This is a genomic window from Bacillus sp. FSL W8-1202, assembly GCF_038006165.1.
GTDB lineage: Bacteria > Bacillota > Bacilli > Bacillales > Bacillaceae > Bacillus > Bacillus subtilis.
Window position 1 is genome coordinate 2,332,584 of sequence record NZ_JBBOUR010000001.1, and the last position, 54,876, is coordinate 2,387,459.

Consider the following 54,876-nt stretch of genomic DNA (forward strand, 5'->3'; position numbering starts at 1 on the left):
AACCCGTTCAAAAGTATTCCAAAAACTGAATGTGAACGTTGAATCTATGCCGCTGCAAGATTTGTACCGCTTGATCAACGAGCATCCAGGTTTGCTTCGCCGTCCGATCATCATTGACGAAAAACGTTTGCAGGTCGGATATAACGAAGACGAAATCAGACGTTTCCTGCCAAGAAAAGTTCGCTCTTTCCAATTAAGAGAAGCACAGCGTTTGGCAAACTAATAGATCGTATCATCAAAAGAAGGCTGAGTCATCAGCCTTCTTTTTTAGATAGTTGACAAAATCCTAAAACGGTTTTTTGTTTTAGGATTTTGTTACCTTTTCAGTTCAGCGTGATTGAAAACCTTTGAAGTCTAGGAAGGCCGAGCATTGGAGCACAACGAATATGTTTATTCGTGAGCACCGACGCGCAGGTCTGACAACGAATGCAAAGGTTTGTCGACACGCTGAAAGAAGGCTGAGTCATCAGCCTTCTTTTATTTTTCAACCTGCTGGTAATAAATGCTCGCAAGGATGACAAACGCAACCGTCAAAATGGGGAGGAGCGTTTCGACTGTGCCGTGCTGCGCCATAAAAAGCGACAGCTTTTTGTCTCTGACAATCATTTCTCCGCCAGTATAAGCAAGCAGCCCGCTTCCCGCGTAAATCAGAAGCGGTATTTTCTCTAGTGCAATATGGATGAGTTTGCTGCCCCAAATAATAACCGGAACCGATACACACAAACCTATAACAACGAGAGAAAACTCACCATGTGATGCTCCCGCAACTGCGATGACGTTGTCCAGCGACATAAAGAGATCTGCAAGCACAATCGTTCGTATCGCTCTCCACAGGGAGGTGCTGCTTTTAATGTGCTTCGTGTCTTTTTTTTCAATCAGCAGCTGATATCCTAAATACAGCAGGAAAATTCCGCCGGCGCACTGCAAGAACGGAATGTTCAAAAGATATACAGCTGCACTTGTTAATCCGATTCTCATGGCAACGGCAATAAATGTTCCGAGAATAATGGCTTGCTGTCTTTGCTTGTCCGGCAAATGTCTGCTGGCCATGGCAATAACAACCGCGTTATCTCCGCCGAGGATCAGGTCAATCCCAACAATGACAAGCAGAGAAATCAGATAGTCATGCTCCATGAAGCGGCACCTCGCTTTCAGTCCTTCGCTTGTACTACTACTATATGAGACAGGTTGTATTTTATGATATCAGCCGCCTGAACTGCCGTTTTTTAGGCAAAGGTGCATTTTTATTTCTTTTGTGACTGTTTTATCATAAAATAGAAATACAAAGGAATTCACACTGGCCTTGGTTAAGGTTAAGATGTGGACGGAATGGGTAAAGTGTAGTAAAGTACAATTAATCGGGAGCTTAGATGTCCCTTCAACATCTTATATAGAAGGGAAGGTTGGCAAATGGAAATTGAAAGAATTAACGAGCATACAGTAAAATTTTATATGTCTTACGGAGATATTGAAGATCGCGGTTTTGACAGAGAAGAAATTTGGTATAACCGTGAGCGCAGTGAAGAACTTTTCTGGGAAGTCATGGATGAAGTTCATGAAGAAGAGGAATTCGCTGTTGAAGGCCCACTTTGGATTCAAGTTCAGGCACTGGACAAAGGATTAGAAATCATCGTCACAAAAGCCCAGCTTTCCAAAGACGGACAAAAGCTCGAACTGCCGATTCCTGAGGATAAAAAGCAAGAACCAGCATCTGAGGATCTTGACGCCTTGCTGGATGATTTCCAGAAAGAAGAGCAAGCCGTCAATCAGGAAGAGAAGGAGCAAAAGCTTCAATTTGTCTTGCGATTTGGCGATTTTGAGGATGTTATTTCTCTATCTAATTTGAACGTTAACGGAAGCAAAACGACTTTATATTCGTTTGAGAACCGATATTATTTATATGTAGATTTTTGCAATATGACTGATGAAGAGGTTGAAAATCAGCTAAGCATCCTGCTGGAGTACGCAACTGAATCCTCAATCAGCATACACCGTCTTGAAGAGTACGGCAAGCTGATTATTTCAGAGCATGCTCTAGAAACGATAAAAAAACACTTTGCATCATAGCAAACCGATTTCCTTCCGGAAATCGGTTTTTTTTATGCACGAAAATGCCATTTTAGAGATGTGAAAAATCAAAAACATATAGACAAGCAGAAAATACAGCGAACAGGAGTTGATCATCTTTTCCAGAAAGTATACTTCATCTGGAAAGGAGAGATGACAATTGTTTAGTGCTGTGACTGAAGACGGCCAAATGTTTCACCTTCTAGGCGCTCAGCAAAACCAGAAATTAAAGCGGAGACGGTTCTTCTGTCCGGTATGCGGAGGAGAGTTAGCTGTGAAGCTCGGACTTCAAAAAGCGCCGCATTTTGCCCATAAACAGAACAAGTCCTGCTCCATAGACATCGAACCGGAAAGCGCCTACCACTTAGAAGGAAAAAGACAGCTGTATGTATGGCTGAAAACACAACGGGCTTCACCAATATTGGAGCCGTATATAAGGACAATCAACCAAAGACCGGACGTCATGGCAAGAATCAAGGAGCATATGCTTGCTGTTGAATATCAATGCGCCACTATCGCTCCAGATGTCTTTCAAAAGCGGACAGAGGGCTTCAAACAAGAAGGAATCATCCCGCAGTGGATTATGGGATACAGCCGCTTAAAACGGACTGCTTCGTCCTTTTATCAGCTTTCAGCTTTTCATTGGCAGTTTATCAGTGCAAGTCCATACAGAGAGCTGATATGTTATTGTCCTGAAAGGCGTTCTTTTCTCCGGCTCAGCCACATCATTCCATTCTACACAAATCATTCTTATTCCTCAGTCCAAACGATCCCTATCCATCGGGCAGGTGCAGACGATCTTTTTTTCACTGAACCGAAACCCTCAATTCAATATTCAGGCTGGACGAAAGCGATTCACCGTTTTCGCCATAAACCCCATCGGTTTAACTCAAAGGAAACAAATCGCCTTAGGCTGCTGTTTTATGAGAAGCGGCAGACGCCTTTTTCTTTTCTGCCGACTGAAGTGTTTGTTCCTGTTAGAAAAGGGGCAGTTTTTAAGAGTCCGGTTTTTGTGTGGCAGGGGTTTCTTTATTTGTTTATGACGGATCTTGGAGATAAACGTGCGCCAATTCGTTTTTCAGCCGTTTTGCAGCAGTGCAAACTGCACATTCATAATAAGAACATTGTACTCAGGTTTGAATGCAGCGAAGAGTGTCTTTCAGAAGCGGTTAAACAGTATATTGATTTTTTGTGCAAGAAGGGATTTTTAAGGGAGACTCAGAAAGAAGTATATGTGCTGAATCAGCCTGCAGGTGGCATACACTCCATGCAGGATCTTATAGAAAGAGACCGCAGCTGTTTTATAGAATGAGTTTGTCTTATTTGGCTCACCCTAAGACAAAGGTGGTGGGCAGGCTGTGAAAGGCACAAAAGGAAAGGTTTTTCGTGTTTTTACTGCTTTTTTGGCATTCGTTCTCTTCATTACTGCATATGATTTGACAAAAGGCAGTGAAAAACCGGAAGATATTCACAACACAAGTTTATTGAGAAACAGCTGTTTTTTCAATTGGCTTGAATCAAAGAAGACGAGGGGGATCACCATGGCTGAGGAAAAAAAAGCAAACCAACTGCCTGACAGAAGTGAGGTAAAGGCAGAAGACACATGGAGACTTGAGGATATTTTTCCTAGTGATGAGGCCTGGAATAAAGAATTTCAAGCTGTAAAAGCATTAATTCCGAATTTATCTAAGTATAAAGGAAAGCTGGCAGATTCAGCTGATCATTTATACGAGGCTCTTACGTATCAAGATAAAGTGATGGAGCGGCTGGGTAGGCTGTACACATATGCGCATATGCGCTCTGACCAGGATACGGGGAACTCCTTTTACCAGGGGCTGAATGACAAGGCGGGAAACCTGTATACACAGGCCGCAAGCGCGACAGCTTATTTGGTTCCGGAGATTTTATCCATAGAAGAAGACAAACTGCAGCAGTTCATTCTTGAAAAAGAAGAATTGAAGCTGTACTCTCATGCGATTGAGGAGATTACAAAGGAACGTCCGCATGTGCTGAGCGAGAAGGAAGAGGCACTGCTTGCTGAAGCCTCCGAGGTACTGGGGTCATCTTCAAATACATTCAGTGTGTTAAATAACGCAGATATAACGTTTCCATCCATTAAAGACGAAGATGGGAATGAAAAACAGATCACTCACGGCAACTTTATTAATTTCTTGGAAAGTGAAAACCGTGAAGTCCGCAAAAATGCGTTTGACGCAGTGTATAAAACGTACGGACAATATAAAAACACAATGGCCACGACGCTAAGCGGCACTGTGAAAAAGGACAACTTCTACGCGAGAGTGAAAAAGTACAAGTCCGCGCGTGAGGCTGCGCTTTCTAACAACAGTATTCCTGAGGAAGTATACGATAACCTTGTTAAGACGATTAATAAGCATTTGCCGCTCCTGCACCGCTATATTGCGCTAAGAAAGAAAGTGCTTGAGCTTGATGAAGTGCATATCTATGACCTGTATACACCGCTTGTGAAAGATGCTGGGATGAAGGTGACATACGAGGAAGCCAAAGATTACATGCTGAAAGGCCTCGCACCATTAGGGGAAGAATATGCCTCTATCCTAAAAGAAGGCCTGGAAAACCGCTGGGTGGACGTTTACGAAAATAAAGGCAAACGCAATGGGGCTTATTCATCAGGAGCTTACGGCACGAATCCGTATATTTTGATGAACTGGCATAATAACGTGAATAATCTCTTTACGCTCGTGCACGAGTTTGGACATTCCGTACACAGCTACTATACGAGAAAGCACCAGCCTTATCCATACGGCAATTACAGCATCTTTGTCGCGGAAGTTGCCTCTACGACAAATGAAGCGCTCCTTGGCGAATATTTGCTGAACAATTTAGAGGATGAAAAACAGCGCTTATATATTCTCAACCATATGCTTGAGGGCTTCAGGGGAACGGTCTTCAGACAAACGATGTTCGCTGAATTTGAACATCTGATCCATACAAAGGCTCAAGAAGGCGAGCCGCTTACACCTGAGCTTCTGACAAATGTCTATTACGACCTGAATAAAAAGTATTTTGGAGACGGCATGGTGATTGATAAGGAAATCGGCCTTGAATGGTCGCGTATTCCGCACTTCTATTACAATTACTATGTGTATCAGTATGCGACAGGGTACAGCGCTGCCCAAGCATTAAGCAGCCAGATTTTGAAGGAAGGAAAGCCGGCGGTTGACCGTTATATTGACTTCCTGAAAGCGGGAAGCTCACAATACCCGATTGATGTCCTGAAAAAAGCGGGTGTTGATATGACGTCTCCAGAGCCAATCGAAGCCGCGTGCAAAATGTTTGAAGAAAAACTTGATGAAATGGAAGAGCTGCTGATGAAAGTCAAGCAGTCTTAAAAAAGTAAGCCTGTGCGGAAATGACGCACAGGCTTTTTTAAAACCCTTTAAAGGTTTTCCGGTGATTCAAGCGGTAGAGGGTAAACAAAATAGACAGAAACAGCAGAGGAGAGGTAATATAAAGCGGCAGCATATGCATCATGCCTAAGATATTCAAGCAGAAAAAAACAGCAATGCACACAATTGAGATCAAAGTAGACATCATGGCGGTCCTCCTCGTCCTTTTTCCTTATAAGGATATGAGTGAATGCACTTCGTTATGTTTTGTGACAAAAATATGAACATTAAGCATAGAGGTTGTCAAAAGTCGACATCTTTTGTTATCATAAGGATGTGAAATTGATCACAAACAAACATTACCCCTTTGTTTGACCGTGAAAAATTTCTCCCATCCCCTTTGTTGTCGTTAAGACATATGAAACCGCGCTTATCCCGGCGCGGTTTCTTTAGCGCTAAAAACGGAACGTATGTTTGGTTATGGCATAAAAAAACAGCCTCAAGCATATGCACGCCTGCGGCTATTTTTCACATGATTGATATTCATCAGAATAAGTGCTGAGAGACTTCCAAAACATTCCGTGTTTGGCTTCCACTTTGGCAACCTTTTTAGCAAACGCCAGTTTTTTCATTTCTTTTTCTACCTCTTCAAGGCTCAGGTCATATACAAGAGCAATTTCTTTCGAGGCAACGAAGCGGAAATATTCAATAAAACATTCTAAAGGCGGTGTTTCCGACGGCTTCGGCTCGTCGCCAAGCATCTCAAATAAAATTTCTTCATATACATCATATGAGTAGCTGCCAGGAACTTTCAGCCCTTCATCCTCATGCTGCGTATTAAAAAACGTCAGTGTCGGATTAACAGAAACATCCATCTCAGCAGCGATTTTCATGTCACATTGAAGCGCCTTGACCGCGCTTTGAGAATGCAGATCTTTTTTGAATTCTGCAAGATCGAGACTTGTATTTTCAGCAATCTCCAAAAGCACGTTTTCATCCGTAATATTTTTCTTTGAAACAAATAAGCTCTCCTGCATATTTCTGAGAAATTGCATGCCGGCTTTTCGTCCTTGCAATTCGGCTGCTTTAAAAGCGAGAGCAGCCATATAAGGCGATGAAAGCGGCTGATCCTGTTCGAACCAGACATTGCCGTCACATGACATGCCAGAGCGGCTCGCGATCTTTTCCCATGCTTCTGCGAGAAGATGCTTTTTTCGCTTTTTATTTAAAGCGGTAAGGCTTGCGGAAGCGATAATACGTAAGGTGAAAAAACGTCCGTATCTGATTTTCAGCTTTTTGATGACGGGTTCTAAGGACCAGCATTCAGGACATAAAGGGTCTACAAACATATAAATTTCAAGCGGTTTTTTTGGATGACCGTGGCAATGGGCGAAGTATAGCTCATGCTGATAGTTTGTCAAGATGATCGATCCTCCGCTTCCGTTTGATTCACCATATGCCTTGCTGTCAACTCCAGCCGGCCAAACAAAAACTCACGAATTTCGCCCTCCAGCCCTACATGGTCCATTGCGTCCTTCATACAGCTGAGCCACGCATCAGCTCTCTCGTTTGTAATTGGAAAGGGAAGATGCCTTGCTCTGAGCATAGGATGGCCGTGCTCCTCAGTATAAAGCGGAGGCCCGCCTAAATACTGAGTTAAGAATTGCTTCTGTTTCCTGGCGGTTTCTGTCAAATCGCTTGGAAAAATCGGCTTCAGCAAAGGATGAGACGCGACACGCTCATAAAAAGTATCAACAAGTTGCGATAGAAGTTCCTCTCCAATCGCTTCATAAGGTGCGTTAAACGATTGTCCCATGTTGACTACTCCTTTAAATATGGCTAATAGGAATCATAAATCCTATTGCAAAAAGTAATTTTCTGTATTTCATTGTTTCATCTAGATTTATTTTAGCAACAAGGCATCATTTCTACAAACAAACTGCCTTTTATGCGTTTGATGACTCATTTCGGCTGACAGCCGGGGTTTGTATTTCATATCATATCACATAAAAATCAGGAATGCGTAAGATTTCACTTCGCAAAAAAACCAGAGGGAAAGAGCACCTCTGGTTACGCGTAATAAGCTGAAGTTATTTTTTTTACATAGTTTTGCGTTTCTTGGAAAGGAGGAATGCCTCCGTATCGGTCAACATTCCCCGGTCCGGCGTTGTAAGCCGCTAATGCCATAGACACATTGCCGTCGTATTTATCCAGCATTTGTTTTAAATATTTCGTTCCGCCCTCCACATTTTGCTGCGGATCAAGCGGATTGGAAACGCCAAGTGAGCTTGCTGTTGACGGCATCAGCTGCATGAGGCCCATCGCACCTGCTCCGCTGACCGCTTTTGCATTAAAGCCTGATTCCTGTTTGATGACGGCACGGATCAGTTTTTCATCAACGCCATATTTATCAGCGGCTTTTTTAATCGCACTGTCAATAGAAAAGTCTCCCGAACTGATCTGATTTGCTTCATGTTTGTTTGAAGCTGAATCTGCAGCAGCTGTTTCAGTGCTTTCTGCCGCTTTTGTGATTGAACCTGAATTGCTGCTCGTATATGAGTTAAGCCCATACGCTGAAAGCAGTGACGGCGCTGTTGTATTCGCGCTGTTCAGCATGCTGAGCGGGCTTGGCGATGAAGAAGGTGCTGATTGCTGAGATGCCAGACCGTTTGTATATTGGCTGAGCAAAGAACTGAAACTTGAAAGCGGGCTTTCCGTATTCTGATTGTCCGAGCTGCTGCGTGCATTAGATATGGACTGTAGTGCCTGAAGCTGAAGTAAAGCTGCCCAATTCGTTACATTCACGATGTCATTCCACCTTATATAGACTTTCGTTTTTCTTCATAAAAACGCAGAATTTTATTTTTGGTTTCGCGCTGAGGAATGCTGAATTGCTGAAGCAGCTTCTCGAAGGCTTGTCTGCCCTCATGCCAATCCGCCGCCTCAAATTCAATTTCATAGTCCTCTTTATTTAAATATCGGCTGTGGTCTAAAACTATTAAGCCTTTTTCTGTTTCTTTTTCCGCACGGTTTGTTGCTAAAGATCCAAAGTATTGAATGGCATCCGTATCGATCTGAAGCTTGTGCAGCTGGTCCTTCACGGGGCCCTCGGGAACTGAAAATCCAGCGAGATCTGATACCTCTGAAAGCTGCTGGTGCGTTTCCAGAAGCCCCACATCCGCCGGCTCCTTTAATGTAAGGACATACTTTCCGTTTTTTCTGCGGATACGAAGCGCAGCATGTTTTTGTTTCAGCGCGAAGCTGTCTGTATCAAAATAATGATTCTTTTGATCTGTAAAATCTTTTTCCGTCAGCTGGAGTGCCGCTGCTATGTTTTTGAATTCTTGTTTGGTCAGCATGTTTTTAAATTCGATTTCAATTTCTTGGCTCATGATGCTCTTCCTTTCCGCCCTGTAAATCTTATTTTTACTATTATCTCTTTAGATGTTAGGTTTATCAATATCGAGCTCGATATGATAAAATGAATCTGTACTTTGTTTAAAAAAGGAGAGCATTATGCAAAACAGAATCGAAATTTTGAATGCAACATTATCGGATGATCAGCTTCGCCTTGCCTGTCAGACAGAAGGAAACGAAGCGGAACGCAAGCCGTCAGGTCAAATGCTTGTTGATTCTGACCACTTTGCTTTTGTATACATACTTGAATTAGCTGATTCTTTTGAATATGTCATTATAAAGGAACATGTATGGCCGGAACTGAAGCAGGCCCATGCACAAAAAATACCGGTTGTTTTAGAGGCAGGAGACCAAACAATTGAACTGGCAGGCCTGCATGAGGAGCTGGAATATCTTTTAGAAAATATAAAAGATAATGCAAACTATGGAGAAGAAATGGAAGAAAAAGTGAAACGCGTGTTTTTATAGAAACTGGTTCGGAATTGGGGGATGTATGATGGATGACAAACAATGGGAGCGTTTTTTAGTGCCGTACCGCCAGGCTGTCGAAGAGTTGAAAGTGAAGCTCAAGGGGATCCGCACACTATATGAATACGAGGACGACCATTCACCGATCGAATTTGTGACCGGACGCGTCAAGCCTGTGGCGAGCATACTTGAAAAAGCGAGACGGAAAAGCATACCGCTGCATGAAATTGAAACCATGCAGGACATTGCTGGCCTTAGAATCATGTGCCAATTTGTCGATGACATCCAAATCGTAAAAGAGATGCTTTTTGCCAGAAAAGATTTCACCGTTGTGGATCAGAGGGATTATATTGCGGAACATAAAGAGAGCGGATACCGATCATACCATCTTGTTGTGCTGTACCCTTTGCAGACGGTATCCGGAGAAAAGCATGTTCTCGTAGAAATACAGATCCGTACACTGGCGATGAATTTTTGGGCGACCATTGAGCATTCATTGAATTATAAATACAGCGGAAACATTCCTGAAAAAGTAAAACTAAGGCTTCAGCGCGCTTCTGAAGCGGCTTCCCGGCTTGATGAAGAGATGTCGGAGATCAGGGGTGAAGTACAGGAAGCTCAAGCTGCCTTTTCAAGAAAGAAAAAAGGAAGCGAGCAACAATAGGTAAAGGGGAAGAAGAGCATGAAATTTGCCGTATCATCAAAAGGAGATCAAGTTTCTGATACGCTGAAAAGCAAAATACAGGCGTATTTATTGGATTTTGATATGGAACTAGATGAAAATGAACCGGAAATCGTTATTTCAGTCGGAGGCGACGGAACGCTTTTGTATGCTTTTCACAGATACAGCGACCGCTTGGACAAAACAGCATTTGTCGGCGTTCACACAGGTCATCTGGGTTTTTATGCCGACTGGGTTCCTCATGAAATTGAAAAACTTGTTCTTGCCATCGCGAAAACGCCGTATCATACAGTCGAATATCCGCTTCTCGAAGTCATTGTGACCTATCACGAAAACGAGCGGGAAGAAAGATACTTAGCTTTGAATGAATGTACGATTAAAAGCATCGAAGGAAGCCTTGTTGCAGATGTGGAAATCAAAGGGCAGCTCTTTGAAACCTTCCGGGGCGACGGCCTCTGCCTGTCAACTCCATCAGGCAGCACAGCCTACAATAAGGCGCTGGGCGGAGCGATTATCCATCCGTCTATCAGGGCGATCCAGCTTGCGGAAATGGCTTCAATTAATAACCGCGTGTTCCGTACGGTCGGGTCACCTCTGCTTCTCCCATCCCATCATGATTGCATGATTAAGCCGAGAAACGAAGTTGACTTTCAAGTGACGATTGACCATTTAACCCTTCTCCATAAGGATGTAAAGTCGATCCGCTGCCAGGTTGCATCCGAAAAAGTGCGGTTTGCGAGATTCCGTCCGTTTCCATTTTGGAAAAGAGTCCAGGATTCGTTTATTGGAAAAGGTGAATAGAAAGAGGACATATCGTGGAGCATTTTTTTATCAGAAAGAACATTACTTCCGCTGAGGACGGGATGACTGTAAAAGAATATGCCGGTGAACTGGGAATTTCGAAACGTCTGCTGACCGATATTAAGTTTGGCGGGGGAGACCTGCAGATTAACGGTGAGCATGTGACGGTCAAATACGTTTTGAAAGAGGGAGATCTTCTTATCGTGAAGTTTCCTGAGGAACAGGTGAGCGAGACGCTGCTGGCAGAGCCTGTTCCGCTCGATATCCTTTATGAGGATGAACATGTGCTTGTGATAAACAAGCAGCCGTATGTGTCATCAATCCCTTCGAGAGAGCACCCCTCCGGCAGCATTGCCAATGGAATTATTGATCATTATCAAACAACCGGAGTGAGGGCGACAGTACATCTTGTCACCCGGCTAGACCGGGATACATCAGGTGTCATGCTTGTTGCCAAGCATCGATTTGCCCACTCCATTTTATCGTCTGCGCAAAAAAACGGCCTTGTGAAACGCCGGTATGCGGCAGTGGTTCACGGGCGGATGGCACAGATGGAGGGAACAGTCGATGCTCCGATTGGCAGACATCCTGACAGTATTATTGAACGGACGGTAACGCCAGACGGCCAGAAGGCTGTTACTCATTTTTACGTCACATGTGCAAATGACGACATGACCTCGGTGGCATTGCAGCTTGAGACTGGACGAACCCATCAAATTCGTGTTCATATGAGCTATCTCGGGCACCCGTTGTGCGGCGATACACTGTACGGCGGAACGAGACAGAAAATTGGCCGACAGGCTCTGCACAGCGAGCATCTTTCATTTATCCATCCGCTGACACAGGAGAACATGACGTTTCATGCTCCACTGCCTCAGGATATGAGAAAACTGATAAAAGGAGAGAATCATTGATTCTCTCCTTTTTTATATGGGGCGAAATCTTGATTCGTCGTAAGGCAGGGAGCTTGGCACAGAGACGGTTTCTATTTCTGGAAAGCGAAAGCCTGTCAGTTGATTTCCGAACACGCAGCCTGTATCAATGTTGATGGTGCGATTGACCTTCCGAGGCTCTTTCACAGGTGTATGACCGTATACCACCCAAGCCTTTCCATTATAGGCTGCCGCCCAATCACGTCTGACGGGTCTGCCGTCCGGATATGTTTCACCCGTCACGTCACCGTAAAGCACAAAGTCCTTCACTCTGCGGGTATATTTGCCGATATCGTCAGCTCTTATGCCAGCATGGGCGACAACTAATTCTCCATTATGTAAGATGTCGTAAAGCGGCGCTGTTTCGTACAGCTTCATAAACTGTTCGCTGACTGCTTTTCTCTCATCTTTGGAAAGTTCCTCAAGCTCTGCCGCTGTTGTTTCGAGACCATGCATCACTTTTACCGGATTTCCTTTTAAGTAACGATATAATTTATTGCAATGGTTTCCCGGGACATAACGTACAGCGCCTTTTTCGTAAGCGCCGGCTACAAATCGGATGACTTCTATCGATTTAGGCCCTCTGTCAGTTAAATCTCCGGCAAAAACAAGCACCCTGCCTTCTTCATGGACAGGTACTCCATTTTTGATTGTATAGCCAAGCTTTTGGATTAATGCAGTCATTTCGTCATAGCAGCCATGAATATCGCTGATGATATCGTAAGCCATGCGGTATCCTCCTTACCGATTGTTTTATTTATTATGAAGCAAAGTGTTGTGAGTCATCACAAGCTTTTATGTGCAAATTATAGAAGAAGAATCATTTTCTAAACAGGATTAAGACCTTATCACTTTATTTTTCATCATCACCCTTGTTAAAATCGCGTTATGTTTTTTAAAAATGAGGTTTTGTTCTCTGAGTGAGAACTGGCATAACCCTGACTTAAAAAGGAGGTTCTGATTATGGCGCATACATCTGTCGCATCTTTAGTTGTTGTACTTATCGTTGCATTTTTGACACCCATCCTTTTGCATCGGTTTAAACTCAGCATCCCGGTTGTTGTTGCTGAAATCATTATGGGGCTGATTATTGGGAAAAGCGGCCTTAATTTAGTTGTGGAGGGTGACACCTGGCTCCAAACACTCTCTATGCTCGGATTTATCTTTTTAATGTTTTTAAGCGGGCTTGAAATTGATTTTTCGTCGTTTGAGAAAGGAAAGAAAAAGCAGTTCCTGCCGAATGGCAAGGAAGCGCCGAATACGTTTGCTGCGGCATCTGTTATTTTCGTCGGTATTTTTATTTTATCATTGCTCTTGTCCTATGGGTTCGTCTTGGCCGGATTTATCCAAAATGCATTTTTGATGACCCTGATTATTTCAACGATTTCATTAGGCGTTGTCGTTCCAACATTAAAAGAAGAACGGATCATGAATTCGAATATCGGGCAGATTATTTTGCTTGTTGCTGTTATTGCTGATTTGGCCACGATGATTCTTCTTGCTGTTTTTTCTTCTTTATACGGAGAGGACAGCGGAAACATGTGGCTCCTGATGATCCTGTTTGCGGCCGGAGTGGTGCTTTACTTTTTCGGCCGGGTCTTCAAACATCGCTCTTTTGTTCAATCCATGTCAAAAGGAACGATCCAGATCGGGACGCGTGCCATTTTTACGTTAATTATTGTACTCGTTGCCCTGTCTGAATCACTTGGGGCGGAAAATATTCTCGGCGCTTTCTTAGCGGGGGTTCTCGTTTCCCTGCTTTCGCCAAACAAAGAACTTGTTCAGCAGCTGGATTCATTTGGTTATGGGTTCTTAATACCGATTTTCTTTGTGATGGTCGGTGTGAAGCTTGATATTTGGACTCTTTTTCAGGATAAAACAATTTTAATCATGATTCCGCTCCTGCTGCTGGCGCTGTTAGTCAGCAAAATCATTCCTGTCATGTACCTAAAGAAGTGGTATGATAACCGAACCATTTTCGCGTCTGGCTTCTTGCTGACATCAACGCTTTCGCTCGTGATTGCCGCTGCAACAATCGGGCAGCAGCTTCACGTGATCAGCGCAAATATGTCAGGAGCGCTCATTTTAGTAGCCGTCATTGCAAGTATTTTTACGCCGATCTGTTTTAAAAAATTATACAAACGGGAAGAGCAGCCGGAGGAGAAAAAGACGATTACGTTCATTGGCGCCAATCAAATGACTTTGCCTGTTACACTCGAATTGCCAGAGGAAGAGTATGACGTGCGTGTTGTACACGTCTACCAAGAGAATGCGGAGGAAAAGCTGTCAGAATCAGTGTTTGCTGTTGAAACAATTTCTGACTATGAACACGAGACGCTTGAATCACTCGGCATTTTTGAAACGGATATCCTCGTTGTGGCGACAGGAAATGAAGATATGAATGCAGACATTTCATTACTTGCAAAAGATAAAGGCACAGAAAGAGTCATTGCAAGCGTAGGATCACCGGAGCATGAAGCAGCTCTGAAGGAGCAGGGAATCAGCATCTTTTCTATTCTGCTGTCGACAAAAACGCTGCTTCGCGCACTGATTGAAGCGCCTGGCGTCATGAAGCTGCTCACGAACCAAGAGTCTTCGCTGTATCAAATTAATATGGAGAACAGTAAATATGATGGTGTCATTTTACGGGAATTCCCTTTAACAGGTGACGTCATCTTTGTCAGGATCTTCAGAGGTGTGGACAGCATCGTTCCTCATGGGGATACGAGGCTGAAACTTGGAGACCGTTTAATTGTCACCGGATCTCGGGGGTACGTAACGGATCTTAAGAAAACATTGGAAGGATAAATCTTGACCAAATAAGGATTCGTGTTAATATAGAGATGCAGAACAATTCAATATGTATTCGTTTAACCACTAGGGGTGTCCTTCATAAGGGCTGAGATAAAAGTGTGACTTTTAGACCCTCATAACTTGAACAGGTTCAGACCTGCGTAGGGAAGTGGAGCGGTATTTGTGTTATTTTACTATGCCAATTCCAAACCACTTTTCCTTGCGGGAAAGTGGTTTTTTTATTTTCAGAGGGGGAATGATTTGTGAAGTTTTCAGAAGAATGCCGCAGCGCAGCCGCAGAATGGTGGGAGGGGAGCTTTGTCCATCCGTTCGTTCAAGGAATCGGTGACGGAACGCTTCCGATTGACCGTTTTAAATACTACGTACTTCAGGATTCCTATTATTTAACGCATTTTGCAAAGGTGCAGTCATTTGGCGCAGCTTATGCGAAGGACCTTTTTACAACGGGGCGGATGGCAAGCCATGCCCAAGGTACATATGAGGCGGAAATGGCGCTTCATCGCGAGTTTGCCGAGCTGTTGGAAATCAGCGAGGAAGAGCGTAAGGCGTTTAAGCCGTCTCCTACAGCGTACTCTTATACATCCCATATGTACCGTTCGGTTTTGAGCGGGAATTTCGCAGAAATCTTAGCGGCCCTGCTGCCATGCTACTGGCTTTATTACGAGGTTGGTGAGAAATTGCTGCATTGCGATCCTGGGCATCCGATTTATCAAAAGTGGATTGGGACGTACGGCGGTGACTGGTTTAGACAACAGGTTGAGGAGCAAATCAACCGCTTTGATGAGCTGGCGGAAAACAGCACGGAGGAAGTGCGTGCCAAGATGAAAGAGAATTTTGTCATCTCCAGCTACTATGAATATCAATTTTGGGGAATGGCCTATCGAAAAGAAGGCTGGTCTGACAGCGCCATAAAAGAGGTGGAGGAATGTGGAGCTTCACGCCATAACGGATGACAGCAAGCCGGTAGAAGAGCTAGCGAGAACCATCATTTCGATTCAGAATGAAGTTGATTTTATTCACATTCGGGAACGCTCAAAATCGGCGGCGGATATTCTGAAACTGCTCGAGCTTATTTTTGAAGGCGGTATAGATAAACGAAAACTGGTGATGAACGGGCGCGTGGATATTGCACTTTTCTCTACTATTCACCGCGTGCAGCTGCCAAGCGGCAGCTTTTCACCGAAGCAGGTCAGAGCCAGATTTCCACACCTTCATATCGGGAGGTCGGTGCATTCACTGGAGGAAGCGGTTCAAGCAGAAAAGGAAGACGCGGACTACGTGCTGTTCGGCCATGTGTTTGAAACGGATTGCAAAAAGGGTCTTGAAGGCAGAGGAGTATCTTTGCTGTCAACTATCAAACAGCGGATTTCCATCCCGGTTATAGCCATCGGGGGGATGACGCCGGACAGGTTAAGAGACGTAAAACAAGCAGGGGCAGACGGCATCGCTGTTATGTCAGGAATTTTCTCTTCCGCTGAGCCCTTGGAAGCAGCCAGACGATATTCCCGCAAGCTAAAGGAGATGCGCTATGAAAAGGCATTATGAAGCAGTGGTGATTGGAGGCGGAATTATCGGTTCCGCGATTGCTTATTATTTGGCAAAGGAAAACAAAAGCACCGCATTGTTTGAAAGCGGAACAATGGGCGGCAGAACGACAAGTGCCGCTGCCGGAATGCTGGGCGCCCATGCCGAATGCGAGGAACGTGACGCGTTTTTTGATTTCGCCATGCACAGCCAGCGTCTGTACAAAGGTCTTGGAGAAGAGCTTTATGCATTATCCGGTGTGGATATCAGGCAGCATAACGGCGGTATGTTTAAGCTTGCATTTTCTGAAGAAGATATGTTGCAGCTGAGACAGATGGACGATTTGGACTCTGTCAGCTGGTATTCAAAAGAAGAGGTGTTAGAAAAAGAGCCGTATGCGTCTGGTGACATCTTTGGTGCATCTTTTATTCAGGATGATGTGCATGTGGAGCCTTATTTTGTTTGCAAGGCATATGTGAAAGCAGCAAAAATGCTTGGGGCGGAGATTTTTGAGCATACGCCTGTCCTGCATGTCGAACGTGACGGTGAAGCCCTGTCCATCAAGACCCCTAGCGGAGACGTATGGGCTAATCATGTTGTCGTTGCCAGCGGGGTGTGGAGCGGAATGTTTTTTAAACAGCTTGGACTGAACAATGCTTTTCTCCCTGTAAAAGGGGAGTGCCTGTCCGTTTGGAATGATGATATCCCGCTGACAAAAACGCTTTACCATGATCACTGCTATATCGTACCGAGAAAAAGCGGCAAACTGGTTGTCGGCGCGACAATGAAGCCGGGAGACTGGAGTGAAACACCGGATCTTGGCGGATTGGAATCGGTTATGAAAAAAGCAAAAACGATGCTGCCGGCTATACAGAATATGAAGGTGGATCGTTTTTGGGCGGGACTCCGGCCGGGAACAAAGGATGGAAAACCGTACATCGGCAGACATCCTGAGGACAGCCGTATTTTATTTGCGGCGGGCCATTTCAGAAATGGGATCCTGCTTGCTCCCGCAACGGGCGCTTTGATCAGTGATCTCATCATGAATAAAGAGGTCAACCAAGACTGGCTGCACGCATTCCGAATTGATCGCAAGGAGGCGGTTCAGATATGATGCTACAGCTGAACGGTAAAGACGTGAAGTGGGAAAAAGACACAGGTACAATTCAAGACCTGCTGGCGTCGTATCAGCTTGAAAATAAAATCGTTATCGTGGAAAGAAATAAAGAAATAATCGGGAAAGAACGCTATCACGAGGTTGAGCTTTGTGATCGTGATGTCATTGAAATTGTCCATTTTGTAGGAGGCGGATGAGCATGTTAACAATTGGCGGAAAATCATTTCAATCAAGATTGCTGCTGGGCACGGGGAAATACCCATCGTTTGACATTCAAAAGGAAGCAGTAGCTGTTTCCGAGTCTGATATTTTAACCTTTGCTGTGCGGAGAATGAACATCTTTGATGCATCTCAGCCGAATTTTCTGGAACAGCTTGATTTATCCAAATATACGCTTTTGCCGAATACAGCGGGCGCCAGCACTGCTGAAGAAGCGGTTCGGATTGCAAGGCTGGCAAAAGCGTCAGGCCTTTGTGACATGATTAAAGTTGAAGTCATCGGATGCAGCCGTTCCTTGCTGCCTGACCCTGTTGAGACATTAAAAGCGTCTGAACAGCTTCTTGAAGAAGGCTTTATTGTGCTCCCGTACACGTCGGATGACGTTGTGCTGGCGAGAAAGCTGGAAGAGCTCGGCGTTCATGCCATCATGCCGGGTGCATCTCCGATTGGATCAGGACAAGGAATCTTAAATCCTTTGAATCTGTCGTTTATTATTGAACAGGCGAAAGTGCCGGTCATCGTGGATGCTGGAATCGGCTCGCCTAAAGATGCGGCATACGCAATGGAGCTTGGAGCGGATGGCGTACTGCTCAATACGGCTGTATCGGGAGCTGACGATCCTGTGAAAATGGCTCGTGCCATGAAGCTCGCGGTGGAAGCAGGACGCCTTTCTTATGAGGCGGGCCGAATCCCGCTTAAGCAATACGGAACGGCAAGCAGTCCGGGAGAAGGTCTTCCTGTATGACGGGCAGGTATTCAAGGCAGGAGCTGTTTGCTCCGATCGGCCCATCCGGCCAGAAAAAATTGAAAGAAGCGCGCGCCGTGATTATCGGCGCCGGCGCGCTCGGAACAGCCAGTGCAGAAATGCTGGTGAGAGCGGGAGTCGGCTCTGTGAAAATTGCCGACAGAGATTATGTTGAATGGAGCAACCTCCAGCGCCAGCAGCTTTATACAGAAGATGATGTCAAAAAAGAAATGCCGAAAGCAGCCGCTGCGGAGCGCCGTCTCCGTTCGATTAACAGCGATGTTGATGTGACCGGCCTTGTCATGGATGTGACAGCAGAAAATATCTTCGAGCTGATTAGGGATGCATCAATTATAGTGGATGCGGCTGATAATTTTGAAACTCGCCTGATCGTAAATGATGCTGCGGTAAAGGAAGGGATTCCTTTTCTTTACGGTGCCTGTGTAGGGAGCTACGGCCTTACCTTTACCGTGGTGCCGGGTTCTACTCCTTGCCTGCATTGCTTGCTCGATACACTTCCGATTGGCGGAGCAACATGTGACACAGCCGGCATCATCAGTCCGGCTGTTTTGCAGGTAGCAGTCTTTCAGGTAACAGATGCACTGAAGCTGCTGACGGGAGGGGAGTGCGAGCCGGTGCTGCGCTCCTTTGATTTGTGGAAAAATGAGCGGTCAGAAGTGAGAGCGGCCAGTCTCAAACATGACGCATGCCCAAGCTGCGGCACAAAGGATTTTCCGTTTTTGTCATATGAAAATCAAACAAAAGCGGCTGTATTGTGCGGCAGGAACACGGTGCAGATCAGATCATCTATTACGAAAGAAGCGGATCTTGAAGCGCTTGCCGTTCAGCTGAGGCAGGCCGGGCTTGAAGTAGCTGCGAACCCGTATTTAATTTCCTGCCGCTCGGATGATATGAAAATGGTGCTGTTCCGGGACGGCAGAGCTTTGATCCATGGAACAAATGATATTGCCCGGGCAAAATCCATTTATCATAAATGGATCGGGTAATAAAAGGAGTGTAGTGTAATGAGTATATATAAAGCATTGACAATCGCCGGATCAGATTCAGGCGGCGGCGCAGGGATACAGGCTGATATTAAAACCTTTCAAGAGCTTGATGTATTCGGAATGTCTGCGATTACGGCGGTAACCGCTCAAAATACGCTTGGCGTTCACGGTGTGCATCCGCTGACTGTAGAGACGTTGAGACAGCAAATTGACGCTGTTGCTGAGGATTTGAGACCGGATGCAGTTAAGACGGGAATGCTCTGGAATGCCGACATGATTGAAGAAGTGGCAAGAAAAATTGACGAGTACGGATTCAATCGTGTAATTGTTGATCCGGTTATGATCGCAAAGGGCGGGGCATCCTTGCTGCGTGATGAGTCAGTTGCCACCTTAAAGGAGTTGCTCATTCCAAGAAGCTACGCGATTACGCCGAATGTCCCGGAAGCAGAAACGCTGACAGGAATGACAATCAGCTCGCTGGATGACCGGAAAAAAGCAGCGGAGCAGCTCGTCAAGATGGGTGCGCAGCATGTCATTATCAAAGGCGGGCACCAGCCTGAAGACAATCACATTACTGACCTTCTTTTTGATGGCAGCATGTTTATGCAAATCACCCATCCTTATATCAATACGAAGCATACGCATGGCACAGGCTGCACCTTTGCTGCGGCTTTAACGGCCCAAACGGCTAAAGGAGACAGCATCCATCAGGCATTTGAGGTTGCGGCCAACTTTGTCCGTGAAGCGGTGGAAAATACGCTCGGCATCGGATCGGGACACGGGCCGACAAACCATTTCGCTTTTAAACGAAACAGCTTAAATACAAGCCGATGAGATCACCAGCTGATGGTGATCTCTTTTGCGTTTGCTACGGTATGCGCTTTTCATCTGGACAAGGTTATGATATGATAGGAATTAAGATCAGGTACTAATACTATGTCTTTATTAAATATAGGAGGCTTTATACATATGAATTTTTCACTTGAAGGCCGCAACATTGTTGTGATGGGGGTAGCCAACAAACGCAGCATCGCCTGGGGCATTGCGCGTTCTTTACACGAAGCGGGTGCACGTTTGATTTTCACATACGCTGGTGAACGCCTGGAGAAATCCGTTCACGAGCTTGCCGGAACATTAGACCGCAACGATTCCATCATCCTCCCTTGCGATGTTACAAACGACGCAGAAATCGAAACTTGCTTCGCAAGCATTAAGGAGCAGGTCGGTGTAATCCACGGTATCGCGCATTGTATCGCGTTTGCCAACAAAGAAGAGCTTGTCGGCGAATACTTAAACACAAATCGTGACGGCTTCCTTTTGGCTCATAACATCAGCTCATATTCTCTGACTGCTGTTGTCAAAGCGGCACGTCCGATGATGACTGAAGGCGGAAGCATTGTCACTTTGACGTACCTTGGCGGAGAGCTTGTGATGCCAAACTACAACGTCATGGGTGTAGCAAAAGCTTCTCTTGATGCAAGTGTGAAATATTTAGCTGCTGACTTAGGAAAAGAAAATATCCGCGTCAACAGCATTTCTGCCGGCCCGATCAGAACATTATCTGCTAAAGGCATCAGCGATTTCAACTCTATCTTAAAAGACATCGAAGAGCGTGCACCGCTTCGCCGCACGACAACACCTGAAGAAGTGGGCGATACAGCTGCGTTCTTGTTCAGCGATATGTCCCGCGGGATTACAGGTGAAAATCTTCACGTTGATTCAGGTTTCCATATCACTGCCCGCTAAGCAGGATCTACATCAAGCAATCCCGAATAGGGATTGCTTTTTTATTTCTTCTGATTTTCAGCTTTCTGTCATATAGATAGAATATGACACAATCGGAGGGATGAAGATGTCTAATAAGAAAAGAAACGCGGATAAAAAACCGCTCATGTATATTGTTCAGCCGGATTATGCAGAAACTACAAGGTCATCCATGCAGGAGATTGTCATCAAAAGAAAGGCCGACAAACCCGCTCCGCCAAAAGCTGAGGAAAAGCCGGCTTACCATGAGAAGCAGCAGGAGGAAGCCGTGGCACAGGATGTCCTGCAAGAAGACCAAAAGCCTGCAGCCGAACCAGTGAGTCAGCAAACACAAGAGGTGAGAGAGCCAGAGAACATAAAAAGCCAGGAGGAACAGAAAGCAGAGCCGCAGGCCGTAGAAGAAACCGTCGAACACGAGCCCCCGAAAGCAGAAAAAAAGGAAGAGCCTGCACTTGAGGCCCGGAAGCCTGAGAAAGAACCGGAAGCTGTCCATAGTGCTGATAAAGCGGAGGAAAAAGCACCGCCGGCACGAAAAGTGAAAAAACCGATGAGCAAGATGACGATCCACGAAAAAATTGATTTTTTAACAAAGCTGCCTCATAACATGCCGAGAGCGCTTTGTTTGATTGAAGCCAATGGAAGAACGTACAGGGGCGTGATTGTCGGAAGAAGAAATGATTCCGTCCTGCTTCGAACAACAGGAAACGGAGCCCCAACCGAACTGGCAATCGATGATATTACCTCTTTGCACCCGCTCGGTTTTTAACGAAAAAGAAAAAAGCTGCCCGGCTGATGTTGCCGGACAGCTTTTTTACATAGAGAAAAGCCTGCAGGCCTGCAAGCTTTTCCAGCTTATGATTAATGATGATGTGTACGATTGATTAATCGAGGATTTAAGCAGTTGATTGCGCAGAAGCAGTCTAAGTCAACTTCAATACAGTAGTTCGTTTTTTCGAGTCGGAACACTTCACACACCGTATCTTTATCGGTGAAGTCCAAAATGTGTTTGTGTTCGTCAAATGCGATTAATAATGACAGTGTTGCGCAGCTTCCATGCACTCTTTCAACCCTGAAAAATACTGTATTAAAGCAAGGGCCGTTATCGAGTTCGCCGACATTTCCGAAGGCGACTAATGGCGTTGATTTTGATGTAAATATTGCAAAAGGCACTGTGTCGCCTAACGAATGGCTTACAGATAAAAGCTTAGAGTGGCAGCCTGTCGGGCAGTCTTCTTCAACAGCGTTTTGCAGATCTTCAATATTTTCTACAGCTTCACGCACGCAGCTTGATGTTTTCTGGCTCATATTATCCCTCCTGCCTTATAAATTTGAGACTGGCGAAATGATGGAGAGTCAGCTGCCTCACGCTGGAAGCAGCTGAATGATTTGCACCTGTAATAGAGTTTGGAAGGGGATTCCTCTTTACAAGTGTTTATCCATTGTGATGATGCTTTTTATCTTTATGAGGCGATGTTCTGTCAACTAGCTCTGGTGACAGGCACTGAATCGCGCAGAAGCATCCGAGATCCACTTCAATGCAGAAATCTGTTTTTTCTAGCCCGAAGAAATCCGGGTCGCAAGGGTGGCAAACACTTAAGGTATCGCCTTTGACATCGACCGGGCGTAAAATAGAAAGTGTTGCACAGCAATCGCATAATTTTTCGACGCGGAAGAAAATGGATTCAAAGCATTGCATATCATCCACAAATCCCCCCACGTTTCCGAATGTGGAGAACAATCCGCCTTTTTTATCAAAAACGAGAAACGGAATTGTGTCTTTTCCAGCAATCGTAGGGTTTAAAAGGTTGGTATAGCAGCCAGTCGGACACTGTTCTTCAACTGCCTCCTGCTCTGCTAAAATCTTTTCCACTGCATCGCATACACAGTTCTCATGCCGGCCATGGGTTTTTCCGCAGCTCATTGATTTCAGCTCCTTCTTTATAGGGTATTTGACTTTAGTCCTTAACAACATATGTACCCGTGCCCCACTTGGTGTGGGTGAACGTCTATATATTCATCATATGCTTGGAAAATAAGAAAAAGCAGAGCGTTTTTAGCTCTGCTTTTAGGTTCTAGAGGACAAGAGTGATAACTAGGATGGCTACGAGTGTATTTGTTGCTGTAGAGATAAGGGTTGCGATATCGGCATCTACTGTTGTGACGTTTACGCCGCGGGAACATTCGATGAGAAGTTTTTGGCGGTTTACTTGTTTGTTGGCTGTAAGCTGTAACAAATCTTGTGCGACTAATTCGGCAATTACGCCGTCTGCAATTGATGTCAGAGTTGCCGTTACGACAGCGGCATTAAGTGCTGTTACAACTGATGTTACGGCTTGAACGTCTGTAGATGTAACATTGATGTCACAAGAATCTCTAATAATAATCGTTTCAGGGAGTGTAATATTAACTGTGTAAGTAAGGAATGCGTACGGTTCCTTACTCACACAGTTTTTTATTTGATAGAATAATAAGTATAAAGCTAAAGGAGTGGTTTCAGTGGGGAAATTGAAAAGAGATCCGAACTCCGTAGAATTAGCTAACAAGATTATCGAACAGTATCAGCCTAAATCAGTAGAAGATATGCAAGAAGCATTAAAAGACATATTTGGTCCCATGTTTGAGTCAATGCTAAAAGGTGAAATGAATCACCATTTGGGCTATGAATCCAATGACAAGGGAGAAAAAGAAACAAGAAATAGAAGAAATGGATATGGCAAAAAGATCGTGAAAACAACAGCAGGAGAAGTTGAAATTGCAGTCCCCCGTGATCGTGATGGTTCATTTGAACCGCAGTTGATTCCAAAGCGTAAAAGAGATGTATCCTCTATAGAGGATAAGGTCATTTCGATGTATGCCAGAGGAATGTCACAACGAGACATTTCTTCCACGATAGAAGACATCTATGGCTTTTCTGTATCTCATGAAATGGTATCCGACATTACGGATACTGTACTTCCTAATTTAGAAGAGTGGCAAAATCGTCCCTTAAGTAACTGTTACCCTTTTGTGTTTGTCGATTGTCTTTACACAACCATTCGTAATGACTATGAAACGAAGAAGTATGCCGTTTACACAATACTAGGATATACCATAGAAGGTAAAAAGGACATTCTAGGTTTGTGGTTGAATGAAACGGAAAGTAAACATAAATGGATGCAAATTTTTGATGAAATCAAATCTCGTGGTGTAGAAGATATCTTCTTTCTCTCAATGGATGGCGTTAGTGGTCTGGAAGAAGGAGCACGTGCGATTTTTCCTGATGTGACCGTACAGAGATGTATTGTTCATTTAATTCGAAATTCGATTAAGTATATACCAAGTAAAGACTACAAGCCTTTTACTGCTGCCTTAAAGAAAGTGTATGGAGCTCCAAGCCTTAAGGCTTGTCACAGTGCATTTGAATCTTTTGAAAAGCAGTGGTCTACGTACCCTGGAGCTGTAGACGTATGGAAACGAAACTTTTCTCATGTGGAACAACTTTTCGATTATGGTGGTAATATTCGTAAAATCATGTACACTACAAATGCCGTTGAAAGTATCCACTCTAGCTTTCGAAAAGTCACGAAAAAAGGAGCATTCCCCCATGAGAATGCCCTATTAAAAATATTGTTTTTACGAACAAAAGAATTAGAAAAGAAATGGGATGGTGGACGCATCCAGCAATGGGCTATGGTCATGAATCAACTATTAGTTCATGACCACCTAAAGGAACGTGTGAAGAAATATCTAGAATAACTTACACACTTTTCTTGACAAGCCCTCGTTTCATCTGATACTTGTTTGTTGAGATTTGCTTGAGCTAGATCTTGGTCGATGAAGGCGTTGTCGTTGCCAAAAAAACCATTGCCATTACAGCAAACGTCGCAATGACATTTTCTTTCGTGTTTTTCTTTATCTTTCTCTTTGTCATCTAACGGATGGTCACAGTCAGGATCAAGTGCAACCCAAGAATATGGTCTGCTTTCCATATCTATTCCTCCTTTTCTTTTACTGTTATTAAATGAGCGAGCCTCTTATTTTGACTGAGTCATATATCCTGATGAAGAACCCTATTTTTTTTATGATTGGCTAATTGTTATCGTTTTTCCGTCTTTGTCTGATCTGTTCAATGAGCTGCTCTCTGCGGCTTAGCGGTTTTGTGTTTTGCTCTTGCACGGCTGCTTCTTCTTTTTTCTTCTTTTGGTTTTCTATTAGCGCTTGTGATTTAGCTTGTAAGTCTTTTACAAGATTTAAGAGCATTTCTTTTTCTTCGTCTGATACTTTTTTCATTTTGTCTTTCGTGACACCATGTTTAGAAAATATATTTTGGACCAGCATTTTCGTCATTGGATCAACTTCTGGAAGCTTTGCAAGCTCTTCTTTGAATTTATCGTTATCTGACATTTGTTTTCACCTCGTCTTTTAAGTTTGTGAAAAAGAAAGGGTTAAAGGACGTCAAGTTCACTGAGAATGCTGTTTAACACCTGAAGCAAGATTTGTACAAAGGTTATTATCTCGTCGGCAGACAAAGTAATTTTGATGTTGCGGCTGTTAATAATTTTAATGATGGTTCTTTTTTTGATTTGGGAGCTATCGAGAATAAGAATTTCACTTGCCACTGCGTCAGCCAAATCCTCGTCGGCGATGACGAGCTGAGTCGCCACGATAATCATGGTTGTCACAAAGGCTTGTATAGAAAGGGCAGCTGTTATATGTGACGTGTCAATTGTGATATTTTCGCAATCAATCACTTCGATCTGCTGTTCGAATTCGCTTGATAATTGCTCAAATATTGCAGGGTGCAGGGATTCGACTTTTTCTTCAAATGACATAACCTTCACTCCTTTCTTATCCATACTCTATATAATGCAAATGGGGTGCAGAGCGGAATAATAAAAATAACCAATTTTCTGCCGGACAAGATACAATTCATGAAGAATAGGGTTTTGGCATATATGTGAAGGGATCATGATTGGCAAAGGAGTGAACGAGTGGTTATAAATGGGCTGACAATTGTTCTTCTATCGCTTGCGGTCTTTCGGCTCGCCCGCCTGCTGGTGTTTGACACGATTATGGCGCCGCTTCGCAGTCTGTTTCATGAAGAGAAGGAAGAAAAGGATGCGGACGGGAATATTCAAACCTATATCGTGATTAAAGGAACCGGTGTCAGGGCGTTTATTGGTGAATTGCTGAGCTGCTATTGGTGCACAGGCGTGTGGTGCGCCGGCTTTTTGATTTTATGCCAGGCGTTGATCCCGCAAGCGGCGCAGTGGCTGATTTTACTTTTGGCGATCGCCGGCCTTGCCGGCATCATAGAAACGCTCGTATCAAAATGGCTGCAAGAATAAGGCGTTACCACCAGCAACTTTCTGTCAGAATACGCATAAAGTAGCATATATGACATAAGGAAAGGAAGGGGACAAAAATGAATCAACATAATAAACCTTCCCAAAAATCTCCATATACAGATTCATCGTATCAATCAAAAAAGATAAAAAAGAAAGGCTGCGGGTGCGGAAATAAAAAGAAAAAGCCTCAATAGCCTGGCAAAGAAACCGGAGAACTCCGGTTTTTTGTTTTTTTAACGGGGCGGCCTCGCTCAGCATATATCATAAGCGGGGGGATAAAAGTGAATGAGTTTGAAAAATGGATAGAAGGAAGATATGAACCACACGAACAAAAGCAAAAAGAGTATGAAGACACGATGGGCCGTATCAGAAAAGACTTGGATGCATTTGATAAAGCCGGTCTGGAATTTGAAGATGAGATTGAAGAGCTGGCTGAAAAAACGGAGGCCTTACTTAAAAAACATCAAGCTCAATATGATCAATCGTAAATCCGCAAACGCCCTATGCGAATATCCAAGCCGATCCAAGCAGCTCACATAGTGTATAGAGAGTAAAGGAGGTGCTTATCTATGGGCTTTGGATACGGATTCGGCGGCGGCTACGGCGGCGGCTGTTATGGCGGTTATGCTGGCGGTTACGGCGGCGGCTATGGTTCAACATTTGTTTTGTTGGTCGTATTATTCATTCTCCTCATCATCGTAGGTGCATCTTTCTTTTAAGATGTATTGAGGAAGTACGGGTTATAACCCGTGCTTCCTTGCCTTGTGTTTATTTTTAAAAATGTTGGAAAAGCACATTGTATTATGTGCATTCATACAATACCGTATTACTCCGCCAAAAGGAGGCGCATTATGGATAATCAATTTTTTAAGAACATCGAAAAGAAAACAGGTGTGAAGATGCAGGATGTAATGAATCTTGCCGGATCACTCCAAAACGCTAATTTTAAAGATGAAAATACAGTCCGCAGTGTGATTAACCGCGTAGCGCAGATGGCAAACAGACGCGTGCCAAAAGAATTAGAAGATAAAATTGTGGAATCTATTACAAGCGGAAAAGAAAAGCTTGATTTTGGCACGATTTCTAAAATGATGGATAATAAATAAGTGGATGGCCTGGCTGACTCACTGCAGCGGGCCTTTTTTTACAGTAAAAACCCGGCAGTAATCTGCCGGGCTGTTAATGATGCAAGGGCTGTCTTGCTTTCTGTAGCAGGGGATACAAAAATCTTGAGCGGTTGGCTGTTTTGCCGCGTCTGTTAGCGGGGCAAGACAAATATAAATGCTGTTTCGCCCGGGTCATGGCTACATATAAAAGGCGTCTTTCCTCCTCAAGAGCGGCCTCGTCTCCTTTTCTTGCCGTTTCTAATGAGAAATCGTGCGGAATCGAGCCGTCTACAGTGCCTAACACGTAGACTGTTTTGAATTCAAGGCCTTTTGACCGGTGAATGGTCATCAGCTGAACGCCATGTTCATCCGTTCTGTTTTTCTCAGCGGCCCTCATATGGTCTACGTGGGCAAGAAAGTCAGGAATCGTTTTGAACTTCTTGGCGACAACCTTGATGTCGCGCAGGTCATCGGAACCTTTTTCCAGCTTGTTGCCCTCATTGCCCCGCTTTTTTAAATACTCGGAGAAGCCCATTTTTCCTTCTGCAAAGGTGATGGCTTCTACGGGCTTCATTGTGCGGAGGCTTGCGAAAAACGGTACGATTTTCTTGATTTTGTCCAGCTGGAATGGCTTCAGATCAGGCAATTTGGCCAGCGCTTTGATCATGGTACAGTCCTCTGTAATCGAGAGGGCCTTCAGCGTATTCAAAGCGGACTGTTTTAAAAACAAGGCGGGAAGCAAGTGTTTAATCGCCTCGGTGTCATCCTCATTTTGGCTGGCATACAAGTAGGCGAGAATCTGGCGGACGATCCGTCTGCTGTAAAACGATTGGACGCCGCGGTCAGCTGTATACGGAATTGACGATTGATGAAGCCTTTCATATATAGCACGGCCTCCGCTGTTTGTGCGGTAAAGAACCGCAAAGTCTTCTGGACTGGCTCCATTTTGAATTTTTTCTTTGATATCGGAAACGACCATTGTGGCTTCTTCCTCTTCATCATAAGGATAAAACAGCACAGGGACCTGAATGTCATCGCGGGCCGCTTCAAGCGTTTTGGCATATCTGTTTTTGTTCTTTTTCACAACGATATCAGCACTAGAGACGATCGGGTGCGTAGACCTGTAGTTCGCAGTTAAATAGATCGTCTTCGCTCCCGGATAATCCTTTTGAAAATCAAGAATGAAAGACGGATTGCTTCCGCGAAACGCGTAGATGGACTGGTCATCGTCTCCGACACAGCACAGGTTTTGCTCCGGACTGGCGAGCATTTGCATGATTTTGTATTGAACCGGATTAATGTCCTGAAACTCATCAATTAAGATATACGTAAACCGAGATTGATATTGTTCCAGAAGGTCAGGCCGCTCGATAAACAATTCATAGCAGGCTGAAGCCATGTCATCAAAATCAAATTGGCTGTGTTCTTTTTTCTGGCGTTCATAATGTTCATATAAACGATAAACTTGTTTTTCCCACTCATCTTTTAGAGGGATGCGTTCATTTGGGACATAAGTGTTTTTCCAAAAACCGATCTGCTGCAGGGCTTGGTCAACTGGGAATTCTTTCTCATCGATGTCCTCTTCATAGAGTGCTTTTTTGATATATTGTTCCCGCTGCCACTCCATTTTCAGCAGATGCTCACCGTTCCATTTAGCAGAATTAGAGTGATACAAGATCTTATAAAACAGACTGTGGAATGTTCCTGTCACAAGTCTTCTGACTTTTGCCGGCTGTAATCCGTACTGGTTGGCCATACGCTCTTTCATTTCAGCGACAGCTTTTGTTGTAAAGGTGACAAGCAGCATATTTTCAGGCGGTATGCCTAAGTGTTCGATCATGTGGGCGGCACGGGCTGTCAGCACCCGTGTTTTTCCGCTCCCCGCACCTGCAAGCACGAGCAGCGGGCCCTCTGTTTCCGTGACAGCTTTCAGCTGATCCGTGTTTAAACCGACAGACGGAAAAAGGCTCGTATCGGGTTTTATTGTTTTTGGCACAAATGGTGTTCCTGGTTTAATGCTTCTAGGACGGTGCCATTCCGTAACAGCTGGGGACGGGTCAGCGGCGATCGCTTTTCCCTTGGGTAAACGAATGACACCAGATTCCTGATCGTCTTCTTTTTTTTCCTCTTTAGAGGGCTTCGGTTCGCACGCCTCCTCACATGCCGGAAAATCGCCTGGCTGGCGATGGATAAACTCTGGCGGATCGGCGATGTTAAGCCGTAACAAAACGGGCTTTCCGCAATGAGAACAAAATAAATGTCCTTTTATTCCCTCTTCAAAGAGGAATTGATAATGTTCTCTCGAATATGTATGTAAATGTATGATTCTATCATTCAGTCGGGCGCATTTCAAAAAGGGGTCCTCCCAATCAAAAGGTGTTCATTACAGACAATGACTATCATATCAAAAGAAATGTGTTTCAAAAAGTAAGTTTAAGGGAAAAGAGACAGCAGAGGGGTGGGTATTGTATGATATATGCAGGTCAAATTCAGAACCAGCAATACGCTCAATATGCTAATAGAACGATTGGACATAAGCAGGATTATGCCGGAACCGAAAAAATCAGCTATGTCCCGTTTCAGCGGGTATACAAAGAACTGGAAAAGCAGCAGGAGAATCAAACGGCCGCTGAAAGAAAAGTAAACGAGATGAAACGTAAGCGCTCTCTTTATAAGAGGTTGCGAGAAAAAGGAATGGGCACATATATTAATCGATATGTATAAAAAACCGTTCATACCAGAGAACGGTTTTTTATATGCGAAAAAAATCCGGATCTCAAAAGATCCGGATGCGTTCAGTCCTTCATCATTTGTAAGTGCGGAATGCCGGCATCGAGGAATTCTTTTTCAGAAAGCACGCGATACCCGTGTTTCTTGTAAAACGGCACAGCCTGTGTTTGCGCGTTTAAAATGAAACCGTAAGCGCCTCCGTCTGCTGCGGCTTTTTCGAGCGCTTTCATAATGATGCCGCCGACACCGGCTGAGCGGTGGCTTTTCAGTACGCAAATGCGCTCTAACTTGCCGTAGCCGTCCTTCATGCGCCATCTTCCGGCACCGACAGGCTTTTCACCGTCATACACGACGATATGCTCTGACTCATTTTCAAGTTCGTCAATTTCTTCTTCAGCAGGCACGTTTTGTTCTTTGACAAAGACTTCTTCTCTTACATAGAATGCATCTTTCAGTTGTTCTTCATTTTTTGCGATAACTGCTTTCAAACATTATTCTCCTCTGCCTAGCAAGAAGGTTTCATATACTGTCCACGATCCGTTTTCCAGCTGGTAAAGCAAGTGGAAACGGTCAACGATTTCTTCATGCGACACTTCCTGCATTTTTAATTGTCCCAGCACATCTGAATGCTCATCGTCGGAAAGGTTTTGGCCGACCGTCACATGCGGAACGAAATTATATTCCTGTTCTCCTGCCAACACACCGGTGTATAGCTTTTCATTGAGTGTTTTTAACTCTTCCGTCGGTTCTGCTTTGATGTAAATGACATTATTGACAGGCGCAAATGAGCTGTATTTTGTCATTTTGAGAACGAGTGGGTGGGACTCTTTTGCGATGTTTCTTAAATGTGATACGAGCTGATCCGCTTTCTCCTCCGCGCATTCAAAGGATGCTCTCAGCGTCAAATGAGGCGGGATCAGAGAGTAGCTTGGGTCATAGCGCTTTCTGTAAGAGTTTGCAAGGTCTTGGAGCTTTTTTGATGGAAATAAAACGATTCCGTATTTCATATTATGTCCCTCCTGGAAATAAAGTATGATAGAGTGTTAAAGCATTTTTTTCAGCGCCGGGGTGATGAGCGGCTGCCAGTATGTCCATTTGTGGTCTCCGTCAAATGGCTCGAAATCATAATCGGAAAGCTTTTTCTCCAGCAGCTGTTTCAGCTCCCGGTTCGGTTCTGTAAAGTCCAGAATGTTCCCGTCTGTCGTGTGGACGTCAGTTTCTTTTGTTCCGATTTGGTGATAAATAGAGAGGTGTTTGATATCGCCTGACTGTTTCACGGCTTCTAGTACATGTTTGTCAACATAGGGAGACTGCATGATGATGTTGCCAAACATATTCGGATAATCAAGCGCTGTCATAAGTGACACGGTCGCTCCGAGTGAATCACCGATCAGCGTTCGGCCGTAACCGATCTGATAGGTTGGATACTCATCATCTGCAAAAGGAACGAGCTCATGGGCGATGAACCGTTTATAAGCCGAAAATTTTGAACCCTCCGGATGATAAGTGTTTCTGCGCTCTTTTACATCCTTATAAGGAACACCGATAATAATGCTCCGGTCTATTTCGCGTTTCGACAGCAATTCCTCAACCTGTCTGCCGATCCTCCCCAGCCTGAAATAATCGTGGCCGTCCTGCGCGATAATAACATGGTATTTATAAAGCGGGGAGTAGTTGGACGGCAGGTAAACAAGCAAGGTCATTTCCTCGTTAAGCTCTTTTGAAAAGAATTTCTTTTCTTGCACTGTGCCGTTTTTCGGTGCCATAAAAACATTCCTCCAGGACATCACTATACTTTCTTGCATTTTCAATTATTGTACCATGAATTATTAGAAATTTCTCTCTTTAAACGGTTCGGCACACGAAGAAAAAAGTGTTGAAATAAACTGTGAATTGCGCTAATATAAAACAATCAGAAAATTGAAATCGATATTTCTTATCGTGAGAGGTGGAGGGACTGGCCCTTAGAAACCTCAGCAACCGGCTTGTTTTGCATGTGCAAAGCGCCAAGGTGCTAAATCCAGCAAGCGTTTTTTATGCTTGGAAGATAAGAAGAAGCGTTAAACCCCTTCTTCTTATGAAGAAGGGGTTTTTATTTTGAAAAGGGAAGGTGTCAGCTATATGTCACAGCACGTTGAAACGAAATTAGCCCAAATTGGGAACCGTAGCGATGAAGTCACGGGAACAGTGAGTGCTCCTATCTATTTATCAACAGCATACCGCCACAGAGGGATCGGAGAATCTACCGGATTTGATTATGTCCGCACAAAAAATCCGACACGCCAGCTTGTTGAGGACGCCATCGCTAACTTAGAAAACGGCGCGAGAGGGCTTGCTTTTAGTTCGGGAATGGCTGCTATCCAAACGATTATGGCGCTGTTTAAAAGCGGAGATGAACTGATCGTTTCATCGGACCTATATGGCGGCACGTACCGTTTATTTGAAAATGAATGGAAAAAATACGGATTGACTTTTCATTATGATGATTTCAGCGATGAGGACTGTTTACGCTCTAAGATTACGCCGAATACAAAAGCGGTGTTTGTGGAAACGCCGACAAACCCCCTCATGCAGGAGGCGGACATTGAACATATTGCCCGGATTACAAAGGAGCACGGTCTTCTGCTGATCGTAGATAATACATTTTATACACCGGTCTTGCAGCGGCCGCTTGAGCTGGGAGCTGACATTGTCATTCACAGCGCAACCAAGTATTTAGGCGGGCATAACGATCTGCTTGCTGGACTTGTCGTGGTGAAGGATGAGCGGCTCGGAGAGGAAATGTTTCAGCATCAAAATGCGATCGGTGCCGTCCTGCCGCCATTTGATTCGTGGCTTCTGATGAGAGGAATGAAGACGCTGAGCCTCAGAATGCGTCAGCATCAGGCAAACGCGCAGGAGCTTGCGGCGTTTTTAGAAGAGCAGGAAGAAATTTCGGATGTGCTGTATCCCGGAAAAGGCGGCATGCTGTCCTTTCGTCTGCAAAAAGAAGAATGGGTCAATCCGTTTTTAAAAGCACTGAAGACCATTTGTTTTGCAGAAAGCCTCGGCGGGGTGGAAAGCTTTATTACATACCCTGCGACCCAGACGCACATGGATATTCCTGAAGAGATCCGCATCGCAAACGGGGTGTGCAATCGGTTGCTGCGCTTTTCTGTCGGTATTGAACATGCGGAAGATTTAAAAGAGGATCTAAAACAGGCATTATGTCAGGTCAAAGAGGGAGCTGTTTCATTTGAGTAAACACAATTGGACGCTGGAAACCCAGCTCGTGCACAATCCATTTAAAACAGACGGCGGAACCGGGGCGGTCAGTGTACCGATTCAGCACGCCTCGACTTTTCACCAATCTTCATTTGAAGAGTTCGGGGCATATGATTACAGCCGCTCTGGCACGCCGACAAGAACAGCTCTCGAAGAAACAATTGCCGCATTGGAAGGCGGAACAAGAGGATTTGCTTTCAGTTCAGGCATGGCTGCCATCTCAACAGCATTTTTACTGCTGTCACAGGGTGATCACGTTCTTGTGACAGAAGATGTATACGGCGGAACCTTCCGTATGGTGACAGAGGTGCTGACCCGGTTTGGCATTGAGCATACGTTTGTCGACATGACGGATCGTAATGAAGTGGCGCGGAGCATCAAGCCGAACACAAAGGTCATTTATATGGAGACACCGTCAAATCCGACACTTGGGATTACGGATATTAAAGCGGTTGTTCAGCTTGCAAAAGAAAACGGCTGTCTGACCTTTCTGGACAATACATTCATGACACCGGCACTGCAGCGACCGCTTGACCTCGGCGTGGATATTGTACTTCACAGCGCGACAAAATTCTTAAGCGGACACAGCGATGTGCTCTCAGGTTTGGCTGCTGTCAAAGATAAAGAGCTTGGGAAGCAGCTGTATAAGCTGCAAAACGCGTTCGGCGCCGTCCTTGGCGTACAGGATTGCTGGCTTGTCCTGCGCGGATTAAAAACATTGCAGGTCCGTTTAGAGAAAGCGAGTCAAACAGCCCAGCGGCTTGCGGAATTTTTCCAGAAGCATCCGGCGGTGAAGCGCGTGTATTATCCGGGACTGGCTGATCATCCCGGCGCTGAAACCCATAAAAGCCAGTCAACGGGAGCGGGCGCCGTACTATCTTTTGAGCTTGAAAGCAAAGAGGCCGTTAAGAAGTTAGTCGAGAATGTGTCACTGCCGGTCTTCGCTGTCAGCCTTGGTGCCGTGGAATCGATTTTGTCCTATCCGGCAACGATGTCTCACGCGGCAATGCCTAAGGAAGAGCGTGAAAAACGCGGTATCACTGATGGCCTGCTCCGTCTGAGTGTGGGCGTCGAACATGCAGACGATTTAGAACACGATTTCGAACAAGCGCTGAAAGAAATTGCTCCAGTTGCGGTTCGTTAAAAAAGAAGCCGGGGATGGCCCGGCTTCTTTTATTATTGTTCGTCATCAGGATTCAGAATCGCGAGGACTTGATGATCCTCCCAAACGCCATTAATTTTTACATTTTTTCGGGCGATGCCTTCTTTATGAAATCCCGCTTTTTCTAAAACACGCATGGACCCGAGATTACGGGGCATCACACCGGCTTCAATCCGATGCAGTTTCAATTCGTGGAACGCATAATCAACAACCAATCTGACTGCCTCTGTCATAATGCCCTTTCCATTATGGGCTTTGTCTAAAAAATACCCGATGAACGCAGTTTGCAACGCGCCACGGATGATTTGAAAGAGCGAAACCGTCCCGATTAATCTATCGTCTGACGCTGTAAAGATGCCAAAATGATATTCTTCATCTTTCTCAAGTCTTTCCTGATACTCGGTTATCCGTTTTCTTTGCCCCTCAACCGTATAGTAATCGTCTGCGCGTATCATAGAAAACTGTTCGAAAAAATCCCGATTTTCGCTTTGCAGCCGCAGATTTTCTTCGGCATCCGTTACTTCTAAAGGTCTAACATAAATGGTTTTTCCTTTTAACATACAGTGATCTCTCCGTTCTCGTGTCAGCTTTCCTCTTACATTATTCTCAGGGAAATGCAAATATCCTTTTTATAAGAAGGAAGAAAACCAATTTCCAATAAAAGTGCCAACATAGTTGCCGATTAAGTAGCCGAGCGTACCGACAAGCATGATCGGGGCGACAAGCTCCCGCCATCCCTTGGCAATTGCCATCGCAGCCGCAGTCGTCGGTCCCCCGACAGTAGCGTTGACGGCGAGCAGAATTTCTTCAAGCCGCACGCGGAACAATTTTCCGGCAGCTAAGGAAACTGCTAAATTGCTGATCGCAATGATAAACACGAATAATAGAATAAGAGGCGCATTCGTGACGATTAAGCGGAGATCTGCAGGAATGCCGATCACCACAAAAAACAAATAAATCAAAAAGGTTCCAAGTTCCTGAGATCCATTGAGCCTTTCAAAAAAACGCGGGAAAAGAAAAATGATAAGAACAGTTAAAGACGTAAGCACCAGGTACTGATCGCCAAGCGTACCGGTCAGCAGGGGATGAGAAAAAATGCTTTTAAAATAACCGGAAACCTTCATACTAACCGCAACAAGTGCGAAAGCGGCACCGGCATTAAATGCGATATCCTTTAAGGAAATATCCTTCCGTTTCCAATAGCTTTCAGCACTGTTTCCGCTGTTTCCATCGGCTTTTACCTTCTCTTCAAACGGCATGGCATAATGCCGCTGAAACCATTTGAGTGCAGGAATGCTGATTAAAATAAAAAACAAAAGCGCCATCATAAAATTATCAGCCACAACGGTAGCCGACACATATTCACCAGGCGTCTCAAATTTTGCCGCCATCGCCGCAAAGTTGACCCCGCCGCCGATATAAGAGGCGCTGATCATCCCGCCGATTTTATCGAGATAGGGAATATGCTGTTTGAGTAGAAAAAAAGCCAGGATACTGCCAAGCACTGTTCCAACGGAGCTAATCAGAAAAATAAACAGCAAACGCCTGCTTTCCTTAAAAATTTGCCTAACATTGATCTGAAACAATAAAAGTGGTATCGCCAGTGGTACCACATAAGACCACACAGTGTCATACACAGGCGACTCAACAGGAAGCACTCCTACATTTGTAAACACCATAGCACCTGCAAGGGCAATAATAGCGCCCGACACAGCAGAAGCCCACTTAAAGCGCTGCTCCAGCCCGATACTCACTGCCGCCCACACCGCAATAAACCCCCATAATACCCAAACATCATCGGAAGAGATCAAAGAATGCAAAACCCCATCACCTCTATTGTTGGAAAATTAAGACATATTATAATAGCCGGGGAACGGAACAGCAAGTCCAAAAAAAGTTTTTCTAAAAAAGCAGTTGACGAATAGAAGGGAAGGTTATATAATAGAACTTGTCAGAAAGACAATAACATACCCAGCAACACATACATATCATGATTCCGTAGCTCAGCTGGGAGAGCGCTACCTTGACAGGGTAGAGGTCGCTGGTTCGAGCCCAGTCGGAATCATAGCTTAAACCCTTGCGTAGCAAGGGTTTTTTACTTTGCCTATTTATTGATTTTGTCATCATTCATCGAGTTGGGGACGGAAGTTTTTTTAAGCTGATTTTGAAGTGAATTCAAAATCAGCTCTGTTTCTATGCTAGGTTAAAGTTTCAATATTCTTTTCGATTTTTTGAATAACTTGTTCGAGCCATATGATTGGAGATACGCCGTAACTAAGAACGTCCACTCCGTCAGCAGCTTCATCGATAAAATCATTCTTTTCTTCATCCGAATAATCGCTGTTAATAAAATCTTTCAATGCAACTATATCAGTTTCTTGCTCTTCTTTTGGAATCTCTTCTAGTATTCGTCCAGTGCTGATTCTGGAGAATCAATATCCTGATGAAAATAACCGCCAAGGAATCCAAATACAGAATCAGAAACTTCGATTTCTATCATTACTTATCACCACCAAGAAACTGGTAACTTTAAATCTGAGAGATGGTACGTATCTTATTCTATATAACTTTCTGCTATATCAATATAATTTGTCATTTCTAAATCAGGGTACTTTTCATCTAATTTTCTTAAACAATTAATAAGTTCTTTACTTTGCAAACTTTCAGCTAAATCTTCAAATACTTCACTGATCCAATATAAATCTTCTTTATTACAATTTTCTAGATAGCTAATTGAATTTTCCTCATTTTCTGAGAGTACTTCAATTATTTCATCCCAACTCTTTTGAATTTCATAGTCATCATTAAGATTAAGTTCTTTTCTTTTAATTAATATAGCTTCCATTTTTTTCTCTAAGTTCATATTGGTCCTCTTAACTAAGAAGGGCTATTATTTTCAGCTTGCTTTTCCTATTGTTACATCTCCATCATGGAAAAATTCAATAACATAACCAGATTCGCTGAACATGAAAGTATCTGAACCTACAGCAGTTACATCATCAATTACGTTTAAAGCGTTGTCTAAGCTGGTTTTTACAGCTGGATAATCACCATAAGCCCAGAGGAGAATAACATTTTTGTCATCTATTTTATTCTCAATTAACCATTCGTCGATATCTTCAGCATAATCAATAGATCTGTGAGTAGTTACTTCATCCCATTTAATTCTTCCCCATGATGTGAAGGGGAAGCTTTCGCCAAGTTGTTCATGATATTTGCGTGTCTCAGAAATAGTGAGGACTTCTTTGTTATCTCCAAGAGCTTCTAGACATTCTTCGTATAAAGTCATATTAACACTTCCTATTTATTTAAATGTTTTAAAAGGGATTTATAAGTATCTTCGTTTCCGTTAAAAGGTATATAATATTTCTTTGCCTTATCTCCTTTTCCATTTCTATAATCCTCAACATTTATATGAGGTCCCTTTTCGGGGTCATAATCTAATCTCCAAAGGACTTTATTATCTCCAGACATTCGGCCAGTAACTTTACCAAAGCCTGCGCTTTTAGATAAAGTACCTATAAAAGGTTTTGAATCTATTCCTAAATCACCAATTAGATTTAGCGCCTCATTTCTAGCTTGTTCATATGTATCTACCTTTGGAAGCGCGACTTCTCTTGATTTTTTGGAAAGGCCTTTTTTAACTGTCTTGTTGTTTGATGACTTACCATTGATTGATTTAAAGAATACACTATCTTTAGTGGAATCGGCTATTCTTTTTAGGAGCGGCGTATTTTTAACGTTAATAGTATTCCCGGCGTCTTGTAGAATCCCTTCTAATGCAGGAGTATATCGATTAACATAAGGTTTGACAGATGGATTGCCATTCTTAATCTTTTCACTAGCTGCTTTCCCAACTTTAGCAAGATCCTTCGAGCCTGTTGAGACAGATGACTTTCCACCTTTCAATAACAGAAGACTTCCGCCCAAATAAGTAACATAGTGCATCCGTGTATATGCATCCCCGTGAATCATTTTTTTATCCCAATTATCCTTCAATGTGTCAACCATACTTTGAAAGGCAGCTTGATAGTCGTATTCCAAAACGGTATCCAGCACTTTTTGAGGCTCCTTGTTTAAGTTGTCAATTGTCCAACCGATATTCCATCCGAATTGAATGGCTCCTTCACCGGTATCCTTGGCAAGATCGTATATACCAACAATCGCACCCTTGGCGCCATCACCTATGATTTGCAACACTTCTTTTCCGTTATCCATGAAAGCTTTACGCTGTTCAAGAAATGAAACAAATTCAAGCTGTTCAGGGGTAAGGTTCTCATAGCCGACCTTCTTGGCAATGTCTAAGTATTCATCTGGATCCGTCACTCCGTCAGCTAGCTTCTTTTTCAGCTCTTTGATTTCTCGTTCTTTCGCTTCATCTTTCTTGATCTTCAAATAAGCTTCAGTCTGTTTTTCAATATCGCCTTTTTTCTTATGTATGTCACTCTCTCTGTACGCTTTGGCGTTATAGTGAATCGGTGTGGCGTTTTTCCCTTTTCCTGTGGATTCCTCAAGCTTTTGAAAGTCCTTCTTGATGAATTGCTCGTTTGGCTCTGACTGAGCATATTCAGAAACAAGTGCTTCGTCAACACTGCCTACTTTATTGACTGTTTTTTTGCGTTGGTTCTCCGCATCGGCAAGTTCGTCTTTAAAGGTTTCTGTCGAGAACAAATCAAGCGGAAGAATATCGTCGATATCATGTAAGATATCTTTCATCATTTTCTTTTGTTCAGACATTATGGATTTTGATTTTGTGTAGGCGTTAGCCAGCTCGTGTTCTAAGAAGGATTCTTCTATGTATGCATCAGACAAGCTGGCGTCCTCTAAAGTGCCTGAAATGCTTGTTAAGAAAGCAATTTTCATATCAAGTAAGTCAATCCAATTGTCAGCTACACCGGCATGATCTTGGTAAAATACTTTGATGTTGTCGGCACCTTTTCCAGAAAACTCACTGTCATCTAAATCAGCTACAGCTTTAAAAGCCTTTTTTAGATTGACCATCTGACTTCTTAATTCTTTGTATTCCTTTGCACGTCTATCTGCTTCTGAAAGCAGTGATTTGGCTTCAAATACTTTCATGATCATATCCTTTCGTTTGAATAGCTCCAACAAGATTTTACCATGGGAAAATGAAGAAATAGACAGCGATGTAATTCAAAAGTGTGAAATGAATAATTTGATCTGTGTCAATTTACCTATTCGGATTATTTGTTTGGAAACTAATGACGCAGTAAGACGATTCCAGCTGATGAATGGTTTAAATCCTAATGGCATTTATGGCCCGAAAACTAAAGCGAAGCTCGAATCCCTTCTTAAATAAAAAGCCCTTCCCGTGGTCTTACCCCTGTCAAGTAGACAGCCATAAAAAGCCTAAGCAACCAGTGTGTTACGGTATTCTACCGGAGCACACTGGTTTAATTTTTTCTGGAATCGTTCGTGATTATAGAACTGGATGTAATCTTTAATGCTTTTGTGGAGCTCTTTTTCAGTTTGGCATGAAGAAAAGTATGTATTCTCTGTTTTGAGGTGCGAGAAAAATGATTCGATACAGGCGTTATCCAGGCAGTTTCCCTTACGGGAATGGCTGCCCTTCAAACCAACGGTTTCAAGTCGCTTTTGATATGCTTTTGTTGTGTATTGGAATCCTTGATCAGAGTGGAGAATGGCCCCTTGGACATCCCGTTGAGCTGTTAAACTTTCCACTGTTTTCATCACCAGTTCAAGATCATTTCGCTTTGACAGTTTCCATGCGACAACCTCATTGTTGTAAAGATCTTGTACTGCAGAAAGATAATAGAATCGTTGTCCGCAAGCAATATAGGTAATATCGGTTACATATAACTGATTAGGCTGATTGGTTTGAAATTCTCGGTTAAGCCGGTTTGGCAGGACAACCGATGCCTTTCTTCCAAAATAACGACGCTTTTTTCGAATAATCGAGTGGATGTTCATCTCTCTCATCAATCTGTAAACACGCTTATGGTTGACGCAGAAACCTTCTTTCTTTAAAGCGACAGTAATCCGAGGATAGCCATAGAAAGGGCGTGAATGATGAATCGCCATGATGTGCTCTTTTATGATCTGATCTCTCTGTTGCCTTGCCATTCGAAACCTTTGAGCCTTGCGCCATTTATAGTACCCTGACCGTGACACTTTGGCGATACATACCAGCCATGTAATCGGATAACGGTCCTTCAATTCGTGAACAGCTTCAAATCGTGCTGCCTTCAAAATCCGTCCTCCCCATGCAGATTTGGATAGCGCTTTTTTAGGTATTCGACCTGTGCCTTTAAATAATCTCGTTCTTCCTCAACACTTTTAAACGTTGTTTTAGGGCGTCCAATAAAAGGATTGTCTGACTTTGTATCTTTTCCCCTTTGATCATCAAAAGACTTGCCTTCCCGATATGTTTTCACCCAATTTTTGAGCTGGGTTGAACTTCGAAGCCCTAATTCTTCAGCTAACGTGTTATAGCTTTTGTTTCCTTCCTCGTACATTTTGACAGCTTTCATCTTAAATTCTTTCGTATAGTTCTGAAAGTGTTGCCCTTTTCTCGCCATAAAAAATCCCCTCCACGTATAGTGTAACAGCCACTTTTGAAAAGCGGGCTTTTTACACTGTCTACTTAGAGGGGATAATATCACCCGATTGGGAGGGCTTTTTCTCTTATTTAATAGAAACGTGATGTGTGTACCAGTTTCCGGTTGCAGTGAATCGTAATTCCATATGGCCGTGGCGGTTACCTCCATACTTTACAAACGTGTAATCAGAATTGGCGATTGCATCCTTAGCCGTTTTATCAATGTTTGCAATTTTCTTGGAAGTGATTTTACCATTAATTAGAAGCAGGCCGGAAGAAGTATCGACTGTATGATGAGTGAACTGAACTTTTGGAAGGTACATCTTAATAGAAAAACCCTTCTCTATAAGGGACTGACCCCATAAGATGAGACAAATAAAAACACCTTCAAGTTTGAATACGGATGATTGTTATCCGAAATTAGACTTGGAGGTGTTTTTTCTATGGGGACAAGAGTGAGTTATCCGGTTGAAGTGAAACAGAAGGCTGTAGAAATGAGATTGGCAGGCGTACCTATGAAAGAGATCATGCAGGAGTTGAATATCAAAAATAATACGCAGATTAAGACATGGGTCAGATGGTATAAGGCTGGTGATACACATCGATTTGAACAGCCTGTTGGTAAGCAATACACTTATGGAAAAGGTCCGGAGTATTCTTCCGAATTAGAGAAACTGCAGGCAGAGAATCGATATCTGAGACAACAGAATGAAGTGTTAAAAAAGTACAACGAATTGGAAAGGAAGTTGATAGCCAAACGTCAGTCGAACTTGTAGAAGAATTGCACAGCACAATGACCGTGCAGGATATCTGTATTCATTTAGGTATCTCTCGCTCGTCTTATTATCGTTGGAAGAAGAATCTGAAGAAAGATCATCCCAAGCGCCATTTAGAAAAACAAATCGGCACGTTGTGCCGAGAGCACCAGTATCGATATGGATATCGAAAAATCACAGCTATATTAAAAAAGAGAATGTGTATTAACCATAAAACGGTTCAGCGTATTATGCAGAAAAATCAGTGGCAGTGCCGGGTTAAGGTGAAAAAGCGCAAGAAGAATGGGCAGCCATATGCCGTGGTCGACAATATATTAGATAGGAACTTTCAGTCTGATCATCCTCTTGAAAAACTAGTAACAGACATCACGTATTTGCCTTATGGACAGAAACAATTGTACCTTTCCAGTATATTGGATGTATATAATGGAGAAGTGATTGCTTTTACGATTGGAGATAAGCAGGACACAGACTTTGTCTTACACACACTTGATCAACTGCCAACACTGCCTGAGAACTGCGTGTTACATAGTGACCAAGGATCTGTGTATACATCTTACGAGTATCAGAAAGCTGTTAAAACAAAAGGCATTACCATGAGCATGTCCCGCAAAGGGACACCCGCTGATAATGCCTCCATCGAATCGTTTCATTCCTCACTAAAGTCTGAAACGTTCTATCTTAACAGCATTGATCGAACCACGACCGCCATCGTAGAACGCACTGTCATAGAATACATTCATTATTATAACAATATTCGTATTCAAACGAAACTAAACAACCAATCACCGATAAATTATCGGCAATTGGCTGTTTAAAAGGTGTTTTGATCCCTGTCTCAAAAACGGGGGTCAGTCCCATAAGAGCAGGGTTTTATTTTTTATACATGCCTATTTTTTATCTAAACTTGCAACTACATCTTTAATATAGCTAGCAAACTCTTCGTTAGTTACCTTTCTATGGCGGCCATCATAAGTTGCTGAGTTTCTGTTATATAGAGAATATTTCGGGAAAATTACAAACGAACCACCGTTAATCATTCTTGTCACAATACGAGTGGTATCTGGCATTTTTATTTCTCGGCCATCTTCATCATATCCTAAAAAACCTTCTTCCCATAATGAGCGGTCTTCATATTCTCCAGAGGTTAATTCAAGAACTTCTTCTCCGTTGAAATGCACAGACCAATGAAGTTCGCTCTCATCGATAAGCTGATGAGTATTAGTTTCTTCATCTTGCTGATCTTCATATACTTTACTACGGTTAAACGAGCTAGTATCTAGTCTAAAATACCACCATTCAGGATTTTCTCCAATTGGATGGAAAGATAATTTTGTAGGATTTACTATTAAAACATTACCGCTAAAGTTTAATTCTATACGTCCATCTTCAGAAGAAAAAACAGAATCTGTTAGATCATCCCCGCCACCTGCTGGCATAAAAGTATGATTATCAGCTTCACTACTCCCTATCTTATGTAATATTCGAACTATATGACTTCGGTCAGTAATTGTCATTTGAGAAGTAGGCACACCATCAAATATTTTAGAGATAAGGTCTTTCCATAAAACTAAGTGTTTTGCTTTTGTTTCTTGATACTTCTCTTCATATTCTTTCATAATTGCCCCCAAAGGTTTTATAAAATATTAATTGTTTTCTAAATAATGATAATTATTCCATAGGATGTGATTATTATCAAGATGTATTCTGTTAGTAAAGATTCTTTACGTTTGTAATATCAGACAATTTAATTAAATTTGTATCACCTTTTAAATCCTTCACATGAAACTTCTGTTTCACTTCGTTTATGAAATGGACATGTCCTGTTATTTCTTCTATAAAGCCATCTCTGTATACAGTGATGACCAGAAGCGAGTTAAATTCCATGGCTTCGCAAATAGTGCGTGCCATTTCCTCGAGCAGGTATTCATCGAGAATGGGTTTTTCGATTTTCTTAACTTCTCTCTCTTTCTGTTTAAAAGGGCAGCCCTTTGCTCAGGCAATATGAATTTTTGTTCCCATCTCTTGTCGTAAATTCCTTGACTCATTCTGATCATCTCCTTGGATAAATTATATGCGAACAAACGTTCCTTAATTAACGGAGAAAATAATGGAATATCAAGACTGTAGTGTAATCCTAATTAGAAAAAGAATCGGTAAGTTATAATGCTATTTGGGGACAGATGGGGACGAATTGGGGACCAACTTGTTCATTTTTAGTCAAAACAGAAGATTTTTTATCAGAAACATTTGTCAGAAAACCCTATAAAATAAGGTTTCGAAATGAAACATACGTTCGTATCAGAACATAATCGCTACCTTGACAGGGTAGCGATCGCTGGTTCGAGCCCAGTCGGAATTATAGCTTAAACCCTTGTGCAGCAAGGGTTTTTTACTTTGCTTTAATAAAGCAGGTTTATCAAATTCGCGAGTTGTTGGCGAACTTTTCTCTCCAAACAAACATAAGGTTTTTAAAATTTTCTGTTTCCATGGAACTTTTGTCATTTACACTTTCTGTATAAAGATGTTCTACGACCGTTTTATCTTTTTTTATATATGCAATGGTGGTGTTTAATTGAATCTCATATTCTACGGATCAAAAATCGCAAACGCGGTTAAACGGTTCCAACTGATGAATGGTTAAAAGCTAACGGTATTTATGGACCTAAGACTAAAGCGAAACTTGAAGCGAAATTATAAAAAATTAAACCCCTTCTGTTGTAGAAGGGGTTTAAAATTCATTTATCAATTTTCTTGTGGAGCAATCTTTGCCACTGGAGCACCACAGAGTAGGAAGAATGCAAATACTGCTGGTGGGGAAACTGCTAAACCTATAGTTCCTAGAAATCCTACAACAGTCAACCAATCTCCGTTTTGAATGGCTTTTTGAACTTGATTTAAAGCACCTTTACTTAAGTTAAGTGCATCTTCTAAACATCCTTGAACACTATTGATTTTGACATCGGTATAATTATATTCCTTATTCATATAATTAGCGAAAGCAATCATGCCCTCTTTTTGAGCTGGAGGATAAGGAGCTTTTTCAAGCTCGTCCTCATTGACTGTATATCCCGTCTCTTTGTCAAAAACTAAAATTTTAGTAAAGATGTACTCAACTTCTGCAACAGATTTTTCAATTTGTTCTTCAGTTAAGCCATCTAAACCGTCCTCCGGATTCAATTGTGTTGCTGAAGCTGCTGGTGCAATTGTGGCAATAGCAAGAAAGAAAATCGACGCCAGAAAAAACAATCTTTTCAACATGTGTGAACTCCCCCTTTTTTGAAATGGTAAAGCAATTCAATAGTAACATACATTTTTTCAAGAAAAAGGGAGTTTTATTTAGAATTAAACAAATTAGACATAATAAGTCAAATATCGACAGAAGATTGTTACCACAAGTGCAAAGCAAGAAACGAAAGTGCCCATGCAAATATCCCGAACATTACAAAGAATCTAAGAAAAGTTTCGTATTTTGTAAGTTTTCGTTCTTTTTTTGTTTTACCTAATCTCCAGTAAAGGGCATAGCCGGAGAATAATAAAATTATTTGTCCCAGTTGAGACACGGACTCTAAAAACTCTATACCATTCATTGATTTCACCTCTTATTTAATTATCGCAGACGGAAAAACCGTTTCCAACAGTTATATAAAAATTGAGCAATCCGTAATATGTCTAATGGTATATGAAATGATGTTTCCCTTATCCAGCAGACCATAAGTGTATAGTGGTAGCAGCGTTACTCGGGGTTAAGCGGGCATGTGCAAGCCAGCTTAATGTTAGAATATAATCGCTACCTTGTGACAGGGGGAGAGGCCCCTGGTTTGAGACCAGTCGAAATCATAGCTTAAACCCTTGCGTAACAAGGGTTTTTTATTTAGTTATATTTGTTAGCTTTGTGTCTACATAGGGACGAATTGAGGACGAAAATTTTTTTGCTGATTAAGAAGTGAATTCAAAATCAGCCCTATTTTTATGCTAGGTTTAATGGATTATAAGGTTTCAATATTCTTTTCTATTATTTGAATAACTTGTTCGAGCCATACTAATGGAGATACTCCGTAACTAAGAATGTCCACTCCGTCAGCAGCTTCATCTATAAAATCATTCTTGTCTTCATCCAAATAATCACTGTAAAATCTTTTAATGCTACTATATCAGTTTTTTGCTCTTCTTTTGGAATCTCTTCTAAGTATTCGTCCAGTGCTGACTCTGGAGTTTCTATATCTTGATGAAATATACCTCCTAGAAAATGAAATACAGGTTCAGATAAGTTTGTATCTATCATGATATCATCTCGTTGGCTAGCCAGTTAATATAAAGATACCTTTTCAATAAATTTTAGCAATTGTTAAAACAGTAATTGTATCTTCTCCCTTGGCTATTTCTCTTCTTAAATCTTCATTTCCTTTATAGGAGTATAAAGGCTTGTTCTTATCACAATTTAACCATTTTTCTATCTAACTGTAAATTAAGAGTACTATTAACAGCTCTTTCTGTAGTGCTTTATTTTTAAATGATGATGAACTGGAAATCTTCTTGTTACTCATTTTGCTTTTAGCTAGTCTTTGAATCAGTTCTTCGTCGGTTCCCATACCCCCACGACTAAGTCTTTAACACCAAATATAGTACCGTCAATCGCATTCATTACTCTACTATTACCCCTTAAATCGCTGCCTTAATGTCGGGGGTTGTTTTTATTTTTCAAGAAAATGTTATAATGAAAAGCCATAAAATGATGGGAGGGGAAATTTCGATGCATTACATAACGGCATGTTTAAAAATCATCAGTGATAAAGACCTTAATGAGATAATGAAGGAATTCAAAAAACTTGAGGAAGAAACGAACAAAGAAGAGGGTTGTATTACATTCCATGCTTATCCGCTTGAGCCATCAGAACGTAAAATAATGCTTTGGGAGATTTGGGAAAACGAAGAAGCTGTGAAAACCCATTTCACGAAAAAACACACAATAGACGTTCAAAAACAAGAATTAACGGAAGTAGAATGGTTAATGAAAAGCAATGTGAATGATTGAAAGGCTCTTTAAAAAGAGACATTCAATGACTTAGTATCAGCCACTTGTGACTAAGTAGTAAATTGTTGTCCAACTCTTATTTTTTCTATTTAATATTTTTTGAGACGAAAATGTTTTTTAAAGCTGATTTTAAAATGTATTCAAAGTCAGCTCTGTTTGATTTAATGGATTATATTCTTTGGATAACTTGTTACCATCATAATGGAGATACTCCGTATAAATTGGAGGTTAAAATAATGAGTCATTCTCAAGAAAAAATTGCACTAATTACAGGAGCAAGCAGTCAAGGGGATATTGGTACGGCTATTTGTCGTAAGTTAGCCTCACAGGGTATACATATCTTCTTTACTCACTGGAATTCTGATACGGCCTGGATAGAAGAATTTCAACAAGAAATTTTACGTATGGGTGTCCGCTGTGAGGCAATGAAAATTGATTTATCAGATGCACATGCTGCATTCACAATACATGAAAAAATTTCAGATAAATTAGGATATCCTTCCATCCTTATTAATAATGCAGCTCATTCCGCAAGTGATAATTATGTATCGTTAGATGCTAAATCACTTGATGAGCATTATGCGGTTAATATGAGATCGAATTTTCTTCTTTGTGTTGAATTCGCCCGTCGGTTTAAAAAATCTAATTTAATATCAGGAAGAATCATCAATATGACATCAGGGCAGGATTTTGGTCCTTTGCCTGGGGAGTTAGCGTATGCAGCTACTAAAGGAGCTATTTCTGCCTTTACTAGGTCGTTATCACAAGAACTTGCACCATTGGGCATCACTGTTAACGCTGTAAACCCAGGTCCAACAGATTCTACATGGATGACAGATGAAATAAGAAATTTTCTTTCACCTAAATTTCCAATGGGGCGTATTGGCACACCAGATGATGCGGCACGAATGATTGCCTTTCTTGCAAGTGATGAGGCTGAATGGATAACGGGACAAATTATTCATTCAGAAGGTGGATTTATTCGGGGCTAAGCTAATGAAACACGATATACACCAATGTATGATGTATTCCCAAAACTAAATCTAAACTTGAAGCGAAAATAAGGTCCCTTCTCTTTTTAGAGGGGGACCTTATTTTATTCATGCATGTTTTGCATCCAGAAAATCTGGCGGATAAGAGATTAATAAACCGTTACATATACTTTTCCGAATACTGCAGTACCTTTAAACAAAGTAATCGTGGCTTTCCCTTTTGATTTAGCCGTCACTAAACCATTTTGATCGACTTCAGCAACTTTTTGGTTATCAGTCCAATAACGAGTAGCTGAATTATTTTTAACAGAATAGGTTTCTCCAACTTTTAGAGGTAAATTATAGTCTTGAATCTTGATAACATGTGTAGGTGAAATAGAAATGTTCTTTACTTCAGTAGGTGTGGAGTTTATTTCATGAGCTGAAGCTACCCCGCTGACCGACAGAGCTAACGCAGAAATCGATAAAGCAGAAACAACAGTTTTTTTGAAATTCATTTTGAAACACTCCTTTAAAGTTTTTTGTCTTGCACTATAACAATTCAGCAAAAGTAATTATTTTCCTTGTAAATAAATGTTAATAATATGTGAACGATCAACTGATTTGAGCTAATACTATTGAGTGCCCTGCACAGAGTTTGTATTTATCATTGAAAATGGGTGAGAGAGAATGGCCATCCTTAAAATGTTAATAAAACACATTTGATGGGGTTATTAGTTTGTTGAGCGTGTGGAAATTTTGTTTGTTATCTGCACTTTATCCCCGAAGATACCAAATCACTTTTCTTCATCATGTTCTTACTTTCGTACTCATACATTAGAAAATCTTCGTTCTAAATAGGTGAAGAATTGGAGTATTTTTATGAATTTCTGCTGAATATACATTACATAGCAAACTCAAAGAGTATAAAAATCGCTTTTTTCCGGAAGCTTCGGTAAAAAACAAAACTTTTGTCTCTATGATTTTATTTTATAATGTAAACGGTTTCTTATATAGTATACTTATACTATCAATTTGCTCAAGTAGATACTGACAGGAAGGATAGAAAAACAGATGGAATACATAAATACAAGACAAAAAGAGATTTTGTATCTGTTGTTATCTGAACCTGATGACTATTTAGTTGTGCAAGATTTCGCAGATAGGGTACAGTGTTCTGAAAAAACAATCCGGAATGATTTGAAAGTGATCGAGGATTATCTCAATGAGCATTCTCATGCACAGCTTATTCGAAAACCAGGGTTGGGCGTTTATTTACATATAGAAGAACAGGAAAGGACCTGGCTAAGCCAACAATTATATACTGAACATTTTTCTTCTAGGCAGCGGAGCGATGAAGAAAGAATGCTGCACATTGCTTATGACTTATTAATGAATCCGAAGCCTGTTTCCGCAAAAGACATTGCCGCTCGGCATTTTGTCAATCGATCTTCCATTAAAAAGGATTTATACGCAGTAGAAGAGTGGCTGAAGCGTTTTGATCTCACACTGGTTTCTAGGCAGCGGCTTGGATTAAAGGTTGAAGGGAACGAAAGAAATAAAAGAAAGGCATTGGCAAGAATATCTGATTTGATCCACAATACAGCGTTTACCAGCCAATTTATTAAAAGTAAGTTTTTACATTATGAAGTAGACTTTGTGACGAAAGAAATCAAATCATTGCAAAAAAAGCATTCCCTCTATTTCACAGACGAAACGTTTGAAAGTTTGTTGCTGCATACATTGTTAATGGTCCGCCGCATCAAAATGAAGCAGCCGATTTCATTGTCCCCAAAAGAAATGGCGGCAGTAAAAAAGAAGAAAGAATATCAATGGACATTTGCTTGTTTACAGCGGCTTGAACCGGTTTTTGCAATTCGCTTCCCTGAAGAAGAAGCCGTGTACTTAACATTACATATATTGGGCGGTAAGGTTCGTTATCCATTGCAGACAGAAGAGAACCTTGAAAATGCTGTGCTTCCTAAGGTTGTAGGGCATTTAATCAATCGTGTTTCAGAGCTGAAAATGATGGATTTTCACAAGGATCAGGATTTGATCAATGGTTTGAACATTCATCTCAATACTGTGCTACAACGGCTGAGCTACGATCTTTCTGTAGCAAATCCTATGCTCAATGACATCAAAAAGATGTACCCTTATTTGTTCCACCTCATCATTGATGTTTTGGAAGATATCAATCAAACTTTTGATCTTCATATTCCTGAGGAAGAGGCAGCATATTTGACATTGCATTTTCAGGCAGCGATCGAACGGATGCAGTGCAGCAGCGAGACACATAAAAAGGCGATTATCGTCTGCCACATGGGGATTGGGATGTCACAATTGCTGCGGACAAAAATTGAACGGAAATGTCATCAAATCGCTGTAATGGCCTGTATTGCAAAGGCCGATTTAAAGGATTATATCAAAAAGCATGAGGATATTGATCTTGTCATATCCACCATTGCGCTGGAGAATATAACGGTTCCCCATATTGTTGTGTCTCCGCTTTTAGAGCCTGGCGAAGAGAAGAAATTAAGTGCGTTTATACGTCAGCTGGGCGAATCACACCGCCAAAAACAAAAAACGTTTCAAATGCTGAACAATACGACTCCTTTTTTGGTTTTTTTGCAGCAGGAGGCGGAGCATCGCTACAAGTTAATCGAACAGCTGGCGACAGCTTTGTTTGAGAAAGGCTATGTTGATAAGGACTATGCGGTTCATGCGGTGATGAGGGAAAAAATGTCGGCGACAAATATTGGATCAGGCATTGCCATTCCTCATGCAAACGCTAAATTTATTAAACAATCAGCAATCGCGATTGCCACATTAAAGGAGCCGCTTGAATGGGGAAATGAAAAAGTTTCGCTCGTTTTTATGCTGGCTGTCAAACACGAGGATCAAACCATGACAAAGCAGCTGTTTAGCGAGCTTTCATATCTTAGCGAGCAGCCGGCCTTCGTCCAGAAGCTGACGAAAGAAGCCAATGTCATGACATTTTTATCTCATTTGGATTATTAAAAGCAGGGATTATTCCTTGCTTTTTTTTGTTATAGGGAAAAATGCCTTTATTTCCGGAACCTATGGTAAAAAAAGCGATTTTTAAGTGCTGATTTCGGTATACAGTTGAGACAAGATCTTATTATTCACACTTTAAGGAGGTTTCCTATGAAACTGTTAGCGATTACATCTTGTCCGAATGGAATCGCCCATACGTATATGGCAGCGGAAAATCTGCAAAAAGCTGCTGACAGACTGGGCGTTAGCATCAAAGTTGAGACCCAGGGGGGAATTGGTGTCGAAAATAAGCTAACCGAAGAGGAAATTCGCGAAGCGGACGCAATCATTATTGCTGCAGACCGTTCGGTAAACAAAGACCGGTTTATAGGCAAAAAACTGCTGTCTGTGGGGGTACAGGACGGTATCCGCAAACCGGAAGAATTGATTCAAAAAGCTCTTAACGGGGATATACCGGTCTATCGTTCCGCTACAAAATCGGAATCCGTCAATCATCAGGAGAAGAAACAAAATCCAATTTACCGTCATTTAATGAACGGCGTTTCATTTATGGTTCCTTTCATTGTTGTCGGCGGATTATTGATAGCGGTTGCATTAACGCTTGGAGGGGAGAAAACACCTAAAGGCTTAGTTATTCCGGATGATTCCTTCTGGAAAACGATTGAACAGATCGGCAGTGCTTCATTTTCATTTATGATTCCGATTTTAGCCGGCTATATCGCCTATAGCATCGCTGATAAACCGGGACTTGTGCCAGGGATGATCGGCGGTTATATTGCGGCGACTGGAAGTTTTTATGACAGCGCAAGCGGCGCCGGATTCCTCGGGGGGATTATTGCCGGGTTTTTGGCTGGATACGCGGCACTTTGGATCAAAAAATTAAAAGTTCCAAAAGCAATCCAGCCGATTATGCCGATTATTATTATTCCGGTGTTTGCATCACTAATTGTAGGTTTAGCGTTTGTGTTTTTGATCGGCGCGCCTGTAGCTCAAATTTTCGCCTCTTTAACAGTTTGGCTGGCGGGGATGAAAGGGTCGAGCTCGATCCTTCTGGCATTGATTTTAGGGGCGATGATCTCATTTGATATGGGCGGTCCCGTAAATAAGGTGGCGTTTCTGTTTGGATCAGCAATGATTGGAGAAGGAAATTATGAAATTATGGGACCAATTGCTGTCGCCATTTGTATCCCCCCGATTGGCCTTGGCGTTGCGACGTTTTTAGGAAAAAGAAAATTCGAGGCATCTCAAAGAGAAATGGGGAAAGCGGCATTTACGATGGGTCTCTTCGGCATTACTGAAGGAGCGATTCCATTTGCGGCGCAGGACCCTCTGCGCGTTATTCCAAGTATTATGGCAGGCTCAATGACAGGTTCTGTGATAGCCATGATTGGCAATGTGGGAGACAGAGTGGCACACGGCGGACCTATCGTTGCAGTGCTTGGCGCAGTTGATCATGTCTTGATGTTTTTTATTGCTGTGATTGCAGGATCTCTTGTCACTGCTCTGTTCGTCAATGTACTAAAAAAGGATATTACGGCGTCTCCTGTGCTCAGTGAAACTGCACCGACCTCCGCGCCAAGTGAAGCTGCGGCAGCAAATGAAATAAAGCAGCCAATTCAAAGCCAAAAAGCTGAGATGTCGGAATTTAAAAAACTGACAGACATTATCAGCCCGGAATTAATTGAACCAAATTTATCGGGGGAAACGAGGGATGACATCATAGATGAATTGATTCAGAAATTGTCCCGAAGAGGTGCGCTGCTTTCAGAGAGCGGATTTAAACAAGCCATTTTGAATCGTGAACAACAGGGAACAACGGCGATTGGCATGAATATCGCGATTCCGCACGGAAAGTCTGAGGCGGTCAGGGAGCCGAGTGTTGCCTTTGGGATCAAACGATCAGGCGTTGATTGGAATAGCCTGGATGGATCAGAAGCTAAATTAATCTTTATGATTGCTGTACCGAAAGAGAGCGGGGGAAACCAGCATCTCAAAATACTGCAGATGCTATCTCGAAAGCTAATGGATGACAATTATAGGGAGCGGCTGCTCTCCGTGCAAACAACAGAAGAAGCATACAAGCTGCTAGAAGAAATCGAATAAAGCGGGGGATTTTCATGACGACTGAACCGTTATTTTTCAAGCCTGTTTTCAAAGAAAGAATTTGGGGCGGGACCGCTTTAGCTGATTTTGGCTATACCATTCCGTCACAACGAACAGGAGAGTGCTGGGCTTTTGCCGCGCATCAAAATGGTCAAAGCGTTGTTCAAAACGGAATGTATAAGGGGTTCACGCTCAGCGAATTATGGGAACATCATAGACATTTATTCGGACAGCTTGAAGGGGACCGTTTCCCTCTGCTTACAAAAATATTAGATGCTGACCAGGACTTATCTGTTCAGGTGCATCCAAATGATGAATATGCCAACATACATGAAAACGGTGAGCTTGGAAAAACAGAATGCTGGTACATTATTGATTGCCAAAAAGATGCCGAGATTATTTATGGCCACAATGCAACAACAAAGGAAGAACTAACTGCCATGATAGAGCGTGGAGAATGGGATGAGCTCTTGCGCCGTGTAAAGGTAAAGCCGGGGGATTTTTTCTATGTGCCAAGCGGTACTGTTCATGCGATTGGAAAAGGAATTCTTGCTTTGGAGACGCAGCAGAATTCAGACACAACCTACAGATTATATGATTATGACCGAAAAGATGCAGAAGGCAAGCTGCGCGAGCTTCATCTGAAAAAGAGCATCGAAGTGATAGAGGTCCCGTCTATTCCAGAACGGCATACAGTTCACCATGAACAAATTGAGGATTTGCTTACAACGACATTGGTTGAATGCGCTTACTTTTCGGTGGGGAAATGGAACTTATCAGGATCAGCAAGCTTAAAGCAGCAAAAACCATTCCTTCTTATCAGTGTGATTGAAGGGGAGGGCCGTATGAACTCTGGTGAGTATGTCTATCCTTTCAAAAAAGGAGATCATATGTTGCTGCCTTACGGTCTTGGAGAATTTAAACTCGAAGGATATGCAGAATGTATCGTCTCCCATCTGTAACATGGCAGGGCTTGAGAAATAAATTTGCGAGTGAAGACGCCTATTCTCCAGCAATGATCAAAATAAAATAAGAGTTTAATAGTTGGAGAAGAAATGTTACACTCTTTTCTGTATATGGTAAAGAATGAAAAAACACGATTCGGTTGGTAGTCCGGATGCATGATTGAGAATGTCAGTAACCTTCCCCTCCTCGGGATGTCCATCATTCTTTAATATCTTTTATGAGGAGGGAATCGTTATGAAATTAACGATTTACTACGATGGTCAGTTTTGGGTAGGCGTTGTTGAAGTTGTGGACAATGGAAAGCTAAGAGCCTTTCGGCATCTTTTTGGCAAAGAGCCGAGGGATTCTGAAGTATTAGAGTTTGTTCATAACCAACTCCTGAATATGTTGGCCCAAGCTGAGCAGGAAGGAGTTCGTTTACAAGGCAGACGTCAAAAAAAGATCAATCCAAAAAGATTGCAGCGCCAGGTTTCAAAAGAGTTAAAAAACGCCGGAGTAGCTTCTAAAGCTCAAGAGGCGATAAAGCTAGAGCTTGAAGCAAGAAAGCAAAAGAAAAAACAAATAATGAAAGAACAACGAGAACGTGTAAAAGAGCAAAGGTATATGCTCAAAAAGCAAAAAGCGAAAAAGAAGCACAGAGGTAAATAATCCAAACAAAAGCAGGCGCAGTGCCTGCTTTTGTAATTGGGAGTGTAATATTAACTGTGTAAGTAAGGAATGCGTACGGTTCCTTACTCACACAGTTTTTTATTTGATAGAATAATAAGTATAAAGCTAAAGGAGTGGTTTCAGTGGGGAAATTGAAAAGAGATCCGAACTCCGTAGAATTAGCTAACAAGATTATCGAACAGTATCAGCCTAAATCAGTAGAAGATATGCAAGAAGCATTAAAAGACATATTTGGTCCCATGTT

The 54,876-nt window shown here is 42.6% G+C and carries 64 protein-coding genes, 1 tRNA gene, 6 pseudogenes and 2 riboswitches (2 of these 73 running past the window's edge); of the genes and pseudogenes, 38 read left to right on the plus strand and 33 right to left on the minus strand.

Going from position 1 to position 54,876, the window contains the following annotated elements:
* Positions 1–223 carry the 3' portion of a transcriptional regulator Spx gene (gene spx, locus NSQ09_RS12075; protein ID WP_014476435.1) on the plus strand. The gene continues 173 nt to the left of window position 1, outside the view, so 223 of the gene's 396 nt are visible here — the last part of the coding sequence; its start codon lies off the left edge, out of view; its stop codon occupies positions 221–223.
* A 254-nt stretch (positions 224–477) separates the two neighbouring features.
* Here spx and NSQ09_RS12080 read toward each other — a convergent pair whose 3' ends face one another.
* Positions 478–1,134 (minus strand): TerC family protein, encoded by a 657-nt coding sequence (locus NSQ09_RS12080; RefSeq protein ID WP_003232944.1) that lies wholly within the window; start codon positions 1,132–1,134, stop codon positions 478–480.
* Positions 1,135–1,303: 169 nt separating this feature from the next.
* On the opposite strand from NSQ09_RS12080, the gene NSQ09_RS12085 reads away from it, so the two are divergent.
* Positions 1,304–1,444: a hypothetical protein gene (locus NSQ09_RS12085; protein WP_119122854.1), complete on the plus strand. Its 141-nt coding sequence runs from the start codon at positions 1,304–1,306 to the stop codon at positions 1,442–1,444.
* Entirely contained in the window at positions 1,411–2,067 is a 657-nt protein-coding gene (gene mecA / locus NSQ09_RS12090; protein WP_015383354.1) for an adaptor protein MecA, read from the plus strand. Before NSQ09_RS12085 ends, mecA begins: the two co-directional genes overlap by 34 nt.
* On the opposite strand, the gene NSQ09_RS12095 is transcribed toward mecA, so the two are convergent.
* Positions 2,062–2,184, minus strand: coding sequence for a hypothetical protein (locus tag NSQ09_RS12095; RefSeq protein WP_003245684.1), 123 nt, complete (start codon positions 2,182–2,184; stop codon positions 2,062–2,064). The two genes, mecA and NSQ09_RS12095, sit on opposite strands and share 6 nt — an antisense overlap.
* A 73-nt stretch (positions 2,185–2,257) precedes the next feature.
* Here NSQ09_RS12095 and coiA point away from each other — a divergent pair, with 73 nt between their 5' ends.
* Positions 2,258–3,379, plus strand: coding sequence for a competence protein CoiA (gene coiA, locus NSQ09_RS12100; RefSeq protein ID WP_250629518.1), 1,122 nt, complete (start codon positions 2,258–2,260; stop codon positions 3,377–3,379).
* Between the two features lie 229 nt (positions 3,380–3,608).
* The gene (gene pepF / locus NSQ09_RS12105; protein WP_171518460.1) at positions 3,609–5,438 is read left to right on the plus strand and encodes an oligoendopeptidase F; all 1,830 of its coding nucleotides are present in this window, start codon (positions 3,609–3,611) and stop codon (positions 5,436–5,438) included.
* A gap of 37 nt (positions 5,439–5,475) precedes the next feature.
* Here the strand turns inward: pepF and NSQ09_RS12110 are convergent, their stop codons facing one another.
* The 5 genes from NSQ09_RS12110 to NSQ09_RS12130 form a co-directional block, all read right to left on the minus strand.
* Complete coding sequence (locus NSQ09_RS12110) at positions 5,476–5,643, minus strand: hypothetical protein (RefSeq protein ID WP_003244944.1); 168 nt, start codon at positions 5,641–5,643, stop codon at positions 5,476–5,478.
* A 313-nt stretch (positions 5,644–5,956) separates the two neighbouring features.
* The gene (spxH, locus tag NSQ09_RS12115; RefSeq protein ID WP_041340381.1) at positions 5,957–6,856 is read right to left on the minus strand and encodes a protease adaptor protein SpxH; all 900 of its coding nucleotides are present in this window, start codon (positions 6,854–6,856) and stop codon (positions 5,957–5,959) included.
* A complete protein-coding gene (locus tag NSQ09_RS12120; protein ID WP_003232928.1) occupies positions 6,853–7,251 on the minus strand; it encodes a globin domain-containing protein in 399 nt (132 codons plus the stop codon). Before NSQ09_RS12120 ends, spxH begins: the two co-directional genes overlap by 4 nt.
* A gap of 254 nt (positions 7,252–7,505) precedes the next feature.
* Positions 7,506–8,240 carry a bifunctional muramidase/murein lytic transglycosylase gene (cwlQ, locus tag NSQ09_RS12125; protein WP_041351533.1) on the minus strand — a complete coding sequence of 245 codons (735 nt, stop codon included), beginning with the start codon at positions 8,238–8,240 and terminating at the stop codon, positions 7,506–7,508.
* Positions 8,241–8,254: 14 nt separating this feature from the next.
* Complete coding sequence (locus tag NSQ09_RS12130; protein ID WP_015252351.1) at positions 8,255–8,827, minus strand: CYTH domain-containing protein; 573 nt, start codon at positions 8,825–8,827, stop codon at positions 8,255–8,257.
* 124 nt (positions 8,828–8,951) lie between these two features.
* On the opposite strand from NSQ09_RS12130, the gene NSQ09_RS12135 reads away from it, so the two are divergent.
* From NSQ09_RS12135 to NSQ09_RS12150, 4 genes are read left to right on the plus strand one after another with little or no spacing between them, the layout of a single operon-like run.
* Positions 8,952–9,320 carry a UPF0738 family protein gene (locus NSQ09_RS12135; protein WP_003232922.1) on the plus strand — a complete coding sequence of 123 codons (369 nt, stop codon included), beginning with the start codon at positions 8,952–8,954 and terminating at the stop codon, positions 9,318–9,320.
* 28 nt (positions 9,321–9,348) lie between these two features.
* Positions 9,349–9,984 carry a GTP diphosphokinase gene (yjbM, locus tag NSQ09_RS12140; protein WP_003245294.1) on the plus strand — a complete coding sequence of 212 codons (636 nt, stop codon included), beginning with the start codon at positions 9,349–9,351 and terminating at the stop codon, positions 9,982–9,984.
* 18 nt (positions 9,985–10,002) lie between these two features.
* Positions 10,003–10,803 (plus strand): NAD kinase, encoded by an 801-nt coding sequence (locus tag NSQ09_RS12145; RefSeq protein ID WP_003232918.1) that lies wholly within the window; start codon positions 10,003–10,005, stop codon positions 10,801–10,803.
* Positions 10,804–10,817: 14 nt separating this feature from the next.
* A complete protein-coding gene (locus NSQ09_RS12150) occupies positions 10,818–11,717 on the plus strand; it encodes an RluA family pseudouridine synthase (RefSeq protein ID WP_017695686.1) in 900 nt (299 codons plus the stop codon).
* Positions 11,718–11,729: 12 nt separating this feature from the next.
* Here NSQ09_RS12150 and prpE read toward each other — a convergent pair whose 3' ends face one another.
* Complete coding sequence (prpE, locus tag NSQ09_RS12155; protein ID WP_015383361.1) at positions 11,730–12,464, minus strand: bis(5'-nucleosyl)-tetraphosphatase PrpE; 735 nt, start codon at positions 12,462–12,464, stop codon at positions 11,730–11,732.
* Between the two features lie 234 nt (positions 12,465–12,698).
* Between prpE and NSQ09_RS12160 the strand changes: the two genes are divergently transcribed.
* The 10 genes from NSQ09_RS12160 to cotO all read left to right on the plus strand — a co-directional run bounded on the left by NSQ09_RS12160 (position 12,699) and on the right by cotO (position 21,691).
* Positions 12,699–14,543: a monovalent cation:proton antiporter family protein gene (locus NSQ09_RS12160; protein ID WP_017695687.1), complete on the plus strand. Its 1,845-nt coding sequence runs from the start codon at positions 12,699–12,701 to the stop codon at positions 14,541–14,543.
* Between the two features lie 61 nt (positions 14,544–14,604).
* Positions 14,605–14,713: riboswitch (TPP riboswitch) on the plus strand.
* A 78-nt stretch (positions 14,714–14,791) separates the two neighbouring features.
* Positions 14,792–15,502: a thiaminase II gene (gene tenA / locus NSQ09_RS12165; protein WP_014476446.1), complete on the plus strand. Its 711-nt coding sequence runs from the start codon at positions 14,792–14,794 to the stop codon at positions 15,500–15,502.
* Positions 15,477–16,094, plus strand: coding sequence for a thiazole tautomerase TenI (tenI, locus tag NSQ09_RS12170; protein WP_014479457.1), 618 nt, complete (start codon positions 15,477–15,479; stop codon positions 16,092–16,094). Before tenA ends, tenI begins: the two co-directional genes overlap by 26 nt.
* Positions 16,078–17,187 (plus strand): glycine oxidase ThiO, encoded by a 1,110-nt coding sequence (thiO, locus tag NSQ09_RS12175; RefSeq protein ID WP_210216518.1) that lies wholly within the window; start codon positions 16,078–16,080, stop codon positions 17,185–17,187. The genes tenI and thiO overlap by 17 nt, the downstream gene beginning before the upstream one ends.
* On the plus strand, positions 17,187–17,387 hold the full coding sequence (thiS, locus tag NSQ09_RS12180; protein WP_072173897.1) for a sulfur carrier protein ThiS: 201 nt from the start codon (positions 17,187–17,189) through the stop codon (positions 17,385–17,387). Before thiO ends, thiS begins: the two co-directional genes overlap by 1 nt.
* Positions 17,384–18,154: a thiazole synthase gene (gene thiG / locus NSQ09_RS12185; protein ID WP_129137584.1), complete on the plus strand. Its 771-nt coding sequence runs from the start codon at positions 17,384–17,386 to the stop codon at positions 18,152–18,154. Before thiS ends, thiG begins: the two co-directional genes overlap by 4 nt.
* A complete protein-coding gene (thiF, locus tag NSQ09_RS12190; RefSeq protein ID WP_341031521.1) occupies positions 18,151–19,161 on the plus strand; it encodes a thiazole biosynthesis adenylyltransferase ThiF in 1,011 nt (336 codons plus the stop codon). Before thiG ends, thiF begins: the two co-directional genes overlap by 4 nt.
* Positions 19,162–19,179: 18 nt before the next feature.
* Complete coding sequence (gene thiD, locus NSQ09_RS12195) at positions 19,180–19,995, plus strand: bifunctional hydroxymethylpyrimidine kinase/phosphomethylpyrimidine kinase (protein ID WP_003245050.1); 816 nt, start codon at positions 19,180–19,182, stop codon at positions 19,993–19,995.
* A gap of 135 nt (positions 19,996–20,130) precedes the next feature.
* Positions 20,131–20,907 carry an enoyl-ACP reductase FabI gene (gene fabI / locus NSQ09_RS12200; protein ID WP_003232896.1) on the plus strand — a complete coding sequence of 259 codons (777 nt, stop codon included), beginning with the start codon at positions 20,131–20,133 and terminating at the stop codon, positions 20,905–20,907.
* A 100-nt stretch (positions 20,908–21,007) separates the two neighbouring features.
* Complete coding sequence (gene cotO / locus NSQ09_RS12205; RefSeq protein WP_128737751.1) at positions 21,008–21,691, plus strand: spore coat protein CotO; 684 nt, start codon at positions 21,008–21,010, stop codon at positions 21,689–21,691.
* A 92-nt stretch (positions 21,692–21,783) separates the two neighbouring features.
* Here cotO and cotZ read toward each other — a convergent pair whose 3' ends face one another.
* The 3 genes and pseudogenes from cotZ to cotX (NSQ09_RS12220) all read right to left on the minus strand — a co-directional run.
* Positions 21,784–22,230, minus strand: a complete 447-nt coding sequence (cotZ, locus tag NSQ09_RS12210) for a spore coat protein CotZ (protein ID WP_003244982.1) — start codon at positions 22,228–22,230, stop codon at positions 21,784–21,786.
* 127 nt (positions 22,231–22,357) lie between these two features.
* Positions 22,358–22,846, minus strand: a complete 489-nt coding sequence (gene cotY / locus NSQ09_RS12215; protein WP_003239243.1) for a spore coat protein CotY — start codon at positions 22,844–22,846, stop codon at positions 22,358–22,360.
* Positions 22,847–22,997: 151 nt separating this feature from the next.
* A pseudogene (cotX, locus tag NSQ09_RS12220) lies at positions 22,998–23,315 on the minus strand (spore coat protein CotX); the annotation flags it as partial.
* A 97-nt stretch (positions 23,316–23,412) separates the two neighbouring features.
* On the opposite strand from cotX (NSQ09_RS12220), the gene NSQ09_RS12225 reads away from it, so the two are divergent.
* Positions 23,413–24,660: an IS256-like element ISBsu2 family transposase gene (locus NSQ09_RS12225; protein ID WP_031600262.1), complete on the plus strand. Its 1,248-nt coding sequence runs from the start codon at positions 23,413–23,415 to the stop codon at positions 24,658–24,660.
* Between the two features lie 5 nt (positions 24,661–24,665).
* Here the strand turns inward: NSQ09_RS12225 and cotX (NSQ09_RS12230) are convergent.
* The 3 genes and pseudogenes from cotX (NSQ09_RS12230) to cotV all read right to left on the minus strand — a co-directional run.
* Positions 24,666–24,893, minus strand: a pseudogene (cotX, locus tag NSQ09_RS12230) (spore coat protein CotX); the annotation flags it as partial.
* A 100-nt stretch (positions 24,894–24,993) separates the two neighbouring features.
* Positions 24,994–25,308 (minus strand): spore coat protein CotW, encoded by a 315-nt coding sequence (cotW, locus tag NSQ09_RS12235; protein WP_024572403.1) that lies wholly within the window; start codon positions 25,306–25,308, stop codon positions 24,994–24,996.
* Between the two features lie 41 nt (positions 25,309–25,349).
* Positions 25,350–25,736, minus strand: coding sequence for a spore coat protein CotV (gene cotV, locus NSQ09_RS12240; protein ID WP_003244871.1), 387 nt, complete (start codon positions 25,734–25,736; stop codon positions 25,350–25,352).
* Positions 25,737–25,895: 159 nt separating this feature from the next.
* On the opposite strand from cotV, the gene yjcA reads away from it, so the two are divergent.
* The 4 genes from yjcA to spoVIF all read left to right on the plus strand — a co-directional run bounded on the left by yjcA (position 25,896) and on the right by spoVIF (position 27,358).
* Positions 25,896–26,252 carry a sporulation protein YjcA gene (gene yjcA, locus NSQ09_RS12245; RefSeq protein ID WP_003232879.1) on the plus strand — a complete coding sequence of 119 codons (357 nt, stop codon included), beginning with the start codon at positions 25,896–25,898 and terminating at the stop codon, positions 26,250–26,252.
* Positions 26,253–26,533: 281 nt separating this feature from the next.
* On the plus strand, positions 26,534–26,740 hold the full coding sequence (locus tag NSQ09_RS12250; protein WP_017695696.1) for a hypothetical protein: 207 nt from the start codon (positions 26,534–26,536) through the stop codon (positions 26,738–26,740).
* An 81-nt stretch (positions 26,741–26,821) separates the two neighbouring features.
* Complete coding sequence (yjcZ, locus tag NSQ09_RS12255; protein ID WP_003232872.1) at positions 26,822–26,971, plus strand: sporulation protein YjcZ; 150 nt, start codon at positions 26,822–26,824, stop codon at positions 26,969–26,971.
* Positions 26,972–27,103: 132 nt separating this feature from the next.
* Entirely contained in the window at positions 27,104–27,358 is a 255-nt protein-coding gene (gene spoVIF, locus NSQ09_RS12260; protein WP_003232870.1) for a sporulation-specific transcription regulator SopVIF, read from the plus strand.
* Between the two features lie 73 nt (positions 27,359–27,431).
* On the opposite strand, the gene NSQ09_RS12265 is transcribed toward spoVIF, so the two are convergent.
* Complete coding sequence (locus NSQ09_RS12265; RefSeq protein WP_341031528.1) at positions 27,432–29,711, minus strand: ATP-dependent helicase; 2,280 nt, start codon at positions 29,709–29,711, stop codon at positions 27,432–27,434.
* Positions 29,712–29,827: 116 nt separating this feature from the next.
* Here NSQ09_RS12265 and NSQ09_RS12270 point away from each other — a divergent pair, with 116 nt between their 5' ends.
* Positions 29,828–30,082 carry a hypothetical protein gene (locus NSQ09_RS12270; RefSeq protein WP_003232866.1) on the plus strand — a complete coding sequence of 85 codons (255 nt, stop codon included), beginning with the start codon at positions 29,828–29,830 and terminating at the stop codon, positions 30,080–30,082.
* A gap of 71 nt (positions 30,083–30,153) precedes the next feature.
* On the opposite strand, the gene NSQ09_RS12275 is transcribed toward NSQ09_RS12270, so the two are convergent.
* From NSQ09_RS12275 to NSQ09_RS12285, 3 genes are read right to left on the minus strand one after another with little or no spacing between them, the layout of a single operon-like run.
* Positions 30,154–30,576 (minus strand): GNAT family N-acetyltransferase, encoded by a 423-nt coding sequence (locus tag NSQ09_RS12275; protein WP_043940093.1) that lies wholly within the window; start codon positions 30,574–30,576, stop codon positions 30,154–30,156.
* 3 nt (positions 30,577–30,579) lie between these two features.
* The gene (locus tag NSQ09_RS12280; protein ID WP_003232861.1) at positions 30,580–31,095 is read right to left on the minus strand and encodes a YjcG family protein; all 516 of its coding nucleotides are present in this window, start codon (positions 31,093–31,095) and stop codon (positions 30,580–30,582) included.
* Between the two features lie 36 nt (positions 31,096–31,131).
* The gene (locus NSQ09_RS12285) at positions 31,132–31,854 is read right to left on the minus strand and encodes an esterase family protein (protein WP_029726266.1); all 723 of its coding nucleotides are present in this window, start codon (positions 31,852–31,854) and stop codon (positions 31,132–31,134) included.
* A 167-nt stretch (positions 31,855–32,021) separates the two neighbouring features.
* Positions 32,022–32,142: riboswitch (SAM riboswitch) on the plus strand.
* A 67-nt stretch (positions 32,143–32,209) separates the two neighbouring features.
* Between NSQ09_RS12285 and metI the strand changes: the two genes are divergently transcribed.
* Together metI and metC are read left to right on the plus strand one after the other, a co-directional pair.
* Complete coding sequence (metI, locus tag NSQ09_RS12290) at positions 32,210–33,331, plus strand: cystathionine gamma-synthase/O-acetylhomoserine thiolyase (RefSeq protein WP_003232857.1); 1,122 nt, start codon at positions 32,210–32,212, stop codon at positions 33,329–33,331.
* Positions 33,324–34,496 carry a cystathionine beta-lyase gene (gene metC, locus NSQ09_RS12295; protein WP_017695700.1) on the plus strand — a complete coding sequence of 391 codons (1,173 nt, stop codon included), beginning with the start codon at positions 33,324–33,326 and terminating at the stop codon, positions 34,494–34,496. The genes metI and metC overlap by 8 nt, the downstream gene beginning before the upstream one ends.
* Positions 34,497–34,528: 32 nt before the next feature.
* Here the strand turns inward: metC and NSQ09_RS12300 are convergent, their stop codons facing one another.
* Positions 34,529–35,074 carry a GNAT family N-acetyltransferase gene (locus NSQ09_RS12300; protein ID WP_003232852.1) on the minus strand — a complete coding sequence of 182 codons (546 nt, stop codon included), beginning with the start codon at positions 35,072–35,074 and terminating at the stop codon, positions 34,529–34,531.
* A gap of 69 nt (positions 35,075–35,143) precedes the next feature.
* Positions 35,144–36,334, minus strand: coding sequence for a DUF819 family protein (locus NSQ09_RS12305; protein WP_029726265.1), 1,191 nt, complete (start codon positions 36,332–36,334; stop codon positions 35,144–35,146).
* Positions 36,335–36,506: 172 nt separating this feature from the next.
* On the opposite strand from NSQ09_RS12305, the gene NSQ09_RS12310 reads away from it, so the two are divergent.
* Positions 36,507–36,579, plus strand: a tRNA-Val gene (locus NSQ09_RS12310).
* 133 nt (positions 36,580–36,712) lie between these two features.
* Here NSQ09_RS12310 and NSQ09_RS12315 read toward each other — a convergent pair.
* The 4 genes and pseudogenes from NSQ09_RS12315 to NSQ09_RS12330 form a co-directional block, all read right to left on the minus strand.
* A pseudogene (locus NSQ09_RS12315) lies at positions 36,713–37,014 on the minus strand (contact-dependent growth inhibition system immunity protein).
* A 54-nt stretch (positions 37,015–37,068) separates the two neighbouring features.
* Complete coding sequence (locus NSQ09_RS12320) at positions 37,069–37,377, minus strand: hypothetical protein (protein ID WP_046664079.1); 309 nt, start codon at positions 37,375–37,377, stop codon at positions 37,069–37,071.
* A gap of 33 nt (positions 37,378–37,410) precedes the next feature.
* Positions 37,411–37,803 (minus strand): CDI toxin immunity protein, encoded by a 393-nt coding sequence (locus tag NSQ09_RS12325; protein ID WP_003232847.1) that lies wholly within the window; start codon positions 37,801–37,803, stop codon positions 37,411–37,413.
* A gap of 11 nt (positions 37,804–37,814) precedes the next feature.
* Entirely contained in the window at positions 37,815–39,593 is a 1,779-nt protein-coding gene (locus NSQ09_RS12330) for a T7SS effector LXG polymorphic toxin (RefSeq protein WP_032677399.1), read from the minus strand.
* Between the two features lie 136 nt (positions 39,594–39,729).
* On the opposite strand from NSQ09_RS12330, the pseudogene NSQ09_RS12335 reads away from it, so the two are divergent.
* Positions 39,730–39,834, plus strand: a pseudogene (locus tag NSQ09_RS12335) (peptidoglycan-binding domain-containing protein); the annotation flags it as partial.
* A gap of 50 nt (positions 39,835–39,884) precedes the next feature.
* Here the strand turns inward: NSQ09_RS12335 and NSQ09_RS12340 are convergent.
* Together NSQ09_RS12340 and NSQ09_RS12345 are read right to left on the minus strand one after the other, a co-directional pair.
* Positions 39,885–41,074, minus strand: a protein-coding gene (locus NSQ09_RS12340; RefSeq protein WP_088272564.1) for an IS3 family transposase whose coding sequence is annotated in 2 segments (ribosomal slippage) — positions 39,885–40,774 and positions 40,774–41,074 — 1,191 coding nt in all. Because the reading frame shifts where the segments join, the coding sequence is not laid out codon by codon here.
* A 106-nt stretch (positions 41,075–41,180) separates the two neighbouring features.
* Complete coding sequence (locus NSQ09_RS12345; protein ID WP_003232845.1) at positions 41,181–41,417, minus strand: hypothetical protein; 237 nt, start codon at positions 41,415–41,417, stop codon at positions 41,181–41,183.
* Positions 41,418–41,537: 120 nt separating this feature from the next.
* Here NSQ09_RS12345 and NSQ09_RS12350 point away from each other — a divergent pair.
* Positions 41,538–42,688, plus strand: a protein-coding gene (locus tag NSQ09_RS12350; protein WP_087614160.1) for an IS3 family transposase whose coding sequence is annotated in 2 segments (ribosomal slippage) — positions 41,538–41,811 and positions 41,811–42,688 — 1,152 coding nt in all. Because the reading frame shifts where the segments join, the coding sequence is not laid out codon by codon here.
* Between the two features lie 72 nt (positions 42,689–42,760).
* Here the strand turns inward: NSQ09_RS12350 and NSQ09_RS12355 are convergent.
* The 3 genes from NSQ09_RS12355 to NSQ09_RS12365 form a co-directional block, all read right to left on the minus strand.
* Positions 42,761–43,489, minus strand: coding sequence for a hypothetical protein (locus NSQ09_RS12355; RefSeq protein WP_041056212.1), 729 nt, complete (start codon positions 43,487–43,489; stop codon positions 42,761–42,763).
* Between the two features lie 91 nt (positions 43,490–43,580).
* Positions 43,581–43,820: a YolD-like family protein gene (locus NSQ09_RS12360; RefSeq protein WP_072557209.1), complete on the minus strand. Its 240-nt coding sequence runs from the start codon at positions 43,818–43,820 to the stop codon at positions 43,581–43,583.
* A gap of 351 nt (positions 43,821–44,171) precedes the next feature.
* Positions 44,172–44,375, minus strand: coding sequence for a hypothetical protein (locus NSQ09_RS12365; RefSeq protein WP_128422176.1), 204 nt, complete (start codon positions 44,373–44,375; stop codon positions 44,172–44,174).
* An 85-nt stretch (positions 44,376–44,460) separates the two neighbouring features.
* Between NSQ09_RS12365 and NSQ09_RS12370 the strand changes: the two are divergent.
* Positions 44,461–44,570: pseudogene (locus NSQ09_RS12370) on the plus strand (peptidoglycan-binding domain-containing protein); the annotation flags it as partial.
* A 45-nt stretch (positions 44,571–44,615) separates the two neighbouring features.
* On the opposite strand, the gene NSQ09_RS12375 reads toward NSQ09_RS12370, so the two are convergent.
* The 3 genes and pseudogenes from NSQ09_RS12375 to NSQ09_RS12385 all read right to left on the minus strand — a co-directional run bounded on the left by NSQ09_RS12375 (position 44,616) and on the right by NSQ09_RS12385 (position 46,155).
* Entirely contained in the window at positions 44,616–45,131 is a 516-nt protein-coding gene (locus NSQ09_RS12375) for a hypothetical protein (RefSeq protein WP_014476481.1), read from the minus strand.
* A gap of 128 nt (positions 45,132–45,259) precedes the next feature.
* Positions 45,260–45,460: a hypothetical protein gene (locus tag NSQ09_RS12380; RefSeq protein WP_015715692.1), complete on the minus strand. Its 201-nt coding sequence runs from the start codon at positions 45,458–45,460 to the stop codon at positions 45,260–45,262.
* 399 nt (positions 45,461–45,859) lie between these two features.
* Positions 45,860–46,155 (minus strand): annotated as a pseudogene (locus NSQ09_RS12385) (contact-dependent growth inhibition system immunity protein).
* A 432-nt stretch (positions 46,156–46,587) separates the two neighbouring features.
* On the opposite strand from NSQ09_RS12385, the gene NSQ09_RS12390 reads away from it, so the two are divergent.
* Complete coding sequence (locus NSQ09_RS12390) at positions 46,588–46,905, plus strand: putative quinol monooxygenase (RefSeq protein WP_072692634.1); 318 nt, start codon at positions 46,588–46,590, stop codon at positions 46,903–46,905.
* Positions 46,906–47,141: 236 nt separating this feature from the next.
* Positions 47,142–47,897 carry an SDR family oxidoreductase gene (locus tag NSQ09_RS12395; RefSeq protein WP_041351642.1) on the plus strand — a complete coding sequence of 252 codons (756 nt, stop codon included), beginning with the start codon at positions 47,142–47,144 and terminating at the stop codon, positions 47,895–47,897.
* 149 nt (positions 47,898–48,046) lie between these two features.
* Here NSQ09_RS12395 and NSQ09_RS12400 read toward each other — a convergent pair whose 3' ends face one another.
* The gene (locus NSQ09_RS12400) at positions 48,047–48,394 is read right to left on the minus strand and encodes an Ig-like domain-containing protein (RefSeq protein ID WP_003232839.1); all 348 of its coding nucleotides are present in this window, start codon (positions 48,392–48,394) and stop codon (positions 48,047–48,049) included.
* A gap of 556 nt (positions 48,395–48,950) precedes the next feature.
* On the opposite strand from NSQ09_RS12400, the gene manR reads away from it, so the two are divergent.
* The 5 genes from manR to NSQ09_RS12425 all read left to right on the plus strand — a co-directional run.
* Complete coding sequence (manR, locus tag NSQ09_RS12405; protein ID WP_341031540.1) at positions 48,951–50,897, plus strand: mannose transport/utilization transcriptional regulator ManR; 1,947 nt, start codon at positions 48,951–48,953, stop codon at positions 50,895–50,897.
* A 147-nt stretch (positions 50,898–51,044) separates the two neighbouring features.
* Complete coding sequence (manP, locus tag NSQ09_RS12410) at positions 51,045–52,997, plus strand: PTS mannose transporter subunit IIABC (RefSeq protein ID WP_341031542.1); 1,953 nt, start codon at positions 51,045–51,047, stop codon at positions 52,995–52,997.
* Positions 52,998–53,011: 14 nt separating this feature from the next.
* Positions 53,012–53,959, plus strand: a complete 948-nt coding sequence (gene manA / locus NSQ09_RS12415) for a mannose-6-phosphate isomerase, class I (protein ID WP_341031545.1) — start codon at positions 53,012–53,014, stop codon at positions 53,957–53,959.
* Positions 53,960–54,128: 169 nt separating this feature from the next.
* Positions 54,129–54,611: a YjdF family protein gene (locus tag NSQ09_RS12420; protein ID WP_080265340.1), complete on the plus strand. Its 483-nt coding sequence runs from the start codon at positions 54,129–54,131 to the stop codon at positions 54,609–54,611.
* A gap of 134 nt (positions 54,612–54,745) precedes the next feature.
* Positions 54,746–54,876: the start of an IS256-like element ISBsu2 family transposase gene (locus NSQ09_RS12425; RefSeq protein ID WP_031600262.1), read on the plus strand. It continues 1,117 nt past the right edge of the window; the window shows 131 of its 1,248 coding nt (coding positions 1–131); its start codon is at positions 54,746–54,748; its stop codon lies off the right edge, out of view.

What these genes read in the sequence shown, in the direction of transcription:
- NSQ09_RS12080 (WP_003232944.1), bottom strand. Translation starts at nt 1,134, where the DNA reads ATGGAGCATGACTATCTGATTTCTCTGCTTGTCATTGTTGGGATTGAC.
- mecA (WP_015383354.1), top strand. Translation starts at nt 1,411, where the DNA reads ATGGAAATTGAAAGAATTAACGAGCATACAGTAAAATTTTATATGTCT.
- NSQ09_RS12095 (WP_003245684.1), bottom strand. Translation starts at nt 2,184, where the DNA reads ATGATCAACTCCTGTTCGCTGTATTTTCTGCTTGTCTATATGTTTTTG.
- coiA (WP_250629518.1), top strand. Translation starts at nt 2,258, where the DNA reads ATGTTTCACCTTCTAGGCGCTCAGCAAAACCAGAAATTAAAGCGGAGA.
- pepF (WP_171518460.1), top strand. Translation starts at nt 3,609, where the DNA reads ATGGCTGAGGAAAAAAAAGCAAACCAACTGCCTGACAGAAGTGAGGTA.
- NSQ09_RS12110 (WP_003244944.1), bottom strand. Translation starts at nt 5,643, where the DNA reads ATGATGTCTACTTTGATCTCAATTGTGTGCATTGCTGTTTTTTTCTGC.
- NSQ09_RS12120 (WP_003232928.1), bottom strand. Translation starts at nt 7,251, where the DNA reads ATGGGACAATCGTTTAACGCACCTTATGAAGCGATTGGAGAGGAACTT.
- NSQ09_RS12130 (WP_015252351.1), bottom strand. Translation starts at nt 8,827, where the DNA reads ATGAGCCAAGAAATTGAAATCGAATTTAAAAACATGCTGACCAAACAA.
- NSQ09_RS12135 (WP_003232922.1), top strand. Translation starts at nt 8,952, where the DNA reads ATGCAAAACAGAATCGAAATTTTGAATGCAACATTATCGGATGATCAG.
- yjbM (WP_003245294.1), top strand. Translation starts at nt 9,349, where the DNA reads ATGGATGACAAACAATGGGAGCGTTTTTTAGTGCCGTACCGCCAGGCT.
- NSQ09_RS12145 (WP_003232918.1), top strand. Translation starts at nt 10,003, where the DNA reads ATGAAATTTGCCGTATCATCAAAAGGAGATCAAGTTTCTGATACGCTG.
- prpE (WP_015383361.1), bottom strand. Translation starts at nt 12,464, where the DNA reads ATGGCTTACGATATCATCAGCGATATTCATGGCTGCTATGACGAAATG.
- NSQ09_RS12160 (WP_017695687.1), top strand. Translation starts at nt 12,699, where the DNA reads ATGGCGCATACATCTGTCGCATCTTTAGTTGTTGTACTTATCGTTGCA.
- thiO (WP_210216518.1), top strand. Translation starts at nt 16,078, where the DNA reads ATGAAAAGGCATTATGAAGCAGTGGTGATTGGAGGCGGAATTATCGGT.
- thiS (WP_072173897.1), top strand. Translation starts at nt 17,187, where the DNA reads ATGCTACAGCTGAACGGTAAAGACGTGAAGTGGGAAAAAGACACAGGT.
- thiG (WP_129137584.1), top strand. Translation starts at nt 17,384, where the DNA reads ATGAGCATGTTAACAATTGGCGGAAAATCATTTCAATCAAGATTGCTG.
- thiF (WP_341031521.1), top strand. Translation starts at nt 18,151, where the DNA reads ATGACGGGCAGGTATTCAAGGCAGGAGCTGTTTGCTCCGATCGGCCCA.
- thiD (WP_003245050.1), top strand. Translation starts at nt 19,180, where the DNA reads ATGAGTATATATAAAGCATTGACAATCGCCGGATCAGATTCAGGCGGC.
- fabI (WP_003232896.1), top strand. Translation starts at nt 20,131, where the DNA reads ATGAATTTTTCACTTGAAGGCCGCAACATTGTTGTGATGGGGGTAGCC.
- cotO (WP_128737751.1), top strand. Translation starts at nt 21,008, where the DNA reads ATGAAGATGTCTAATAAGAAAAGAAACGCGGATAAAAAACCGCTCATG.
- cotZ (WP_003244982.1), bottom strand. Translation starts at nt 22,230, where the DNA reads ATGAGCCAGAAAACATCAAGCTGCGTGCGTGAAGCTGTAGAAAATATT.
- cotY (WP_003239243.1), bottom strand. Translation starts at nt 22,846, where the DNA reads ATGAGCTGCGGAAAAACCCATGGCCGGCATGAGAACTGTGTATGCGAT.
- cotW (WP_024572403.1), bottom strand. Translation starts at nt 25,308, where the DNA reads ATGTCAGATAACGATAAATTCAAAGAAGAGCTTGCAAAGCTTCCAGAA.
- cotV (WP_003244871.1), bottom strand. Translation starts at nt 25,736, where the DNA reads ATGTCATTTGAAGAAAAAGTCGAATCCCTGCACCCTGCAATATTTGAG.
- yjcZ (WP_003232872.1), top strand. Translation starts at nt 26,822, where the DNA reads ATGGGCTTTGGATACGGATTCGGCGGCGGCTACGGCGGCGGCTGTTAT.
- spoVIF (WP_003232870.1), top strand. Translation starts at nt 27,104, where the DNA reads ATGGATAATCAATTTTTTAAGAACATCGAAAAGAAAACAGGTGTGAAG.
- NSQ09_RS12270 (WP_003232866.1), top strand. Translation starts at nt 29,828, where the DNA reads ATGATATATGCAGGTCAAATTCAGAACCAGCAATACGCTCAATATGCT.
- NSQ09_RS12280 (WP_003232861.1), bottom strand. Translation starts at nt 31,095, where the DNA reads ATGAAATACGGAATCGTTTTATTTCCATCAAAAAAGCTCCAAGACCTT.
- NSQ09_RS12285 (WP_029726266.1), bottom strand. Translation starts at nt 31,854, where the DNA reads ATGGCACCGAAAAACGGCACAGTGCAAGAAAAGAAATTCTTTTCAAAA.
- metI (WP_003232857.1), top strand. Translation starts at nt 32,210, where the DNA reads ATGTCACAGCACGTTGAAACGAAATTAGCCCAAATTGGGAACCGTAGC.
- NSQ09_RS12300 (WP_003232852.1), bottom strand. Translation starts at nt 35,074, where the DNA reads ATGTTAAAAGGAAAAACCATTTATGTTAGACCTTTAGAAGTAACGGAT.
- NSQ09_RS12320 (WP_046664079.1), bottom strand. Translation starts at nt 37,377, where the DNA reads ATGAACTTAGAGAAAAAAATGGAAGCTATATTAATTAAAAGAAAAGAA.
- NSQ09_RS12325 (WP_003232847.1), bottom strand. Translation starts at nt 37,803, where the DNA reads ATGACTTTATACGAAGAATGTCTAGAAGCTCTTGGAGATAACAAAGAA.
- NSQ09_RS12330 (WP_032677399.1), bottom strand. Translation starts at nt 39,593, where the DNA reads ATGAAAGTATTTGAAGCCAAATCACTGCTTTCAGAAGCAGATAGACGT.
- NSQ09_RS12345 (WP_003232845.1), bottom strand. Translation starts at nt 41,417, where the DNA reads ATGTACCTTCCAAAAGTTCAGTTCACTCATCATACAGTCGATACTTCT.
- NSQ09_RS12355 (WP_041056212.1), bottom strand. Translation starts at nt 43,489, where the DNA reads ATGAAAGAATATGAAGAGAAGTATCAAGAAACAAAAGCAAAACACTTA.
- NSQ09_RS12365 (WP_128422176.1), bottom strand. Translation starts at nt 44,375, where the DNA reads ATGACAAAAGTTCCATGGAAACAGAAAATTTTAAAAACCTTATGTTTG.
- NSQ09_RS12375 (WP_014476481.1), bottom strand. Translation starts at nt 45,131, where the DNA reads ATGTTGAAAAGATTGTTTTTTCTGGCGTCGATTTTCTTTCTTGCTATT.
- NSQ09_RS12380 (WP_015715692.1), bottom strand. Translation starts at nt 45,460, where the DNA reads ATGAATGGTATAGAGTTTTTAGAGTCCGTGTCTCAACTGGGACAAATA.
- NSQ09_RS12390 (WP_072692634.1), top strand. Translation starts at nt 46,588, where the DNA reads ATGAAAAGCCATAAAATGATGGGAGGGGAAATTTCGATGCATTACATA.
- NSQ09_RS12395 (WP_041351642.1), top strand. Translation starts at nt 47,142, where the DNA reads ATGAGTCATTCTCAAGAAAAAATTGCACTAATTACAGGAGCAAGCAGT.
- NSQ09_RS12400 (WP_003232839.1), bottom strand. Translation starts at nt 48,394, where the DNA reads ATGAATTTCAAAAAAACTGTTGTTTCTGCTTTATCGATTTCTGCGTTA.
- manR (WP_341031540.1), top strand. Translation starts at nt 48,951, where the DNA reads ATGGAATACATAAATACAAGACAAAAAGAGATTTTGTATCTGTTGTTA.
- manP (WP_341031542.1), top strand. Translation starts at nt 51,045, where the DNA reads ATGAAACTGTTAGCGATTACATCTTGTCCGAATGGAATCGCCCATACG.
- manA (WP_341031545.1), top strand. Translation starts at nt 53,012, where the DNA reads ATGACGACTGAACCGTTATTTTTCAAGCCTGTTTTCAAAGAAAGAATT.
- NSQ09_RS12420 (WP_080265340.1), top strand. Translation starts at nt 54,129, where the DNA reads ATGTCAGTAACCTTCCCCTCCTCGGGATGTCCATCATTCTTTAATATC.